This is a genomic window from Mycobacterium sp. NGS15, assembly GCF_059813245.1.
Genome location: NZ_JCALEF010000003.1, coordinates 399,870 through 457,540, shown reverse-complemented (window position 1 = coordinate 457,540; position 57,671 = coordinate 399,870). Strand labels below are relative to the sequence as shown.

Below are 57,671 nucleotides of genomic sequence, written 5' to 3'. Positions count from 1 at the left end.
TCGGTAGGAAGCTTGGCCGAATCAAGGTGTGCCACAACAACCTCGTCCTCCCAACTGGAGAAGAACACCGACGACCCCGGGTCGCCCTGGCGCCCCGCACGTCCGCGCAGCTGGTTGTCGAGCCGTTCGGTGCGGTGTCGCCCGGTGCCGACGACGTGCAGTCCACCCACCTCCACGACGGCGTCGTAATCGGTCTCATCGGAGCCACCCAGTCGGATATCGGTACCGCGGCCGGCCATCTGAGTAGACACCGTGACGGCGTTGAGCGCGCCGGCTTCGGCGATGACGCGGGCCTCTTCGGCATCGTTCTTGGCGTTCAGCACGACGGCGGGAACCCCAGAACGCACCAAACGATGGTGCAGCGCCTCAGATTCGGCGACATCGTGCGTTCCGACGAGCACCGGTTGGCCGGTGGCGTGGATCTCGGCGATATGCGCGACGATGGCGTCGTTCTTGCTCGCCTCGGTGATGTACACGCGGTCGGGCTGGTCCTCGCGGATGTTCGGGGTGTTGGGCGGGATGGGTGAAACACCCAGCTTGTAGAACTGTCGAAGCTGTTCGCCGGCTGCGAGTGCTGTACCGGTCATTCCGCATACACGGGGGTACCTGTTGATGAGGGCCTGCACGGTGATGGTGTCGAGAACCTCACCGGTGTCCGTGGTTTCAATGCCTTCCTTGGCTTCGACAGCGGCCTGTAAGCCATCGGGCCAGCGCTGCAGGGCCGCGATGCGACCCCGTGAGGAGTTGATGAGGTGCACCGCGCCATCGCGCACGATGTAGTGCACGTCGCGCTCTAAAAGCACATGTGCGTGCAGGGCGACGTTGACCTCGGTGAGGGTCGTCCCGACGTTCTGCTCGGAGTACAGATCGATGTTCCCGAGGCGCTTTTCCAGCTTCTGGGCACCGATGTCGGTGAGGAAGATGTTGCGGCGATCGTTGTCGGCCTCGTAGTCCTCTCCGGCGGTCAGCTCGCGTACCGCTTCGATGACCTCCGAGCTCGGGGCTTCCCGATGGCTGGTGCCGGCCAGGACCAGGGGCACCAGGGCCTCGTCGACCAATACCGAGTCGGCCTCGTCGACGACGGCGACATCGGGGCTCGGGGACACCAGGTCGTCGACGTCGATCGCCAACTGGTCGCGCAGCACGTCGAAGCCGATCTCATTGACCGATCCGTAGGTGACATCGCAGGCATAGGCCTTCCGACGGTCGGCGGCGGTGGATTCCTCGGTGATCCATCCGACCGTCAACCCCATCCGCTCCAGAAACGGTCCCATCCATTCGGCGTCGCGCCGGGCCAGGTAGTCGTTGACTGAGATGACATGCACGCTGCGCCCGCCCAACGCATATGCGGCGGCGGTGATCGCGCCGGTGAGGGTCTTACCCTCGCCGGTGGCCATTTCGATGACATCCCCGTCGAGCATGCGCAGCGCGCCCAGCAGCTGAACGTCGAACGGCCGCTCGTCGATGGTGCGTTCGGCAGCTTCGCGCACGATCGCGAGGAACTGGCCGATGTCCTTGGACTCGATGCCCTCGGCCAGGTCGAGCTTCTTGGCCGCCTTGGTGAGCTGCTCGTCGGTGAGGTCCTTGGCTTTCTCGTCGTACTTCTTCGAGGCGTCCACGAGGTCCAGCGACTGGCTCTGGTTCTTGTCGGTGGCGGCACCGAGGAGCTTCCAGAACTTCCCGGTGAACCGTGAGGCGGTGTTCGACTTGCGCACATGCACACGGTACGTCAGGGCGCGAGGAGTGCCGCCGGTGCCGCGAACTCGACGATCACCGAATCGGCAACCGCCCGAAATCCGAGCTTGCGGTAGATCGAGTTGGAGGTCGGGTTGGCCAGATCGGTGGTGAGGACGATCTCCCGGGCTCCCGCCTGTCGCGCCCACTCGCAGGCGGACGCCGTGACGGCACTGCCGTAGCCGTGGCCCCGGTACGCGGGTGGTGTGTACACCGGACCGATCCGCGATACCCCGCCGATCGGTGCCCGCACTCCTGCCATGGCAACGGGCGCGCCTCCCCGTTCCCACCGCAAGTAGACATCCCCCAGCTGGTAGGAGCCGGACAGCCAGCGCTGCGCGTCGCCGGCCGGTGTCGTCACGCCGAAGGTTTCCCGGTTGTACTCGATACTCCACGGCACCATGACCTCGATGGCATCTGCGGTGACGAGATGTGGTTCGCCGGGCACGCACGGCGGTTGAAAATCGGCGAGGCGGTACAGCCGCTCATCGGTGGTATCGGACACCGTGGCGCCGGTCATCGACACCCAGGCGCTGGCCACCGAGAGTGTCACCGACCGCGATCCGCGTACCGAGGGCAGCCGAATCGCCCTACCGGCGAGCAGGCTCACTGTGGCGGTGACCCCGGCCCTCGGGATGGCATTGCAGATGAGCCCCTGGCCGGTGCCCAGCGCGGCTCCCGCGAGATCCCCAAGGTCGGTAAGGGTGATCAGCGCTATCGCGGGATCGGAGGCCGTGCGAAGAAGCCGCGCCGCGACGTGGAGCTCGACCGTGTGCAGCACGGGATCGGCGGAGTACAGCGGCCCTGCCAGGGCCCAGTACTCCGCCATATCCTCGTGAAGGCGCGCCAGCATGGCCTCAGCCTGATGCGTCGGTGCCAGGGTGTCGAGCCGATTACCGGGCTAGTTGCCTGCCAGCAGCCCCTTGGCGATATGGGTGATCTGAACTTCGTTGCTGCCGGCGTAGATCATGAGCGACTTGGCATCGCGCGCCAGCTGTTCGACTCGATATTCTGTCATGTAACCATTGCCGCCGAAGAGCTGCACGGCGTCCATCGCGACGTCGGTCGCGGCCTCGGAACAGTAGAGCTTGATGGCCGAAGCCTCCGCCAGCGAGGGTGTCTTATCCTCCGACAAGCTCTCGATGGCGTGGAACAGCATGTTCCGTACGTTGAGCCGGGCCACTTCCATCTTCGCCAGTTTGAGCTGGATCAGCTGGAATTGGGCAATTTCCTTGCCCCACAGGGTGCGTGTCCTGGCGTAGTCCAGCGAAAGCCGCAGGCACTCCTCGATGACACCGAGGGCGAGTGCCGCCACGCCGATGCGTTCCATCGAAAAGTTGGCCCGGGCACTGTCCCGCCCGTCGCCCTGATCGTTGGTCTCCGATTCACCCAGGAGGCGGTCCTTGCCCAGGCGGACATTCTCGAAGAACAACTGCCCGGTGCGTGAGCTGTGAATACCCATTTTGCGGAAAGGTTTTGACTGTACGAAGCCCTCCATGCCCTTGTCGAGGACGAAGGTCAGCACCGTGCGGTCGCGCTTGTCGACCGCCGGGTCCTTTTCATCCAACTTGGCGTAGACGACGATCACATCGGCATCGGGCCCATTGGTGATGAAGGTCTTCTGCCCATTGAGGATGTAATCCTCGCCGTCGCGGGTGACATATGTCTTCATGCCGCCGAATGCATCAGAGCCCGAATCGGGTTCGGTGATGGCCCATGCGCCCACCTTCTCGTAGGTGACCAGCTCGGGCAGCCACCGCTCCATCTGTGCGGCGGTGCCGCGGGAGGCGATGGTCGGCACGGTCAGACCCATGCTCACGCCCATCCCCGTCACCAAACCCATACAGACGCGCGAAATTTCACTGGTGAGAACGAATCCCATCCCGGCCGACCCGCCGGCGAGTCCCATAACTCCCCCACTATCGGACTTCCTGGAGTCCGCCAGCGGTTCGCCGGCGACCAGTGCGGTCTCTCGGGCCTTCTTCTTCTCGATCTGCTTCTGCAGCGCCTCTTTGGCAAGAGCGTCGATGCCAAAGGTGGCGAACATCTTCCGGATGACGGGATACGGCTCCATCTCACCGGACTCCAGTGCATCGACGTGAGGTCTGACCTCCTTGTCGATGAACTGGCGAACGGCGTCACGCACCGCAAGGTCAATCGGTGACCAGTCGAGCATGTGTCCTGCTTTCTTCCGTGAAGGTGATCGACATCAAATGGGCCCGGCACATGAGCTCGATTAGCCGAGCTCCTTGGCCAGCAATTCCTTGAGTCGCGTGACGGAGTTTTCGAGCTCTTCCTGCACGGCCTTGTCGATAGCCGTGCCGATGGCGCCGGTGAGCATCTGCCCGGTGAAGGACGAGTCCACGTTCACCCTGGTGTTGTCCGCGTCGATTTCCTCCACGCTCGACTTGATGATGGCCTCGACTCCGGCCATGCCCGTGCCGCCCAGCTTGAAGGCGCCCTTCTTGGCGGACAGCACCTCCTCGGCCGGGGTGAACTCCTGCACGGTCCATTCGACCGTGTTGGCCATGCCCATCAGGGTGACGATTTCGGAGAACTTGGTGCCGACCTTGATGTCCTCGATCGCGGGGACATCGCCCTTGAATCCGGTGTGGATGGTCATCCACTCGTCGTATTTGTTGAGGTCTGGCAACACGGACCAGAGCTTGTCGATGCTGTAGGGGAGGTCGATGCTGGAGTGCAGCTCAGACATGGGCGAAAGACTCCTTTGTCAATGGTGTGGCATGGATGGATACCAACGCTTTCGAACGTAACATACATACCCTCGTGTATGTAAGCTGCAATTCCCGCAGATGTAGCGGCGGCGAGCCGACTAAATGCAGGTGTATGACGGTCAAATACCGACAGGCCTGTGGGCACCTGGCGGTGATTCGGCAGCTACCGATCGGTAGCTCGGCGCAGGTTACATACAACTGTGCTCGTATGTATTACAGTGGCGCTCATGACCACCCCCGAGGGCGCGGGCAACGATGCGGCGCCCCTCGCCGCCGGACTGCCCGAGAACGGGAGGCAACAGCCCGTCATCCCGGAATCTACCTCGGAACCATCCGCCGCCGCGGTGAATTCGCCGGCGGGCAGCGGGCCGATCGATATTGAGATCACCCGGCCACGGGTCAGACTGCATCCCCCGCCATTTCGCGTGGAGGCCCGGAGGTTTGGCGTCGTTGTCGCCCGGCTCGCCGGGTCGGGAGCGCGTCTGCTGACGACACCTCGGCGTGGAAGACCACTGGAGGTACGAGCGGCCCATGAGCTCCGCCGCACGTTCGCACTCATGGGCCCCACGTATGTGAAGCTCGGTCAGATCATCGCGTCATCCCCCGGCGTATTCCCGGAAACGCTGTCCAACGAGTTCCGCACGCTTCTCGACAGGGTTCCGCCGGCGTCTCCGGAGTTGATTCGCCAGTCGTTGCGCGATCAGTTGGGTGCCGATCCTGCAACGATATTCGCGACATTCGACGACCATCCGTTCGCCTCTGCCTCTATCGCTCAGGTCCACCACGCGACACTCAAATCGGGTGAGCGGGTGGTGGTGAAGATTCAGCGGCCGAAGATCCGCACCAGGTTGGCCGCCGACGTTCGGATCATCGGGCGCCTTGCTCGCTTGATTGTCAAAACCGATCTGGGGCGTGCGAGCAATGCACCCGAGATCGTCGAGGACTTCGAGCAGAACCTCAACGAGGAGCTTGATTTCGCGGCAGAGGGCCATGCCATGGAGCAATGGATGGCGAGTCTGGCCGACACCGAGTACGGCGATAAGGTGCGCGTTCCGAAGGTGTTTTGGGAGTACACCACCGAACGTGTGCTGACGATGGAATACGTCGAAGGTATCCGGATCGACAACGTCGGCGAGCTTGCCGCCGCCGGGTTCGACGGGGTCGGACTGGTCAAGGCCATCGTCTATTCACTGTTCGAGACCGGATTTCACAAGGGGCTCTTCCACGGAGACCTGCATGCGGGCAATCTGTTGGTGGACTCGAGCGGCCGAATTGTGTTTCTGGACTTCGGGATTGTCGGGCGTATTGATGAACGCAGCCGCAAGATCTTCACCGAGATCATGGTTGATCTGTTCGTGAAAAACGACCATGCGGCGGTGAGTCGCGGTATCTACAAGCTCGGCGCCATCGGAGACCGGGGCAAGGCCGTCGATTCCACGACAGCAGCCAAGACGATCTCCGACTTCACCAATCCCCTGCAGTCGGCCAAGCTTTCGGCGATCTCGTACGGCCAGCTCGGTAAGCAGTTGGCGGTGATGGCCAAGGAATATGACGTGCGGCTTCCGCGCGAACTGGTGCTGATCTCCAAGCAACTTCTGTACGTGGAGCGCTACATGAAGCTGCTGGCACCCGACTGGGCCCTGCTCTCGGATCCGTCGTTCATCGGGTACTTCGGGAACATGGTCATCCAAGCCGAGCAGTCACGCATGGAGGAAGCGGCTGCGCGAGAGTCGAAGTAGATCCGGCGACGGGGACATCAATCGCCGAGACTGAGTTTTCCGGTGTCCATGGTGCGCAATGCGGAGTCAAGCGGTGCACCGACCGATGGTGACTCGACGATATTCAGCAGCATGGTCTTGGCGCGTGCCCAGCGTTGATCGCGAACTTCTTGCGGTGCGGTCATGCTGTTGACCAAGATTCCGCGAACAGCATCCATCGCGGTGAGCGTGATGTTGCGAATGATGCGTAACTCCTCGGCGGTCTGACTCACCGATTGGCCCAGCGTCGAGAACTGTTGCATAACGATGAACTCGAACTGGTCCATCTGAGCGGACAATTCGGGATCGGTACGCGCGGCGATCCATAGTTCCATGGTGGCTATGAACATCGATCCTTGATGCATTCTCCAGAGTGCGTCCAGGCAGCGGCTGATGAAATCAGCGTCGCTTTCGCGGTCCAGCGCTATCAGCTCGGAGAGGATCTCTTGGCCCTGTTTGAACGCCAAATGCCGCACCGATTCTCCGAGAAGTTCGGATTTCGACTGGAAGTGGTGCACCAGTGCGCCGCGGGTGACACCGGCACGCTGTGCCACCCGCGTGGTCGTCGTACCCGCGTATCCGTACTTGACCAGACAGTCCACTGTGGCATCAAGGAGCCTGCTGCGCATGGCGGCGCTGCGTTCTTCCTGGGTCCGTCGTACGGAGCGATGACTACGTGCGGTTGACCGGGCCGGGGTGCCGGCGGTGCGTGTCATTCTCCGGATCCGTCCTTGCTGTCCTTGATCTCTTCGCGGGCCTGTTGGTACTCCGATATCAAGGTGCCGAAATAGGTGAGAATTTCCGGGTCGCCCACCGGCTGCCATTCGGGCGCAAGTAGTTTGGTGTATCGCTCGACATAGAGTAGTTGCTTGCCGACCAGGATGAATTCTTTGGGGAGGATGGCATCGTGCTCGCGCCCCAATGCGGTGAGTTGTCGGCCGATCGTGCCGTAGGAGATCTTGCCCAATGAGGTGCCCATCGGACGGGTCACCTTTCGCAGCGACTCGGCGACCTTGGCGGGGTCGGCGGAGGGGTCGATGGCTCCCAGTCTGATCAGTGTTCGTGCGGCCGCCTCATCGTCGGGTTCGATGATGAGTGCGCCGATCAACTCGCGCAATGTCTTGCGGGTCCGCTGATCGAGGCGGCCGACAATTCCGAAGTCCAGGAATACGATTCGGCCCTCTGGGTCCACCATCAGATTGCCGGCGTGCAGATCGCCATGGAAGGTGCCCGCGGCGAACGCCGAGTCGAAAAGGGTGAGCATGAGGGTCTTGACCACTTCCGGACCGTTGAATCCGGCCGCACGGATCTCATCCGCGTTGTCGATCCTGATGCCCTCGACGTACTCCATGGTGAGTACCTTGTCGGTGCATAGGTCCGAATAGAGCTGCGGGACACGCACTTTCGGGGAATATTTGGAGCCCGCGAGGCCGGAGGTCCAGTCACGCATGGCCTGCGCTTCCAGGGTAAAATCGAGCTCCTCGGCGAGGTTGGCCTCGAAATCCTGCATCACCTCGTAGATATTCGACATCCGGCCCATCTCGGTGAGTTCGAGACCGCGGGCAATTTGCTTCAGAATCTGCAGATCGGCCGCGAGCCTGGTCCGGATCGCGGGGCGTTGGATCTTGACGACGACGGCGGTGCCGTCCGTCAGTGTCGCCTTGTGTACCTGAGCGATTGACGCAGAAGCGAAAGGAACCTCATCGAATGAGGCGAATACGTCCTCGGGCTGGGCGCCGAGCTCGTCCGCCAGCATCGATCGGATGGTCCGTGGATTCGCCGGCGGCACCTGGTCGAGCAGCGACCGAAACTCCGCGGACAGGTCTTCGGGAAACATCCCCGGAGATGATGCGATGAGCTGTCCGAACTTGACATAGGCGGGGCCGAGCTCGGCAAACGACCGGCGCATTTCCTTGGCGACCACGTGGCGCAGGTCGCGCTCCGTGGGGCGCTGGCTCAGGATTCGTGACCCGGCCTTGAGGAGCTGGCCCGCCGTCGCGGCCAGCCGATCGAACTGAATCTCGGCGGAAACCGGATCGAGCTTCCGGGGCCGCCGGGGTTGATCGGATACATCGCTCACCGCGACTCCCTTCGTCGTCACCTCGTCGTCTCTGTCGGTGAGACATTACCGACAAACCGGTATGTATGTTAATCAAATGCCGGGAGTGTCGAGTGGTGACCAGCGAGGAAGGGCCTACCGGTGCAGGGCGCGTTCGACCTGGGCGATCCGATCGTCGGCGAAATCCAGGACGATCTTCGTCGGATAGAGCGCGACCTTGAGTACGCGAATGAGCGGGTTGACGACGTCGATGAGGGTCTCGAGACTCGTCATCGTGTTAGCCAGAGTCGAGGTGGTCGAGGCCAGATCATTCAGCGTGAGATTGAGCGAGTCCAGGGAGTCGTCGAGCCGCTCCAGGCTTGAGTCCAGGTGGTCGAGCATCGAACCCACTCGGTCGGTGAGGTCGTGCACCTCGACGGCCATTGACTCGATATGGCCCACGGTGCCGTCGATGTTGAGCGCGACGTTGGCCAGCTTGCGGATCTTGCGGGCCGGTGCGGGCCGATTCCCGTTGCTGGCATAGACCTCCGCCATTGGAGTCACCTTTCCGTTGCGCCCAGCCTAAGCGACTGCTTCGCGGCTGCCCACCGGCTACCCCGCCGAGTGATTATTTGATGCACTTTTGTGACCGGCCTCACATAGCACGCCGGATCCGCTCAACCGGCGGATACCCGCGCTGACGCGTGCGAACCCGCCCGTCGGCCGAAGAACGAGGCTTCGCCGAGCCTGGTTCCGCTGCTGTAGCCCTTACCGTCCTGAGCAATGTTCGACGCGCTCGCGCCCGCGGCATAGAGACCCGATATCGCTTCGCCGGCTCCGGTGAGCACGCGTCCGTCTGCGTCCGTGCGAAGTCCGCCGAGTGTGAACCCCGCATATATCGCCTTACCAAGGGTCAGATCGAAGGCGCCCCACGGGCCTGTTCCTTGTGCAGCAAGGTATTTCGGGTGCTTATGGAAGTCGGGGTCTTCTCCCCTGTCGGCATGCTGGTTGTACCGCTGCAGTGTCTTCTCCAGGTTCCCTGCCGGGATGCCTAGTGCCTCTTCCATTTCCGCGATGGTCTCCCAGCCGTCGATAAATGGCGTCAATGGCAGTGCCGGCCGGTCCATGTGCACGGAATCGACGATCAGGTATGCGGCGCTGCCGGGCTGGTCCATCACGAATCCGGAAGTCCGCGAATGGTAGGAGTCCTCGGCGACAAACCGTTCACCGTTCTTGTTGACGATGATTCCGGTGAGCAGGCCCGAGGGTGGGTAGACGGGAGCGGTCACGAAAATCTGGTTCATGTTGCGGGTATCGGCCCCCGCGGATATCCCAAGTCTGATCCCCAGCCCGTCGTCGTAGGTGCTGCCGAGTACGAACGGTTTCTCGGCGAGCTTGGGGGTGTATTCGGCCACCATGGCGGGGTTCATCACGAACCCTCCGGCCGCGATAATGACCGACTTGGCCCGTATCGCACCGGTTTCCGCGAAATGCTTCCACGTCGCGCCGACCACCGCACCTGTCTCATCGAGGATAAGTGCCGTGGCGCCGGTTTCATATCGAATGGGCACACCGAGCTCGCCGGCACGTTGGGCGAGCAGGTCCACGACCATGCCCGCACCACCGGTATCACCGGGTTTGGGGACCTTGTGCCCGCGCGGCGCGGGTACCGCTTCATCGCGGTAGGGCCACACCAGCTCGTTACCCGTGAACATCAGCCCTTCGGTGTTGGGCTGGATGACGGCCTTCTCTGGGTAGAAGCTGCGTTCAAACTGAAAACCCAGTGCCTCAAGCCAATTGAAATGCTCGACGCTGCCGTCACAGTACAGCCGGATCTTCTCCGGATCGGGATCCGGCGATACCGCCATGAGGTACTTGTACATCTCGTCGGCGCTATCAACATGCCCGGTGGCCTCCTGAACGGCCGTGCCGCCGCCGAGGTAGAAGTGCCCGCCCGCCATCGCGGTGGTTCCGCCCGCGGCGGCGGCGCGCTCGAGCGCGAGCACGTGCGCCCCGGCCTCAGCCGCCGAGACGGCAGCGCATCCACCACCCATGCCAAAGCCGATGACGAGTACATCTACCTCATCCGACCACTCCGTGATGTCCTGGACCGCTACGGTTTCCGGTATCGCTACAGTCATGCCTGCTCACTCTTGATGTAGTCGTAGAACGCCCGGATTTCGGGCGGGACGAAGGCCAGTTCCATGTATGGCAAGGCTGCCGCGGGTGCCGATAGGTAAGCGAAACGCATGCCACCGGGCATCACGCCCTCCTGGATCACCTGCATGCCGCGTGCGGTGGCTTGGTCGAGCGCCGCATCAAGATCAGGTGGCTCCATGCATACGTGGTGTAGCCCCGCGGGTTGCCGTTCGAGAAACTCGGTATAGATGCTCGTCCCACCGACCGGGAGGATCAGCTCGAGCTGCATGTCGGCCAGATAGCTCAGCGCGATGGTCGCGGTGAAGTCGGCCGGTGCGCCCCGGTAGGTGCACGTGTCCGGGCCGAAATGCACATCTGGAATACGTGTCCATTTTTTGACCCCGAATATGGTGCTGAGCATGCCTTCAGTGGCATCGAGATCATCAGTAACCCAAGCAATTTGGGTGACGCGTCCAAATCCAGATACATCCGGCGGCATTGCCGATGTGGTCATGGGCCGATAGTAGCGCTCGCTGTGATGTGGGCTACCTCAGCCCGCGGTATAGGCCTGGGTGGTGCGATCGGCCATGCCTCGCGCCTGCGCTGGGTCCATGCCGGAGGCGACCGCCGCCGTGTACCACCTCTCGCTGGATCCGGTCATGAACGCGCGCCCTTCATCGCTGGCCGCCCACGCCGCCCCCTCTTCGGGAGTTATCCGATCCTCAGGCGATGCGATGTATCCGGCCAGGCCGAGAAGTCCGGAATCCCAACCGACTCCGACGGCGCCCGGGCCGAACTGCAACCAGTGCTCATCGTCGTCGCTGGTGTCGGAGATGTGTTCCAGGGTGAAGGTGGCCCGGTCGCCGGACTCGGGCGTGATCGTCACCTCGATCCAGCTGGTGACCCCCATGGCTTCCCAGGAAGCGCTGAACGAACGAGGTGCATCGCAGCTAAGTACCTTTCCAGACGCGTTGCCCTCCAACGAGTAATGGCCTCCCAGGCGCAGATCTCCGGTGATCGGCAGGAACCACCGTGGGATGCGTTCGACGTTGGTACAGGCATCCCACAGGTCCTCGGCGTCGGTGTCGTAGGTCTGACTGACGGTCACGACGCGTGCTTTGCGAGCCTCGAATGTGGTGGTGCCGAGGGTGCGGCGGACGGCATTGAGTTGGTGCTCGACATCGATCATGGGGCGCTTTCCTTCTCCTTCTGCGTGTTGGTTGTGCGGCGTTGACGCTTGCCGCGGGCGATTTCGGTGGCCAGCGCATCCAGATGTGGAGTCCAGTTACGGCGAAAGGTGTCCAACCAGCGGTCCACCTCGCGCAGCGGTGCGGTGTCCACGCTGTAGATGCGGCGAGTTCCCTCGGTGCGAACTGTTGCAAACCCGTTGTTGCGCAGTACCTTCAGGTGTTGTGATACGGCAGGCTGGCTAATCGCGAACTCCGAGCGGATCACCTCGGTGACGGCACCGGAGGACATCTCCCCCGCGTGAATCAGCTCCAGAATGCGCCGGCGTACCGGGTCTCCGAGTATGTCGAAGGCGTGCACGCTACCGATATTAAAAGCCTCTACTTATATAAGTCAAGACTGAAATATTAACCCCAGGTCAGCGGGTCGAGCTGCAGGTAGAACTCCAATCGATCAGCGTCAGCCGGTATTCCGTAGATATTCAGGAACCGTGCGTGTGCCGTGCCCGCGCGGGTGTCTTCGGGCCAGGTCTCGCGAGAGTTGGCGAAGAGCAGTGCAAGATCCGCATGCCGGTCGGCCAGACCAAGCCTGCCGAGGTCGATGAATCCGGCCACCGAGGAATCTTCCGGGACGATGAGGATATTCGGCAGGCACAGGTCACCGTGACATACGGCCCGGTCGCCGGGTTCCTGAGCGAGGCGTTCGGGCAGGTGGGCGATGACGCGGGCCAGCAGCTCTGCCGCGGGAACCTCGCGGTCCTGATCGGGCAGGAAGTCCGGGTTGACGGCGTCGCGGGCGACCACGTCGCGCGCCAGCGCCATGGTGGTGGCGAGATCCCGCGTGAAGGGGCAGTCGGCCGTCGGTATCGCGTGCAGCCGCCGCACGGCCTCGGCGATGGCAGGCCACGCCCTGTCCAGATCGTCCGCGTTCAACCGGTCGGCGCCGATGCCCTCGACCGCCGAGGTGACCAGCACCGGACCATCGGGCCCTGTTGCCCATTCAAGAACGGCCGGGCCCGGAACTCCTTGAGCGCTAAGCCACTCGATGCGATCTCGCTCATTCTCAAGGCCGTCGCCGCCCGTTTTGGCGTAGCGCGAATGGTCGGGTGACCGGTAGACCAAGGCGCCGGACTCCCCCGCGGTGACGGGTTCCCAGGCCGAGAGGTCGATCAAACGCCCGTCCAGGCCGAATCGAGCCGGTGTGCGACGTCGATCGTGCGCGCGGCCATGGCTTTGGGGTTGTCCACCTCATTGGCGACGTATTTGGCGATGAACCGGCTGATGAGCTGGTCAACCCCCGCCAAGATGCGCAGCAGTTCCCCGCGGATGGTGGTCGAGGACACGTCGACCGTGATGTCCGAGGGCCCGGGTGGTGCGACATCGATGATCAGCTGTAGTGGTGCGGCGGCGCGGGCGGTGGCCTTGAGGTTGATATTGCCCGCGACGTTGAACCGGCTCTTGTCGAGTTTCAGGTCGATCAACAGATCGATGGCCAGTGGCACCTGGATGTCGAAGGTGATGATCTCCCCGCCGTTGCGGGTGACGATCGGTTCCAGGATCTGGACCTTCGCGGTGACCTTCGCGATCTTGCCGGGCCCTTGGGCCATGGGGCCGACCTCGAACGGTTCACCGGCGATCGACGCGACCGCAGCCCCTACCCGGGCTTCGCTGACGGCTATTTCGAAGAACGCCCTGCCGAATTCCTCATACGAGAGGTATTGGTGGCCACTCGCCTCGCTATCCATAGTGAGAGATACCGTCTCATGGACTGGGCCGGAAGTGTGAACTGTCGAGGCGTCCGTGTGTCTGAAACCCCGAACGCCCGATAACCGAAACGATCGTCGCATTAGCAGCAAACATGTGACAGATGTTACGCGGCACGTAGGTCGCCAGACGGTACAGATGCGGCTATACGCTGCTGTCGCAGATGCGGCCGACGTTTCCGGTGCTTTGTCCTACAGGATGTAGAGCATTTCCTGGTAGGTCGGCAGCGGCCACAGGTCGTCGGCCACTATCCCCTCGAGCATGTCAGCAGCGGCGCGCACCGCATCCATCGCGGGCAGCAGGCTTTGGGCGTGCTCCGCCTCCTCCAGCGCGGTGGTCGCGTAATCACTCTCGACTCCCTTTCTCAGGTCGGCCAGTGCGTTGACCAGATCGGTGATGGGAGCCGACACGTCCTCCAACAAGGTGGTGCTGGGTTCAACCCCGGCGGCCTTCAACGCGGCGATGTTCTGCGCGATCTCAGTCTGGTAGCGCACCGCCGCAGGAAGCACCACCGTCGAACCCAGCTCCAAGGACAGCTTCGCCTCGACGTGAATGGTCAGTGCGTACTGCTCAAGGCCAATCTCGTAACGGCTGTGCATCTCCCGGTCGTTGAAGACCTTGTACTTGTCGAACAGCTTGAGAGCGTCCGGCTTGATCAGCTCGGGCAGAGCGTCCAAAGTGGTCTTCAGGTTCGGCAGGCCGCGAACGGCCGCCTCGGTCTGCCACTCCTCGGAGTAGCCGTCGCCGTTGAACACCACCGCACCGTGTTCGGTGATGATGTCGGTGAGAAGCTGCTGAACGGCCTGGTCGAAGTCGGTGCCGTCGGCGACCTCCTGCTCCAGGACGGTGGCGATGTAGTCCAGCGATTCAGCCATGATCGTGTTGATCGTGACCATCGGTGCGGCAACCGTCTGCATCGAGCCGGGTGCGCGGAATTCGAAACGGTTACCGGTGAAGGCAAATGGGCTGGTGCGGTTCCGATCGCCCGGATCGGTAGGCAGGACCGGCAGCGTGTCGACGCCGATGATCATGCTGCCCTTGCCCTTTGACGATGTCGCCGCACCCTTGGCGATCTGCTCGAACACATCGGCCAGCTGATCGCCGAGGAAGATCGAGATGATGGCCGGCGGGGCCTCATTCGCGCCGAGACGGTGGTCGTTGGTCGCTGATGCCACTGAAACCCGAAGCAGCCCACCGAATTTGTGTACGGCGCGGATCACCGCGGCACAGAAGACCAGGAACTGTGCGTTCTCGTGTGGCGTATCGCCCGGCACCAACAGGCTGCCGAACTGCGAGTTCCCCAGCGAGAAGTTGACGTGCTTGCCTGAACCGTTGACTCCGGCGAAGGGCTTCTCGTGGAACAGGCACTCCATGCCGTGCTTCTTGGCGATCGTCTTGAACGTCGTCATGAGCAGCTGCTGGTGGTCCGAGGCGATGTTGGCGCGCTCGAACATCGGGGCGATCTCGAACTGGCCCGGCGCGACCTCGTTGTGCCGGGTCTTGGCCGGGATGCCGAGCTTGAACAGTTCACGCTCGGTGTCCATCATGAAACCGAGAACACGCTCGGGCACCGCACCGAAGTAGTGGTCGTCGAACTCCTGGCCCTTTGGCGGCTTGGCGCCGAACAGTGTGCGACCGGCATTGATCAGGTCGGGGCGGGCCAGGAAGAAGTGACGGTCCACGAGGAAGTACTCCTGCTCCGGACCGCAGAACGACACGATGTGATCAAAGTTGCTGTGACCGAACAGCTTCAGGATGCGCTCGGCGTGCTCACCCATGGCCTGTTGGCTGCGCAGCAGCGGGGTCTTGTGGTCCAGAGCCTCACCGGTCATCGACACGAACACAGTCGGGATGCACAGCGTGTTGCCATTGGGGTTTTCGAGGATGTAGGCAGGGCTGGTGACGTCCCAGCCGGTGTACCCCCGGGCCTCGAAGGTGTTGCGCAAGCCGCCGCTGGGGAAGCTGGAGGCGTCCGGCTCGCCCTGGATCAGCGTCTTGCCTGCGAATTCGGCCAGGGTCGCGCCGTCGCCGACCGGTTCGAGGAAGCTGTCGTGTTTCTCGGCGGTCAGGCCGGTCAACGGGTAGAAGACGTGCGCGTAGTGCGTGGCGCCCTTCTCAAGCGCCCAGTCCTTCATTGCCGAGGCGACCGCATCGGCAACGGCCGGGTCCAGCTTGGCGCCCTTCTCGATCGTGGCAGTCACCGACTTGTAGACCGACTTGGGAAGCCGCTGTTGCATGACGGCCTTGCTGAAGACGTTCGCGCCGAACACCTCACCGGGCTCTTCGCCGACCACGAAGCTGATCGCCGGCGGCACATAGGCCTCGACGTTATTGATCGCCTGCAGCCGGACAGCATTTCCGCTCAATTGACTTCCTATCGCTGTGACGTGCCCGCAGCTGATTCGCGGGCGACCAACGTGGCTACGCTAGGGACAACCGATAACCAGCATGTTTCCCGTACATCAACAGCAGAATGCCGGGCGTGGCAATCCCCCGGCACTCACGAGGGGACGTCACCGGATGCGAGGGGGATGTGGATCATGGGACAACGACTGAACGGGGCCAGGGCTGATCAGGCCCGTGAGGTGATCGAGGCGCTGGCCGGGCCCGGTGCGATCCTGCGCGACGATCAAGAGACCGCCGTGGCCGCGCTACTGGAGCCCGCGGCTCGGGTGCTGGTGGTCCAGGCCACGGGATGGGGTAAATCCGCGGTGTATTGGGTCGCGACGGCGATTCGACGCTCCGAGGGCGCCGGTCCGGCACTCATCGTTTCGCCGCTGCTGTCCCTGATGCGCGACCAAGTCGCGGCTGCCGCTCGGGCAGGGCTGCGAGCCGCGACTCTCAACTCGTCGAACTTCGACGACTGGAATGCGATCGAGGCGCGGCTCGTGGCCGGCGATATCGACGTGCTTCTGGTGTCACCCGAGCGGCTGGCTAACCCGTCGTTCGGCCGCAGAGTGCTTTCGGCACTCGAAGGCTCTATGGGGCTGCTGGTCATCGACGAGGCGCATGCGGTGTCGGACTGGGGGCACGATTTTCGTCCCGACTACCGCCGGGTGTCCGACGTGCTCACCCGGTTGAACCCGCAGACGCCGGTATTGGCCACCACTGCCACCGCGAACGAGCGAGTCACCGAGGACGTGGCCGCCCAACTGGGAGACGCCACCCTTGTTCTCCGGGGACCGTTGGCCCGTCGCTCCTTGCAGCTCAACGTGTTGCCGCCGATGTCGCCGCTGGCACGCTATGCCTGGGTCGCTCAGCATGTGGATGAGTTGCCAGGGTCGGGCATCGTCTACGTACTCACTGTCGCCGATGCGCAGCGGCTCGTGAACGCCATCCATGCAGTACACCCGCAGGCGAAAGTCGCTGCATATACCGGTCAACTCGATGCGGATGCGCGGGCCCGGCTCGAGGATGCGCTACGTGAGAACCGGATCAAGGCGCTGATCGCCACCTCTGCCCTGGGGATGGGCTTCGACAAGCCCGACCTCGGGTTCGTGGTCCACATCGGCTCCCCGCCGTCACCGGTCGGCTACTACCAGCAGGTGGGGCGCGCCGGGCGCGCTATCGAGCACGCGGCAGTCGTACTGCTTCCCTCGGAATCCGACGCCGGCATATGGGATTACTTCACCACCGCCTCGATTCCAGACCCCAAGCAGATGGACACGGTGCTTACCGCTCTTGCCAGCGAGACGGGCGACGGTGCGGAGTCGGTATCGGTAAACGCACTCGAGGCCAAGACGGGTATCCGGCGCACACGAATCGAGCTCATGGTCAAACAGCTCGCCGTCGACGGCGCCGTGGAGCGGGTCGACGGCGGCTGGCGATCCACTGGTAGCCCTTGGCGTTTCGACGCGGAGCACTACGAGGGCATCATCGCCACCCGCCGCCGCGAGGCTGACATCATGAAGGCCTACACGCGAGGAGAACGCTGCCTCATGCAGCTGCTCACCGAGTCGCTCGACGATCCTCAGGCCGCCTCCTGTGGGCGCTGCTCGGTCTGCCTCGGGCAGACTCCCGATGGGCTTGGCCTGCCCGCGGCCGCCGACCTGATGCGGACGGTCGCCGCCACCCTGCGCGCCGATTCCACGGTGCTTGAACCCCGAAAGATGTGGCCGGGTGGAGAGTTTGGCACCCGAGGCAAGATTCCCATGGACCTGCTCGCCGAGCCGGGCCGCGTGCTGGTCCATGCCGACGCTCCCGAATGGAGCGGGACAATCACCGCCGCGGCAGCGGGCGATCCCGAGGCAATCGAGGCCCTGGCCCAGGCGGCCGTCTCCACCCTCGCTCGATGGCGCGACGAATGGGTCGCCCGCCCCGAGATCGCGGTGTCGCTGCCGCTGACCGGTACGCCCAATCCGGTGCGGCCGGTGACCGACCGAATTGCCACGGTTGGCCGTCTGCAACACGCAGTGATGCCAGTGGCTGCGGGCAAGGCTCCTGGCCGTGATTCATCCGGCGGCGAAGAGGCCGCCTACTGGCGTGAGGCGATCAGCACAGACGACACGCTCCGGGACGCGATCAACGGCCGGTGTGTGCTGCTGGTGGCGGACTCGACGTCTACCCGGTGGCCCGTCACCGTTGCCGCCGCTCATCTGCGAAAGGCCGGAGCGCGAGCGGTACTGCCACTGCTCATCCACCACCCGGCCTGACCCCGCCCGCAAATCTGAACCACTTGACCCCCAATACCGGTGGGCAGCACGTAATTCCAGCGCGCGGCGGCTCGCGCGCACGGAGACAGACGGGATCGAGTTCCCGGTGGTGCGATACTCGTACGGCGGAGGTGCCTGTCAGTGTCCGATACCCGATTGGCCGCGCTCACGGCGCGTGTCGAGTACACCGATCCGACGATGCGTGCCCGCTCGGCGATCGTCGGCGGTCTCATCTTGCTTGGGCCGACCCTGCTGGTTGTTCTCAAGCTGCTCGACGCCGCACCGACAACGATCATCGCTGCCAGTGGTGCCGTGCTCACGCTGGCGTTCGTGCTGCGGTTCTTCGGGCCGGCCGCCGGCCACCGGGCGTCGGTCCGGCTGGGCATCATCGATGACCATGTGGTGATCGGTGACGAGGCCGTCGGTCACCAGGATCTCGTGCGCCCGCTGGCGGAGGTCGTCTCCGTCGAGATCAGTGACACGGTGGCCGGCCGCACCTTGGTACATCCCGGTGCCGGGGTGTACCGGGTGGCAGGCTCGGAGTACCTCACCATCGGGTTTCGGCCCCCCGACGCGGGCCCATCGGTTCCCGTGCAGACCGTCGAAGTAGCGGCAAACGCGTCCGACCCGGTGACCGAGATCATCATCCGGGCACTGCATGACGTCGCCCCCGCCGATGTGAAGCCACCTACCGAGCCGCCGCCATCCCCTACCGCAGCCTCACCGGCGGCCGACGAGCGGTTGTGGGGTGTTGCCCGCCAGATCCACGATTCGGTGCTCGCCGCGTACGGTTGCTACGAACTGGACCCGTCGCTGTTCCTGCGCTACCCGGGTGTCACCGACGTGACCCGCGAACCGGTGATGGACTTCCAGATCGCACTGGCCGAGGCGCAGGCGCTGCGCACCGACGCCTATCCCGGCGACCCAGCATTGGCCGGCCGTTACCGTGCTGCGGTCGATACCCTGCGCCGGACGTGGGCGCGCTGTGAAGCCGACGGTAAATCCGCCGCGCTCGACGATTTGCCAGCGTCGGCCCGCGACGATCTAGCCACCGCAGGCAAACTGCTGGCTCATGCCGAGAGCGCCTCGTACGGTGCCGAGAAGGCTGCTTACCTGCGACGTGTTCAGGAAATCGTCGCCCGGCTGTCGGAGCGCGGTGTCGTACACCCGCCGCGGCAGGTCACCGTGGCGATCGAGGCCGCCGCCCGTCGGGCGCTGGAGGCCTGACCGTCAGCTCTCCGCGCCGAGGTATTGACCCGTGCGCAATTCGTAGAGGAGGCTGGCGTCGGAGTCGGCGTGCGCGTACGCCACCCGCGCCACCGGCCACGACGGATTCGGGCGCGACCGCGGAAAGATCGTCACCGACAGCTCCCGCCGGTCGACGTCATCGACACCCGACCGACGGGCGGCGTCGTCGAGTATGGCGCGTAGCCGCGTCGGGTCGACGTCGTCGAGGACGAATGGGGTGGGCGTGGAATCGGCAGCGCCGACGGTGCGTTCGACGGGAAACTTGCCTGCGGACACTTCGATCTTGCGTTTTTGATCGCCGATGTTCGCCTCGACGCCGAAACTCCCGTACTGAGTCGAGGAGGCGTAGAACCGGAAGCTGCTGAGCATCGCTTCTGCACCCGGAGGCCACTGTGCAGCAAGCACTTCCGGCACCCTTCGCATCGTTTCAGCGACGTCGGTGACATCCCACCACGGCGCGACGGTGCCGTCGGGAAGCACCTCGACGACGACACCGCTCGCCATGGTCAGCCGCAGGCGCAGCTCACGTCCCGCGTCGGCATCGAGCCGCCGCAGCACGATTGATCGCACCGCACCGGTGCCGGTCGGAAACATCGCCGAGGCCCGCGTTACGGCGTCGCGAATATCGAGAGCGGCGAAATCCTGGTCGGTGAATATGTTTCTGCTGCGCGCGTCGTTGCGGGTGTCGACCTCCGGATCGCTCATACCGAACGTCTTCGTGTAGCGGTGATGGATGTAGCGGTCACCCCCGCGGTGCGCGTCGACGGTCCAGCCTCCGATGTCGGATGACACGAGCAGTAGCGTCGACAACGCCTCGGGGTCGACGCTGCGGACGTGAGCGAGCGCGGCTTCCCACAGGTCGACGGCCGTGGAATCGTCTTTACGCTCACCGACCGACGGCACCGCAGTGGCGACCGACCGGGGCAGCGACAACGCGAACATGCGTGACGGGACAGCGGTCAACACGGCGAGTGCAACAGCCAGGGCGACAGCTCCCGAGAGCGCTGCCCGTGCCGGAGGCCGACCGGAAAAACTAGGTGTGACCGTGTGTCCGGGCGCGGGCACGTCGCGGGCAGCAAGACTGACCTCTTCACCCGACGCGATGCGACGCACCTGCTCGTCCGACATCGGCAGGCGCAGGGTCACCTCCCGCGCCACGTCCCCCCTCGGTGCGACGGTCCCGATGAGCACCGATTCGTCGTCACCACCGAGCGGACCGGCGCTCCGATCGATCGCCGTTGCCCGGAACGGGACGTCGGCGAGACCCAGGCCCAACCCCCGTTCCGGCGGGCGGATCACGATGGCGATACCGGCCACGACCAGGGGAATGGCGATTAGCAGCCAGGCCAGGGTGCTAAAAGCCGCGATCCCGATACCCGATCCGAGCAGCACTCCGGCGAGGCCACCGCGAAGAAACGGACGACAGGACACCCATCCGAGACTATCGGCACCGCAAATCCCGGTGCACTACCGACATCGCTAGCCGGACAGCCCGATCGTCGGTCAAGCTCGGTCAAACGGAAGACATCGAGGGAGTTTGTCCCCAACTGAAGTCAGTTGGGGCATGGAAACTACCTCGTACCTGGTCGGGCTGACAGGATTTGAACCTGCGACCACTTGACCCCCAGTCAAGTGCGCTACCAAGCTGCGCCACAGCCCGCCGCCGCTATGAGCAGCAGACGGAAGCCTACCGCAGGTCTGGCCAGATCCTGAACTCGGTTCCTCGCCGCAGCTGCGGGATTCCTGAAATCACTTGTGTCACAACAAAACCATCCGCAACATTTGACGGCATCTTGTCGGAGTGGCGCCCTATGATTCGAACATGAGTTCGATAGTCGGTGCCAACGCAGGTCAGGTCCTTGCCGGGCTCGCTCATGCCGTCGACGCGCTGGCGGAACTCAATGCCCAGAACCTCACGCAGGGCGAGCGCCTTGCCGTTCTGCGCGATGTCGAGGCGCTCGTGCGCCGAATGGCCGCCGCGGTCCATCCGCTTGTCAACGGGCTTGTGGCGGAGCATGTTCCGGGGCAGTTCGGTGGGGTCAATCTGGCAGACATCCTTGCTGACGCGCTGCGGATTACTCGTTCGGATGCGCGCCGGCGCATCCGGGACGCCGCGGAGCTGGCCCCAACCGCTTCGCTGAGTGGTGAACCGATCGAGCCGGTACTCGCGGCGACTGCCGCGGCGCAGCAAGCCGGTGTCGCCGGGCATGACCACATTGCGGTCATCCGGCAGTTCTGGGACCGACTCCCCCGTGCCGTTGATGCGGCAACCCGAACAGCCGCTGAGAGGCAGCTCGCCGGGCTTGCGGGAACACTCCGGCCGGACGAGCTCCGCAAGGCTGCGGACAGGCTCCTGGCCTATCTGGATCCCGACGGCAACCTCACCGAGGATGCCGACCGTGCCCGACGCCGCGGTTTCCGGATGGGGCGTCAAGGCGCGGATCTCATGACGCCCGGGACATTCGATCTGGACCCCGAACTGCGCTCCTACCTCGACGCGATCTTCGCGAAGTACGCGGCATCGGGTGTGTGTAACCCCGAAGGCGAAACACCTTGCGTGGATGGCGATCCCGATGCTGAAGCACGGCGACGCGACACTCGATCGCTCGTCCAGCGGCAACATGACGCGCTCAAGGCGGTGTGCCGATCTGTGTTGTCCTCGGGTGAGCTGGGCCGCCACCGCGGGCTGCCGGTGACAACGGTCGTCACGGCAACGTTGCGGGAACTCGAAGCAGGATTGGGTAACGCGGTGACCGGCGGAGGCTCGCTTCTACCTATCGCAGATCTCGTCCGGATGTCCAGTCACGCCCATCACTACCTGGCCATTTTCGACGACGGCGGTCGCGCGCTGCATCTGGGTCGGGCGAAACGGATCGCCACCGAGGACCAGCGAATCGTGTTGACCGCCAAGGAGCGTGGCTGCACCTACCCGGGATGCGACCGGCCGGCGTATCACTGTCAGGTGCACCACATGGACGAGTGGGCCCACGGCGGCAAGACCGACATGGACGCGCTCACCCTCGGCTGCGAGGGGCATCACAAGCTCCTAGGATCCCAGGACCATCACTGGCGGGCTGTACGCGGTCCGGACGGCCGTACGTGGTGGATTCCGCCCGCACACCTCGATCCAGCGCGCGTCCCGCGCATCAATTGGTTCCACCACCCGGACGGCTACCTACGGGAGTAGGACGACATCGGCCCCGCCGGGGGTTAACCCGACGGGGCCGATGGGGCCAAGAGGCTTACATCAAGCTGGCTACTTAAGCCGGCGTGATTACTCCGGGATGGTCAGAACCTGACCCGGCTGAATCAGGTCGGGGTTGGCGACCCCGCTCGCGTCGGCAATCTTCTGGTACTGGTTGCCGTCACCGTAGAAGCGCTCCGCGATGGCCCACAGCGTGTCACCCGAGACGACGGTGTACGTGCGGGGCTCCGGAGCGGCCGGTGCCTCGGGCTCTGCTGCGGCAGGAGCAGTCGCGGCAGGCTCTTCGGCTGGGGCTTCCTCGGCGGGAGCGGCCGGCGGAACCGGCGGGGTGTCGCTCGTGGTGGCGGTGGCCCAGGCGGGAGTATCGCCCGAGTACAGCACCAGGTTGCGGTCATCCTGCAGCACCAGCCGAACATTTTCCTTGCCCTTGGTGTCGCTGTGCCAGACCGGCTTTCCGTCTGCGTACAGAACGAAGTTGCCGTCGCTCTGCACCTCGGCACGCTCCGGGCTGGTGCCATTGGTTCCGGTGGCCCACACGACGGTGTCGTACTCGGAGAGCACCAGGTTGCCGTCTTGCTGAAGCGTCAGGGAGTACGCGCCGTTGTTCGACGTGATGCTCTGACCGGCTTCCAGCTTCTGGCCTTCGGTAAGTGTGTCCGCCACTGTGTTGCGCCTTTCGGTTAGGTGGTTTTAGTACCGCCGCAGGATGGTAGACGGTGAAGACAGCCTAGGTCGGCAAACCGAAAAAGTGGGCGATTCGGATCGGGTAGATCTCAACATGAGCGCGAATATTCGGTGAACGGAGCCTGAGAGGGCAATGTGCGTGGGGTCTTTTAACTTGTGCCCGTTGCTATCTCGTCCGCAGTTAGCGTTTGGGTCCGCGCTTTTCGCGCATCCGGACATTCACCCTGATGGGAGTTCCTTCGAAACCAAAAGTTTCGCGCAATCTGCGCTCGAGGAATCGACGGTACCCCGCCTCAAGGAAACCGGTGGTAAATAGCACGAAGGTGGGCGGCCGTGACGTGGCCTGGGTGATGAACAACACGCGTGGCTGCTTCCCGCCGCGCACCGGAGGTGGCGTCGCGGCAACCACCTCCTTGACCCAGGTATTGAGCTGACCGGTGGAAATTCGTGAGTCCCAGGAACGCAGCGCAGACTCGATCGCGGGCACAAGCTTCTGCAGGGCCCGGCCACTCTTGGCCGAAATATTCACCCGTTGTGCCCAACTGAGCTGCGAAAGCTGAAGGTCTACTTCACGTTCAAGGAGGTCATGGCGATCCTCGTCCACCAGATCCCACTTATTGAACGCAAGTACCAAGGCGCGACCGGATTCGACCACCATCGACAGCACTCGCTGATCCTGTTCGGTGATGGGCTGGGATGCGTCGAGTAGCACGATCGCGACCTCGGCGGCCTCGATGGCGCCATGGGTACGCAGTGAGGCGTAGTACTCATGGCCGGAGGCCTGTCCAACCTTGCGGCGCAAACCGGCCGTATCGACGAAACGCCAAGTCTTGCCGTCGAGTTCGATCAGGGTATCCACCGGGTCAACCGTCGTCCCGGCGGTGTCGTGGACCACTGATCGCTGGTCCCCCGACAGCTTGTTGAGCAGAGAGCTCTTGCCCACATTGGGTTTTCCGACGAGGGCCACGCGTCGCGGGCCGCCCTCTCCCGATCCGCGTGCGGACACCTGGGGCAGGTCGGCGACCACGCGATCGAGCAGATCCGCGACCCCACGCCCGTGCATGGCGCTGATGGGAAAGGGCTCGCCCAGCCCCAGCGACCACAGTGCTGCAGCATCGGCCTCGGCCCGGTCGCTATCAACCTTGTTGGCAGCCAGGAAGACTGGCTTGCCCGAGCGGCGCAGTAGCTTCGCCGCGTCTTCGTCTGTTGAGGTCGCGCCGACCGTGGCGTCGACGACCAGGATGATCAGATCGGCGGTCGCCATCGCGTGCCGCGCCTGCTCGGCGACAAGCTGTTGCAGGCCGGACGCATCGGCCTCCCACCCGCCGGTGTCTTGGACGGTGAATCGGCGATCCATCCATTCGGCGGGATACGAGACGCGGTCCCTGGTCACCCCGGGAATGTCCTGAACGACCGCTTCGCGACGCCCGATGATCCGGTTCACCAACGTCGACTTGCCGACGTTCGGACGACCGACCACCGCCACCACGGCAGGCGGGGCACTCGATTCCTCGGCCCCCTCGTCCTCTTCGTATTCGTCGACTTCCCAATCGCTTTCATCGACCCATGTGCCGTCGGTCATCGAGATGCCCCTGCCTTTGTTCGCACCAGGTCCAGCAGGTGGGCCACGACCTGGTCCTGTGTCATATCGCTGGTGTCGACCTGCACCGCGTCCTCGGCCGGCCGCAATGGCGACACCGCTCGTGTGGAGTCCAAATGATCGCGGCGCTGCACGTCGGCGAGCACGCGCTCGTATTCGTCGGCTCCGCCGCCGGAAACGTTCTGTGTATTGCGGCGCTGCGCCCGGGCCTGCGCCGATGCGGTGAGATAGATCTTCACGTCGGCGTCCGGGAGTACGACGGTACCGATATCGCGGCCCTCTACCACCACGGCGCCGCCGCTGCCCGCGGCCAGCTCGCGCTGCTGTCGCACTAATCGCTCGCGCACGGCCTGCACCGCAGATACCGCAGAGACAGCGCCGGTCACCTCGGTTCCCCGGATGGGAGTTGAAACGTCTTCTCCGGCAAGCAGTGCCGTCTGTGTGTCGGGATCGGACCCCACCGACATGGGAACGCATTCGGTGGCAGCGGAGATGGCTGCGGGATCGGCGAGGTCGATGCCGGCGCGTAGCACCCAGAGCGTTACGATCCGGTACATTGCCCCGGTGTCCAGATAGGCGGCGCCGAGCTGCCGAGCCAATTCCTTGGCCACCGAGGATTTTCCGGTGCCGGATGGTCCGTCGATGGCCACCACGACGCGCGTCACAAGCCCACCGCCTTGTACAGCGAGCCGACCTCGTCGCGGCCCAGAGCACGCAGGCTCCCCGGACGTTGATTGCCCAGCGTCACCTCGCCGATCTTGGTGCGCACCAACTCCAACACCGGGTGACCCGCGGCATCGAGCATCCGGCGCACAATGCGATTGCGTCCCTCATGCAGGGTCAGCTGGATCATGGTCTGGCCGTCCACAGTGCCGAGGAACTTGAAATCGTCGATCTTCGCCGGTCCGTCGGCGAGCTCGACGCCATCGCGCAACTGTCTGCCGAGGCCGCGCGGCACCGTGCCTGCCACCGTGGCGATATAGGTCTTGGGCACCTCGTAGGACGGGTGCATGAGCCGGTGCGTCAGCTCCCCGTCGTTGGTGAGCAGGATCAGCCCGACGGTTTCGGCGTCGAGGCGCCCTACATTGCGCACGCCCTGATTGCTCCGTACCCGCTCCTCGATCAGCTTCCCGATGCAGGGGCGGCCACGGTCGTCCGACATGGTCGACAGCATGCCGTAGGGCTTGTTGAGCGCCAGATACACCAGCTCGGAATTCATGATCACGCGGGCGCCGTCGACGCGAACCACGTTGACCGTGGGATCGATTCGTCTGCCTTGTTCGGTGACGATCTGACCGTCCACCTCGACGCGACCCTCGTAGATCATCCGTTCGGCTACCCGGCGTGACGCAATTCCCGCTTGCGACAGCACCTTCTGGAGTCGAATTCCTTCTTCGGTCATCGTTCAGTCCTGATCAACAGTAAAGGCGGGGGCGGATCCGGCACCGTCGGCGGGTGTCCGGTTGAGCCGCGCGAACCGCGGCTCGTCGCCGAGATTTTCGGATAGGTCATCGATCACATCGATATCGGGAAGCAGCGGTGCGATATCGGGAAGGTCTGACAACGACGTCAGGCCGAGCCGCTCCAGGAACAGCTCGGTGGTGCGGAACATCACAGCACCGGATTCGTCATCGGTGCCGGCTTCGGCAATCAGGCCACGCATCAGCAGTGTTCGCATGACGGCATCGACGTTCACACCGCGGACGGCACTGACACGCGATCTCGTCACCGGCTGTCGGTAGGCCACCACAGCGAGGGTCTCCAGAGCGGCACGAGTCAGCTTGGAGCGTGCACCGTCAAGCAGCAGTTTCTCGACGTATGGGGCGTACTGGGCGCGCGTGTACATGCGCCAGCCGTCGACAGTCTCACGGAGGTCGATTCCGCTGGCGCGCTCGGTCAAGATCTCGGAAATCCGTTGCAGCGCTTCGGCTACGCGGTCCAGCGGCTGGGCGACGACGGAGGCCACCGCCGAGGCGCTGATGGGCGTGTCCACCACCAGCAAGAGGGCTTCGAGCGTGCTGATGAGTTCCTCATCGGCCATCGGGACGAACTCATCGTCACCCGATTCGGCGTCACCGGATCCTTCTGGGCCGGGTTCTTCCAGGGCGCCGACCTCGGTGCCGACGGGGGCGTCGAGATCGGTGGACTCCTCCGACCCCTCGGCAGGGGTCGTCTGCTCACTCATGTGTAGTCCACTGCCTTTTCTAGATCATCCTGCGCCGGGCGCTCACCGGTCCATGAAACTTGGAGCGGTCCAAGCGGTTCGGATTGCTCGAATAGTACCGCCTTGGAGCGGTAGAGCTCGAGGACGCCCAGGAAGCGGGCCACGATCTCGATGGGTACCGAGCATTCGGCGACCAACTCGGTGAACGTCATCCACTGTCCCGCGCCACGCTCGGACAGCAGTTCGACCATCCGTTTGGCGTGTTCAGGCACCGAAACACGGGGAATGTGTAGATGGCTCAGCCCCACTGTCGGCACCGGCCGCGGAGTGAACGCACCGGCGGCCAGCTGGGCGAATTGGTCCCCATCGAGCCCCAGGTGGACCGGTGGCAGCAGCGCGCTGAACCGGTCCTCCAACGCCACCGCGCGCGGGTACGAGCGCAGGGCGGCGGCCTCCAGTTCGGCGAACATCTCCGCCACATGCTTGAAGGCCCGGTACTGCAGCAGCCGTGCGAACAGCAGATCGCGGATCTCCAGGAGGGCCAAATCGTCGGAGTCGTCAACCTGGCCCGAGGGCAGCAGCCGTGCCGCCTTGAGGTCCAGCAGGGTGGCCGCCACGACCAAGAAGGCGGTGACCTCGTCCAGGCTGTACGTGTCCCCCAACGTCTTCGTGTAGGCGATGAACTCGTCGGTCACCTGATGTAGAGCGACCTCGGTGACATCGAGCCGATGCTGCGAGATCAGTTGCAGCAGTAGGTCGAATGGACCCTCGAAGTTTGTGAGATGAATCCGGAAGCCGTGTGTATCGGCGGCCTTTTGTTCCGGCGCCGGCGAGCCGGGCCCTGCAGGCTCCGCAGAGGTCTCAACGGGATCAGACACAGGCCGCGCTTCCGGTGCCTCAACCGTCACGATTCGAACCGGTCGACTACCTCGCGAGCCAACGAGATATACGCCTGAGCACCGGAGGATTTGGGTGCCCACGTCGTGATGGGCTCCCCCGCCACGCTGGTTTCCGGGAAGCGGACCGTGCGGGTGATGACGGTATGGAAGACCTGGTCGCCGAACACCTCGATGACCCGGGCCATCACCTCACGCGCGTGCAGGGTGCGCGCGTCGAACATGGTGATGACGATTCCGGACACCGACAGTTTCGGGTTCAGTCGATCGCGCACCTTGGCCACCGTGTCGGTGAGCAAGGCCAGCCCACGCAGCGAGAAGAAGGCGCATTCCATCGGGATGACCACGCCCTCGGAGCAGGCCAGCGCGTTCACGGTCAGCAGGCCCAGCGACGGCTGGCAGTCGATGAGTACGTAGTCATAGCGGTCGAGCACCGGGTGCAGCGCGCGGGCCAGCGAGTGTTCCCGGCCCACCTCGTTGACCAGCTGAATCTCGGCGGCGGACAGGTCGATATTGCTCGGGATCAGGTCCAGTCCCTCGATGCGGGTGCGCATGAGGACCTCATCCACCGACACCCTGGGCTCCACCAGCAGGTTGTGCACCGTGGTGTCCAGCTCGTGGTGCGCGATGCCCAAACCAGCCGACAAGGCGCCCTGCGGGTCAAGGTCGACAAGCAACACCCGCCGGCCGTACCCAGCCAACGCGGCACCCAGATTGATGGTCGACGTGGTCTTACCCACCCCGCCCTTCTGGTTGCACATCGCGATGACCTTGGCCGGGCCGTGGCTGGTCAGCGGCTTTGGTTCGGGGATGTCTTGGTGAGGACGACCGGTCAGATCAAGGTCGCCGTCCTCGGCGGGGAAGTCGGTGTCGACGTTCGGGCCCGTCACGTCACCTCCCGGTCCACTGGCATTCGGGCAAGTCTAGTGGGGTTGCGGCTTCCGGTAGCGGCAACCCGCGCATGGAGTCGGCACTATCGGGCGCGGGGATGCGCACCTGCCCACACTTCGCGCAGGGAGCTGACGGTGACCAGCGTGTAAATCTGCGTCGTCGTCACCGAGGCGTGGCCGAGTAATTCCTGCACGACGCGAACATCGGCACCACCTTCCAAGAGGTGCGTTGCAAACGAGTGCCGCAGCGTGTGCGGCGATACCGCCGCGCTGATCTTGGCGCGTTCGGCGGCATCGGCGAGCACCTGCCAGGCGCTTTGGCGTGACAACCGCCCACCCCTCGAGTTCAGGAACAGCGCAGGCACGCCACCGCGGCCTCGTCGCGCCAGATCCGGACGGCCGCGCACGAGATAGGCCTGAAGCGCTTCGACCGCGGGGCGCCCCACGGGCACCAGCCGCTGCTTGCCGCCCTTGCCCCAGAGCAAGGCCGAGCGGGCCTGGACATCGACATCGTCGACGTCGAGTCCCACGGCCTCGGAAATGCGCGCCCCGGTCGAATACAACAGTTCCAGGAGCGCGCGGTTGCGAAGATCGAGCGGGCCGTCGGTGGCAGCTCCGCCCGCGGCGGCCAACAGGGCCTCTACTTGGTCGATCGTCAGGCTCTTGGGCAGCCGCCGGTTGGGGGTCGGCGGTTTGACGGCACGAGCAACATCAGCCGGGGCCAGCCCTTCGATGGCTGCGAACCGGTGCAGGCCGCGCACGGCGATCAGCGCGCGGGCGGCCGAGGATGCGGACAGCTCGGGCACGCCATTTTCGGGGTCACCCCGGCGCAGCGTGACCACGAAATCGCTGACATCGGGTTCGGACACGTCGGCGAGGCGGCCGATCTTGCGGTCGGCGAGATGCTGTTGATAGCGGCGCAGATCGCGACGGTACGAGCTCAGTGTGTTGGCGGCAACGCCCCGTTCCACGTCGAGGTGATCCAGATAGGACTGGATCTCACCGTCTAGGAGTCCAGCGATGAGCCCCTTGGGCGAAGAGCCGGCGGCAAGCGCGCGGTTCAACTACATTCCTTGCGTTTCGCAAAGGCTGTGGGCCTGTCCGGCCAGGGGGCATCCGCATCGCGGGTGTGGTGACCCGCAAGGGCCACATGCGCGGCCAGAATGCCTGCTGCGGCAATGGCATTCACGATCTCGCCGGCGAGCACCATCGACACCGCCTCGGGCAGCGGCAACCAATGCACCGTCATATCGGCCTCTTCGTCATGGCTTTCGCCCCGGCCCGGATGCGAGAGCCCGGTGGCTAGAAACACCCTGACCACTTCGTCGGTGAACCCCGGTGAGGCGGCGGCATCCACGAGTACCCGCCAGGTGGTTGCCTCGACGCCGGCCTCCTCCCGCAGCTCGCGTGCGGCGGCCAGCTGGGTGTCCTCCCCCGGGATGTCCAACAGTCCGGCGGGCAGTTCCCAGAGCCGGTGTCCGAGCGGATGCCGGTACTGATGCACCAGTGCGACCTGCCCGACCTCGTCCACCGCGGCGATCGCCACCGCCCCGTAATGCTCGACTACCTCGCGGATCGCACTGCTACCGCCCGGCATCCCGACACGATCACGGCGCAGCGCCAGAATGCCGCCCATGTAGACGGGCTCGGACTCCAGGGTGAGGAACTCATGGCGCTCTCCCTCCCCGGAGGCCCCACTACTCACTGTCAGGGTCCAGTGGAAGACGCTCGGCCGCTTTGTATTCCATTGCGGCACGAATGAAGGCGACGAACAGCGGGTGCGGACGGGTGGGGCGGCTCTTCAGCTCCGGGTGCGCCTGGGTGGCCACTGCGAAGGGGTGCACATCCCGTGGATACTCGACGAACTCCACCAGGTGCCCGTCGGGGGATGTCCCGGAGAACCGCAGGCCGCTCTCGGCGATCTTGTCGCGGTAGGGGTTATTCACCTCGTAGCGATGCCGGTGCCGTTCGGACACGTCGGTCGTTCCGTACGCCTCGGCAACGATGGAATCGGCATCCAGAACCGCAGGATAGGCCCCGAGGCGCATCGTTCCGCCCAGGTCGGCCTCACCGGCGACCGCCCGTACCTGGTCGGCCATGGTGGCGATCACCGGGCTCGGGGTGTCAGGGTCGAACTCGGCAGAGTTAGCATCGGCAAGCCCAGCCGAGCGTGCCGCCTCGATCACCATGCACTGCAACCCCAGACACAGGCCCAGTAGCGGGATGCGCCGCTTGCGTGCGTAGCCGATGGCGCCAAGCTTGCCTTCGATGCCGCGGATGCCGAAGCCTCCAGGGATCAGCACCCCGTCGACGTCACCGAGTGCGGACTGCGCACCGGCCTCGGTCTCGCAGTCGTCCGACGGCACCCACTTGATGTCGACCTTCGTGCGGTGCCGGAACCCTCCGGCACGTAGGGCCTCGGTGACCGATAGATAGGCATCGGGCAGGTCGATGTACTTGCCCACCAAGGCGATTCGCACCGACTCGCTAGGCTCGTGCACGCGCTGCAGCAGATCGCCCCACTCTGTCCAATCGACATCGCGGAAGGGCAGATTGAGCCGGCGCACCACATACGCGTCGAGTTCCTCGCGATGGAGGACCTTGGGGATGTCATAGATGGACGGGGCGTCTGGTGTGGAGATGACACCGTCGACGTCGACGTCACACATGAGCGCGATCTTGTTCTTGAGCGGCTCGGGCACCTCCCGATCGCAGCGCAGGATCAGCGCATCGGGGGTGATGCCGATGCTGCGCAGCGCGGCCACCGAGTGTTGCGTCGGCTTGGTCTTGAGCTCACCGGACGGCTTCAGGTACGGCACCAGGGAGACGTGCAGGAAGAAGACGTTGTCACGGCCGACGTCATGCCGGATCTGGCGCGCAGCCTCCAGGAACGGCTGCGATTCAATATCGCCGACGGTGCCGCCGATCTCGGTGATAACCACGTCGGGCCGCTTGCCATTGGCGTCGGGCTCGGCCATCGCCAGGATGCGGCTCTTGATTTCGTCGGTGATGTGCGGGATTACCTGCACGGTGTCACCGAGGTACTCACCGCGTCGCTCTTTGGCGATGACAGACGAATAGACCTGTCCCGTAGTGACATTCGCCGATCCCGACAGGTTGCGGTCGAGGAAGCGCTCGTAATGTCCGACGTCGAGATCGGTCTCGGCCCCGTCCTCGGTTACGAAGACCTCGCCATGCTGGAACGGGTTCATGGTGCCCGGGTCCACGTTGAGGTAAGGGTCGAGCTTCTGCATGGTCACGTGCAAACCGCGTGACGTGAGAAGTTGCCCGAGACTCGAGGCGGTCAGTCCCTTGCCCAGCGAGGAGGCGACTCCGCCGCTGACGAAGAGGTGCCTGGTGGCGGATTGAGGATGCTTGCGTAGACCTGGCAAGAAGGCTCCCGTGACGACTGCGCAGGGCAATTCTGACTGGCTCGGGGCCCTGCTGACCCACGGAACCTCACCCTAACAAACACGCCGACAACCGGCGCCGAACACGCCGCGCGGTGTGGGCTAGATCCCCTTTTTTGCTGCCGGCTAGGGCACTGTGGTGGAGGTAGCTCCGGGACCAAGGCCATACCGGCCGGAGTGACCGTCGGACTGTTCACGCAGCGCCAGGATGGTGGTGATGCGGCCGGAGGCCATCTCGATATCGTCGACGGTGCTCGCCGCCGAGGCCATCGAACCGTCGGCGCGGGTCACCGCGATCGACGCGATGCCATTGGCCGACCCGCTGCGTCCGACGAGTACGGTGCCGGAACCACGCCGGTCCAATGCGGCGGCGAATCGCGCAACGGTGGACCCCTTGTTGCCGGCATCGTCGGGTAGTGCTCCCCCGGTCACGATGACCGCGAGATTCCCCGCCGACACCTGTCCGTCGGTGTAGGTGATGAATCCGCTCTGACGCAGCGCCGACAGCGCGATGTTGCGCTGCTCGTCGGTCACCGGCGGCGCCGGCTCTTCCGGTTTCTGCGGAGGAGTCTGGAGCACGATGCCCACCAGGTCACCTGCCTGCGATCCCTGGTCGACGATATCGGTGCGTAACTGCGTTCCGGCGGGCAGGATCGATGAGTTCACGATGGTGCGCAGCCGCTCCCCCTGATTGGCGTCGGTGAACTGGTCGGTCAGGCCGACCCGTCCTGATACCGAGCCGCCGGCGGTGGAGATCAGCTGGGTGATGCCGTCGACATCGGAGCGGTCTGCCTCCGGAGTGGTGAACAGCACGACCTTTCGGTCGTTCAGCGAGTCCTTGACCATGCGAGGCGCCATGGTGGCATCAAAGTTGCTTGCCGCGTTGAGCTTCTCGTTGAGGGCGTTCTTGTCCTGATTGAGGTCTTCGATCTGCCGCTGCTGGGTGCGCTTATCATCGCGCAGACCCGACAGGAGCGTGTCGTTGAGCAGGCCGGAACCGAGTACGACACCCACCGCCAAGGCCAGGAAAACCGCAGCGAGAGATATTGCGTGCTGACGCAGAGTAATCATGGATAGCTCAGCTGACCAGGTTCTGCACCCAGACCGTCAACCGGTTCCAATAGGCGAGCAGCCATTCGGCCGCACTGTCGCCCGCGCTGGTGACCCACAGCATGGTGATCACCGCCACCAATACCGCCAGGATCAACAACGCGATCGCGCCACCGGAGAACCGGTTGCGGTACAGCGTGGCAACGGCTTTGGAGTCGACGAGCTTGGCGCCGACCTTGAGTCGGGTCAGGAAGGTCGACGGATTGGACTGCTGGCGCTCGCGATCGAAGAACTCCTCGATAGACGCGGAGTGGCCCACCGTGACGATCAGCGAAGCGCCGTGGTGATCGGCGAGCAACAGCGCCAGGTCGGCGGCCGAACCCGCCGCGGGGAAGGTCACGGCCCCGACGCCTAGGTCCTGGATGCGTTCGAGTCCGGCGGCGTGCCCGTCGGCGTCGGCGGGAAGGACAACCTGCGCACCGGATTTGAGGACGTCGTTACTCATCAGCAGCGGGTCGCCCACCACGATGAGCGGTCGGTACCCGGCCTTGCGCAGGATGTCTGCGCCGGACCCGACTCCGATGAGAACCGGTTGATACTCCTTGATGAACGGCTTGAGGTTCTTCAGGTCGTGGGCGGCGCCCACGCCGTCCGACACGACGATGACATGTCGGTTGCGCAGGTCGATGTCGACGTCCGGGATACCGATGCCGTCGATCAGCAACGGACTCTCGCTGCGGATGAACTCGATGGTGTTGCCCGAGAAGGCCTCCAGATGAGCGACCAAGCCGGTCTTGGCCTCGGTCATCAGGTCGTGCACGTCCGCATCGGTGCGCGGTGTCCCGGCGATGAGGCGCCGGTCACCGTTATAGATGCCGCCGTTGTGCACGCGAACCGTGGAGCCATCCTTGACCTTTTTGAAGACCTCGGGCCCGATGCTGTCGATCAGGATGATGCCGTTGGCGACGAGCACCTCGGGCCCCAGATTCGGGTAGCGACCGGAGATCGACGGTGAGACGTTCACCACAGCGCTGACGCGCGCGTCCACCAGAGCGTCAGCCGTGATGCGATCCAGATCGAGGATGTCGATGACGGCGATATCGCCTGGATTCAGGCGTTGCAGCAGCCGGTTGATGTCCCTGTCGGTCCGTACTGTTCCGACGATGCCTGGCCGGGAGCTGCTGCTTCGAGTGAGCATCGTGGTCAAGTTCATACAGCTGATGATCGCTCGCGGGGCTGCTCGGGCCGTGGAGGCGCGCCGTAACACCTGTCACATTAGTCACTCCAGCCCCCCTGGTTTCGGAACTCAGCCTCGCTCTGAGCGGGCGGCGTCGAGTAGCTCGCGGGCGTGCGCCCGGCCGGTGTCGGAGTCGCCGAGACCGGCCAGCATCCGGGCCAGCTCGGCGACCCGGTCTTCGTCATCCAGACGGCGGACACCGCTGCCCTTGTTGCTCACCCGGTCGACCGTGAGGTGGATATCGGCGAACGCCGCAACCTGCGGTAGATGTGTCACCACGATCACCTGGTGGGTGCGAGCCAGCTTGGCCAACCGCCGGCCGATCTGTACGGCCGCACGGCCGCCCACACCCGCGTCGACTTCGTCGAAGACCATGGTGGTCCCGGCCGTCGAGGCGGCAAGCACCACCTCTAGGGCCAGCATCACGCGCGACAGCTCACCGCCGGACGCGCTCTTGGCCAGCGGCAGCATCGGGTTATCACTATGCGCCGCGAATCCGAATTCGACGGCGTCGGCGCCCGCCGATCCCGCGTGCACGGTCTGCCCGGACGGCAGCGTCAATGGCGCCACGTCGTCGGCCCGGGCCGGAATGGGCTCCAAGGCAATGGTGAATGCGGCCCGGTCCATCGCCAGGCCGGCCAGCTCGGCGGTGACGGCCTTACCCAGTGCCTTGGCAGCCTTGGTACGCGCCTTGGTCAGAGCTGCTGCGGCGGTTGCCAGTTCGCCGGCGAGTCGATCCACGCGCTGCGACAGGGCGGTAATGGCATCCTCCGAGGTATCGACCTCGGCCAGCCTGCCGCGCGCCTCGTGCGCCCACGCGATCACCCCGTTGAGGTTGGCGGCGTACTTGCGGGTCAGCGTGCGCAGCTGTCCCTGGCGTGCCAGCTTCTCCTCGAGGGCGCTTGCATCGCTCGGTAATTCGTCGGTAAACGCGGTCAATTCACGCGATACGTCACTGACCACCACGAGCGCTTCGGCCAACTGGGGTGCCAGGGCCCGCAGCGCGGCATCGTCGGTGGCTTCCAACAGGACCTTGGCCTTCGCGATGCGATCGATCGCCGAATGGGAATCGTTGGCCTCGCCGTCCGGATCCGAACCTGCCAGCGCGGCACGTGCGGAGGCCGCAGCGTCGCGCAGTGCATCGAGTTCGGACAGCCGGTGGATGTCGGCGGTGAGCTGGTCGTCCTCCCCCGGTTTGGGATCGACGGCATCGATCTCGTTGAGCGCGAACCCGAGTCGATCAGCCTCCTGCGCGAGCTCACGCGCTCGATTGGTGCGGTCGATAAGGTCTCGCCGCGCCGTCAGCCATTCCTCACGCAGCTTGCGATACGTGGTGAGCAGCGCCTCGATACTGGCCGGACCTTCCGCGGCGAACCTGTCCAACGCCGCAAGCTGCTGCTCGGGACGCATCAGGCGCAGCTGGTCGTTCTGGCCGTGCACCGTGAGTAGACCCGCGGTGAAGCTGGCCAGCGACTTGGCGGGCACACTGCGACCACCCAGATACGCGCGCGAGCGGCCATCGGAGGTGACAGAGCGCGCGGCGATCACGCTGCCGTCGTCATCCCGTTGCGCCCCTGAGGAATCCAGCACCTCGGTGACATCGGCGGGCTCGGCACCCAGCGGGTCGACGGTAAGGAATCGGCCCTCGACCACGGCGCGGTCGGCACCTGCCCGTACCCGGTTGGCGTCGGCGCGGGCCCCGCCGAGCAGATGAAGACTGGTGACCACCATGGTCTTGCCCGCTCCGGTTTCGCCGGTCAGCACGGTGAGCCCGCTGTCGAACTCCGCAGTGGCGGCGGGAATGGCGCCAAGGGACTCGATGCGAATCTCGGTGAGCACGATTACCTTCCCCGCCAGCCCTTGACGGGCAAGTGGAACTTACGCACGATCCGATCCGTGAACGGCTTGCTGTCCAAGCGTGCCCACAGCACCGGCTGATGACCGCGCACGACCTCGACCCGTCCGCCCGGTGGCACCCGAATCTCGCGACGGCCGTCACAGAAGAGCAACGCGTCGTGCCCGTCGGCCTCGATCTCGACGGCGACGGTGGCGGCGGGGCTGATCACCATCGGCCTAGCGAACAACGCATGAGCGTTGTTGGGCACCACGAGAATCGCGTCCAGATCGGGCCAGACAACCGGTCCGCCGGCCGAGAATGCATAGGCGGTCGATCCTGTTGGGGTGGAGACCAGAACTCCGTCGCACCCGAATTCCGACACCGGTCGAGCATCCACCTCCAGCACTACGCCGAGCACGCCGAGTCGGGGCCCCTTCTCGATGCTCACCTCGTTCAGTGCCCAGCCGCGTTCGACCACCTCGCCGCCGATTCGGACCAGAACGTCCAGTGTCATCCGGGTTTCGACGCGGTAGGTGCCCTCCACGACGTGAGTCAGGACGGCATCGATCGCCTCGGCCTCCACCTCGGCGAGAAAACCGATGCGGCCCAGGTTGACTCCGAGTACGGGTGCGCTTGCGCTCCGTGCGAGATCGGCCGCCCGGAGGAAGGTACCGTCTCCGCCCAGTACCAGCACCAACTCGCATCCGGTGGCGGCGTCCTGATCGGCGTCGACAACCTCGACGCCCACGCCGAGTGAGCGGAACTCGGTCGGGTCCAAGTGCACGGGACCGCGATCGATAGCCTCCGCGGACAGCACCCGGAGCTCGATGCCGTTTTCCCCGAGCGTTTTTGCGACACGGCGGGCAGTTTCGGTCACCTCCTTGCGGCCCGTGTGCGCGACAAGCAGGATCTTGCGTTCGGTCACCTGTGTCTGAAGTTCTCCGCTCAAGCTGGGGGTACCTCCCACGTGTGGGGGACTCATCACTGCGGCCCCTTCGTAATAGCGTCGGCAACGGCCGCCTCAATATCCAGGCCGGAATCTGTGTTCCGCAGCCACAGGAAGTACTCGACGTTTCCAGACGGTCCGGGCAGCGGGCTGGCCGTCACTCCCGCGGTATACCAACCGTGCGCCTGCGCGCGGCGGGCGACGGACACCACGGCATCGGCGCGCAGCTGCGGGTCACGCACCACCCCACCCGTGCCGACAAGTTCCTTGCCCACCTCGAACTGGGGTTTAACCATCGGCAGGATATCGGCATCGGTTGTGGCACAAGCGATCAGCGCGTCGAGTACCAATGCGAGCGATATGAATGACAGGTCGGCCACGATCAGTTGCGCTGGTCCGCCGATCAGTTCGGCTGTCAGGGTGCGCACATTCGTGCGATCGAGAACGGCGACCCGGTCGTCGGACTGCAGAGACCAGGCTAGTTGTCCGTACCCGACATCGGCGGCCACCACCTCGCGAGCGCCCGAGCGCAGCAGCACCTCGGTGAAGCCACCGGTCGATGCGCCGGCATCCAGGCAACGCTTGTCCTTGGGAGAAAGCCCCTGTGGGCCGAAGACATCAAGTGCCCCGAGGAGTTTATGGGCGCCGCGCGAGACCCACTTGTCCCCGGGTTCCCCCTGCACCACAAGGGATGCCGTCGCCGGCACGGCTGTTGCGGCTTTCGCGGCCGGTATGCCGTCGATACGCACCCGGCCCGCGTCGATCAGCTCAGCTGCCTGCTGACGCGAACGCGCGAGCCCTCGGCGCACCAACTCGGCGTCGACCCTGGCGTGCCGGGCCATGGCTATCCCTGCTCCGCGGATTCCAGTGCTCGGACCAACACATCGTGTGCTTGCTCCAGGACCTGAGCTTGGGTCTCGAGATCCAGTTCGGCCTCGGATCCCGCTGGGCCGGCTGGCGGGTCGAGCTGGCCCAGGAGCGCCTGCACCTGGGACCTGACCTCGGCGGGGTCGGGTCCACCAGCGTGGCGGGCAACATCGTTCGGGGTGGTCATCGCGCTCAAGGCTAGTGGATCTCCCCGGAGTGGCAGGGGCGACGACACACTATCGGGCAGAAAGCTGCCGCAGGGCCCGTTCTGCCAGGTCATCGGCGGGCACGATGGGCCTGATCGCCGGGGCGGATCCCGTCGCCCACACCGCGGCCGCCAGAGCCTGGGCCAGCGACAGCGGCGGCCCCGCGTCGTCGACGGCGCCGATCGACACCCGGTCGGCATCCACGGTTACCTGCCAGCACGGCTTTGGTTCGATGCGCACCTCGGACTGCGGTAGGTGCAGTGCGCCCAGATCGGCCCCCAAGAACGTGGGTCGATGCACGGTGTCCGCCCAGATAGCGTCGATAGCGTTGTTCACGCCGGTGAGCACCATGAGACTGGGCAGGCCCGCGGCGTTGGCCCCGGAGATATCGGTATCGAGGCGGTCCCCGACAACGAGAGGCCGAGTGAAGTGGCCGCGCGCCAGCGCGTCCTCGATGAGTGCGCGTCCGGGCTTGCCGGCGACGACCGGATCGGCGTCGGTGGCGGTGCGCAGTGCGGCGACCATGGACCCGTTGCCCGGTAGCAGGCCGCGCTCGGTAGGCAGCGTTGCGTCGACATTGGCCGCCACCCAATAGGCGCCCGCTCGGATCGCGAGTGCGGCCTCGGCGAGGGTGGTCCAGCAGGTGTCCGGTGAATGCCCCTGCACCACTGCGCGCGGGGCCTTGTCGAAGCTGCGCACCGGGGTGAGGCCGACAGCGACCACCTCGGCGGCCAGTGCCTCGGTACCCACTACGAGTACCGCGTCATCGCGCTCGAGCGCCTCGGCGAGCAGTCTTGCCGCACTCTGGGCGCTGGTGACAACGTCACCGGCGGTCGCCGTGAACCCCAGTGAGGTGAGGTGTTCTGCCACCTCGGACGCGGACCGGCTGGCGTTGTTGGTGACGTACAGCTGACGTGCCTCGCCGGCAGCCGACAACGCCGCGATGGCGTTGGGGGTGGCTTCGGCCCCACGGAAGACGGTGCCGTCGAGGTCCAGGAGCAGGCAGTCATGGACGCCGGCGAGTGTGTCAGGCAAGTTCGGCAGCCCGATCCTCGGCGTCCGTGTGGCCCTCGACGTCGGCGTCGGCAGCGTGCAGGAACCATTGCACTGCTTCGGGTTTGCGATCCAGCGCGAGGAGGATGTCGGCGTAGGCGTAGAACAGCCGTGCCGCGACGACACCGGCACGCTTCGGATCGGGGGCCGGCGTGGAAAGCACCGCCAACGCCTGATCGAGCTGTCCCATATCGGCGCGTGCGCCGGCGATGACGATGCGCAGTTCGTCGGCGGCATCGCCGGTGAGGGCCTTGGCCTCATCGCCGCGGGCGAGCTCGATCGCGCGTTCGGGCCGGCCAACTCCCCGTTCACAATCGGCGATGAGTGCCAGCAGCGGCGAACGGGTGCCCATGCGCTTGGCCGCACGCAGCTCCGACAACGCCAGCGCCCAGTCTCCGCAGTGGTAGGCGGCGATGCCGAGCGCTTCGCGGACGCCGGCGATGCGGGCCGCGCGGCTCTTGGCGGCCTTGGCGTGCTCCAGCGCGGCCTGCGGGTCCTCGTCGAGCAGATTGCCCGCGACGACCAGATGCCGTGCCACCGTGTCGGCGGTGTTCTTGTCGAGGCTGAGTAGCTCGGCGCGAACATCCCGGGCGAGCTGCTTGGCCTCGACCTCGTCGGGAATGTTCGGACCGAAGTTTCGTGGGGCCTGACGGTCGTCGGTGCGCCGGGGCCCCGGCGCTTGATTCCGCTGAGGTCGATCGCCGCCGCGCTCGTCCGACCGGCGCGGACGCGCTGCGCCACCACCACGGTCGTCGCGCCGCGCACCCGAATCCTGTGCGGGGCGACTCGGGCCGTGCTTTCTGGGCCCCTGCTGCCTGGGTCCTCGCTGGTCCACGGGCACCTCCTTTACAGCGCGAGTATGCCGGTAACAGGGCCTTCGCCGGAAATTCGGTGGCGATCGACGTGATCGGTTACGCAGACTGGACGCTATGAGCCATGTGCAGCTCGACGCCATCGGCTACCACCTCCCGGACGGCCGGGCGCTTCTTCACGACGTCGGCCTCCGCGTCGGCGAAGGCAGTAAAACCGCGCTGATCGGCCCCAACGGGACCGGCAAGACGACGTTATTGCGCATCATCGCCGGCGACACAGATCCGCATGACGGGTCCGTCACGCGGGGCGGGCAGCTCGGGGTGATGCGGCAGTTCATCGGTTCCGTTCGTGGCCGGAATTCGACGGATTCGACGGTGCGCGATCTGCTGCTGTCGGTGGCGCCGGATCGCATCAAAGGGGCCGCCGAGCGTCTGGACCGCGCCGAGCTGGCGCTCATGGAGCACGACAGCGAACGCGATCAGCTCACTTACGCCCAGGCGCTCGCCGACTGGGCCGATGTGGGCGGATACGAGTTCGAGACCGAATGTGACGTGCACACCACGGCAGCGCTGGGAATTCCGTTCGAACTAGCCAGATTCCGCGGCGTCAACACACTTTCGGGAGGTCAGCAGAAGCGTCTGGTTCTCGAGTCGCTGCTGCGTGGTCCCCACGAGGTGCTGCTGCTTGACGAGCCCGACAACTATCTGGATGTCCCGGCTAAGCGCTGGCTCGAGGAGAGACTCGTGGAGTCGGCCAAGACCGTCCTGTTCGTGAGCCACGATCGCGAGTTGATCAATTGCGTTGCCGGCCAGGTCGCCACGTTGGAGCCCACCCGGTCCGGGTCCACGCTGTGGGTGCATCCGGGATCGTTCGCGACGTATCACCAGGCGCGGGCTGACCGGAATGCCAAACTCGCCGAGTTACGCCGCCGCTGGGACGAACAGCGGGCAGCGCTGCGCGAGCTGGTGTTGATGTACCGACAGAAGGCGGCGTACAACTCCGATATGGCCAGCCGTCTACAGGCGGCCGAGACCCGGTTGTGTCGCTTCGACGAGGCGGGGCCACCCGAAGCCGTCCCGCTGCGGCAGAACGTTCGTATGCGTCTTGCCGGCGGCCGCACCGCCAAACGGGCCGTGATTGCGGAGAGTCTTGAGTTGACCGGTCTCACAAAGCCATTCGATACCGAGTTGTGGTACGGGGATCGGGTCGCGGTGCTCGGCGGTAATGGCTCCGGCAAGTCACATTTCCTGCGGCTGCTGGCGTGCGGGGGCAGCGACCCGGAACCGGATCAGCTGCCGGTGGGCGACATGATCCCGGAGGCGGTGCGCCACGACGGGCGATTGCGGCTGGGCGCGAGGGTCCGCCCGGGCTGGTTCGCGCAGACACACCATCATGAGGGACTGATGGATCGAACGCTGCTGGACATCCTGCATCGCGGGGATGAACGGCGCGCCGGGCACGGACGTGAACAGGCCTCACGGATCCTGGACCGCTATGGGCTGGCGCCGTCGGCCGAGCAGACCTTCGGTTCGCTATCCGGTGGGCAACAGGGCCGGTTTCAGATCCTGCTACTGGAGTTGATGGGGTCGACATTGCTGCTGCTCGACGAGCCGACCGACAACCTGGACCTGCATTCGGCGGAGGCGTTGGAAGATGCGTTGGCTGCCTTCGACGGTACGGTCATCGCGGTCACCCACGATCGATGGTTCGCCCGGAGCTTCACGCGCTTCCTCATCTTCGGCGAGGACGGCAAGGTGAAGGAATCCGTTGAACCCCAATGGGCTTAGTGGGCGCTACGGCTAGCGGACGCGCTGCACTCCGGCGATATTGCGCTTTCCGCGACGGAGTACGAGCCACCCGCCGGTGAGATAGTCGCCGTCGCCCGGAGTCCACTCCTCGGCGTCCACCCTGGTGTTGTTGACGTACACGCCGCCCTCCTTGATGGTTCGGCGTGCGGCGCCCTTGCTCTCCGAAAGTCCGCTGCTGACGAGGAGATCGACGATGGTGTCGGGTTCCCCGTCCGCAAGTCTCGCGGGCTCGCCGTTGCCGGCTTCGGTGAGCGCTGCGGTCAGTGTGCCCTCGTCGAGCCGGTCCAACTCGCCGCGGCCGAACAGCGCGCCGCTGGCGAGTTCGACTGCTTGGGTAGCGCTTTCGCCATGCACGAGGGTGGTGACCTCCGCGGCAAGGCGACGCTGCGCGGCACGCTCATGCGCCCGCTCGGCCGTCGCGGTCTCGAGCTCACCGATCTCATCTGCGGACAGGAAGGTGAACCACCGCAGGTATCGCACCACGTCGGCGTCGGCGGTGTTGATGAAATACTGGTACCAGGCGTAGGGACTCGTCATGTCGGGATCAAGCCAGAGGTTTCCGCCCCCGGTGGATTTGCCGAATTTGGTGCCGTCGGCCGCAGTCACCAACGGAACGGTCAAGGCATGCACGGAGGCGCCATCGAGTTGGCGAGCCAGCCGGACGCCGGCCACGATGTTGCCCCACTGGTCCGAGCCGCCTATCTGTAACGAGCAGCCGTACTTTCGATGCAGCTGCACGTAGTCGTTCGCCTGCAGCAGCATGTACGAAAACTCGGTGTAGGAGATGCCATCGCCTTCCAGGCGGCGGCGGATGGTGTCGCGGTCGAGCATGACGTTGACCGAGAAGTGCTTACCCAGATCACGCAGGAACTCCAGGGCCGACAGTTGGCCGGTCCAGTCGAGGTTGTTCGCGACGATGGCTCCGGTTGGGGTGTCACCGAATTCGACGAATCGCTCCAGCTGCCCACGAATTCGATCAGCCCACTCGGCTACGGTGTCGGCGCCGTGCAGGCTGCGTTCGGAGGTGTCGCGCGGGTCGCCGATGAGGCCCGTCGCTCCCCCGGCCAGCACGATCGGCCGATGCCCTGCCCGCTGGAATCGGCTCAGCGTGAGCAGCGGCACCAGATGCCCGGCGTGCAGACTTGCGGCGGTGGGGTCAAATCCCCCGTACACGCTGATGGGCCCCTTCGCGATATCGGCCGCGAGTGTGTCGCGGTCGGTCGTCTGCGCGATGAGGCCGCGCCAGGTGAGCTCATCAAGGATGTCGGATGAGCCGCATGCGCGAGGACCGTCAGTTGTTGAAACCACGGGAACGATCATCCCCTATCGGGTTCAGCGCGCGGGATACCGCTCATCCCATCGCGGCCCCGAAGGCCCGAGGATATCGTCGGCGATGGTGGCGATGACCTCGCGCAGTTCGAGGCGGTCCAGCCAATCCGGGGGTAGCGCCCGCATGCCCCACATCGCGCCGAGGATGTTTCCGGTGATGGATCCGGTGGAGTCGGAATCTCCGGAATGGTTTACCGATAACCGGATTCCGTCCTTGAAGTCGCGCGCGCGAGCGGCCGCGAAGACTCCGATGGCAAGTGCTTCTTCCCCGACCCAGCCACCGCCGAGCTGGGATGAGATCCGTTCCGGAGTGGGGCTTTCGTGGGCAGCGAGCTCGACACTTCGGCTCAGGGCGCCGTATGTCTCCTCGTATCCGGGATGCGCGGTGAGTAGATCCAATGCCCTCTGCACGGCCTCCGCCAGAGATGTTCCAGCCGCCAATCGGTTGATGATCACCGCGAGTGCCCCGGCGCTGAGGTAACCGCTGGGATGCGAGTGAGTGAGCGCACCCATATCCGCGGCCAGCTCGAAGGCGCTGGCCGCATTCTGCTCGGCCAGACCCACCGGTGCGGTGCGCATCACGGCCCCGCACCCCTTGGAATTGTTCAACGGGTGTGTGCGCGAACCGCGCTGGCGGGCAGCTGAGCTGGTGGACTCGAGTGCCGACAGACAGGTGTTTCCGGGTGCACGCAGAGAATGCAGCTCGGGGACGGTAATCAGCCATCCGTCGAGGACATCTTCAGGTACTTGGCCGCCCTGGGTGTGGAGCCAACGCAGGTAGGCGCGATGTGCGATGTCAGCCGGGTCGTTCGCGGGGGCGCTGCGGGCGCGGATGAGCGCCTCGGCGGTGAACAGCGTCATTTGGGTGTCGTCGGTGATGAGCATCGGCTGCCCCGGTTCGGGTTCAGTAATGCCGTCGTGCCCGAACTGCAGCCGGATTTGCTCCATGCTGTCGAACTCGACGAACCCGCCGAGCGCGTCACCGAGTGCACCACCGAGCAGCGATGCGCGTATTCGTCCGTCAGGCATACATCTCAGTATCGGGTTGCGGCGCACGGGGACTACGCCGGTAGGCGGATACCTCCGGATATCCGGGCAGCCAGAACCGCCACGGGCGATCCGCGGCCACGCTGACACCTACACGCGGGCCGCACTGCGCATCCTGCCTGTGGCTCAACACCACACGCACCGGACTGGAAGCTGAGAAGACATCGACACCGTTGTCCTCGGGGGCGATCCCAAGAGCAGCGCCCAGGTTCCCGGGGCCGCGGGCCAAACCCGCGTCATCACGGGCGGTGGGACGCCGCTGCCGGCACGCGGGTGCCCCGTCCACGATCGCCCCCGCCCGCATCAGTACTCCGCCGGCGGTGCCGTCGGGGCCGCAGACCACGTTGGCGCACAGGTGAATTCCATGGCTGCGATACACGTACAGGTGGCCCGCGGGCCCGAACATGACCCGATTGCGATTCGTGGGCCCACGGAACGAGTGGGAGGCGGGATCGGGCCACGGACCGTCGGGTACGCCGCCGTATGCCTCGACTTCGACAATCACGGCGGAGACCCCGCGCGACGTGATGGTGGCGCCGAGGAGGCGCCGTGCGGCTTTGACCGGGTGGGTCGTCAGGATCTCGGCACTCACCCCACGATTGTCCTTGACACCAGGGTGGAACGGGGTCCATATTCATCTCATGATGAGTTCATCAAGCGGTGAATTAGCCCTCGGTCGACACCGGACCGTCGTCGAGGTGGAGCGTCTGCGGGTCGCCCGCGGCGGTTTCACGGCCTTGGACAATGTGTCACTACGGATCGGCCGGGGCACCATCACCGGGCTGTTAGGGCCATCCGGATGTGGCAAGACAACCCTGATGCGCTGCATCGTCGGCACCCAGATCATCGAATCCGGGACGGTCCGGGTGCTCGGCATGGACGCCGGCGCGCCCGCCCTGCGCCGCAGTATCGGCTACGTCACCCAGAATCCGACGATCTACAACGATCTGCGGTCCATCGACAACGTGAGGTACTTTGCTGCGCTCTACGGCCGATCGAAAGCCGACGCCGAGGGCGCGCTCGATGCTGTCGGCATGCGATCGCATCGTCTGGCCTCCTGCGGTGCGCTGTCGGGCGGGCAACGTGGACGCGTCTCGCTCGCTTGTGCACTGGTCACCCGGCCCGAACTGCTCGTGCTCGACGAGCCGACGGTGGGCTTGGATCCGGTGATGCGCGCTGAGCTGTGGGAGCAGTTCGAGCGCCTCGCGGCCGATGGCACCACCCTGATTGTCTCCAGTCACGTGATGGACGAGGCCGACCATTGCGGCGAACTGGTGCTCATCCGCGAGGGCCGCATACTCGCGCACACCACACCGCGACAGCTGCGCCACGACACCGAATGCGATGGTTTGGAAGAGGCGTTCCTATCGGTGATCCGGAACAGCGAGACAGCGGCCGCATAACACGAAGAGATTGGAATCCCATGTACGCCAATGCTTATGTGGCCACCACGGGTCGAGTACTGCGTCAGCTGCGCGCCGACCATCGCAGTATGGCGATGATCCTGCTCATCCCCAGCCTGCTCATCACTCTGCTGTATTTCCTCTACCAGGACCTACCGGTCGCGCCGAATCGGCCATCCCCCTTCAACGCCGCGTGTCTGTTCGTCCTCGGGCTTGTTCCGTTTGTGGTGATGTTTCTCATCACGTCGATATCGATGCAGCGCGAAAGGGTTTCGGGAACGCTGGAGCGCATCCTCACCACTCCCCTGCGTCGTTTTGATCTGTTGGCCAGCTACGGATCCGCCTTCTCACTTGCGGCCGCCGCTCAGGCCACTATCGCCTGCCTGGTGTCTTACGGGCTGCTGGGACTCAACACAGCGGCGGGTGCACAATGGGTCTTTCTCATCGCCATCGGCAACGCCATTCTCGGTGTTGGGCTCGGCCTGCTGTGTAGCGCATTCGCGCGCACGGAATTTCAGGCGGTGCAGTTCATGCCGGTAGTGGTGATCCCTCAGCTGCTGCTCTGTGGCATTCTCGTTCCGCGCGCGGCAATGCCCGAATGGTTGCAATGGTTCAGTAACGTGATGCCGGTGAGTTACGCAGTGGAGGCGTTGCAGCAGCTCGGTAGTCACCCGGGGCTGACAGCGGTTGCCGTACGGGATATCGCGGTGGTTTTCGGATGCGCCGCAGTAGCGCTGTGTTTGGCCGCCGCCACCCTGCGTCGTCGGACACCATGACGCCAAAGCGGCCGGGCCGTCGTCCGGGTGCCAGCAATACTCGCGACGATATTCTCGCGAGTGCCCGAAAGCTGTTCTCGGTCAACGGAATCGACAAGACATCGATGCGGTCCATTGCCGCCGCTGCGGGTGTAGACCCCGCGCTCATTCATCATTACTTCGGGACGAAGCTGGATCTGTTCCGCGAGGTGGTGCAGCTGCCAGTAGATCCGCAGGTGGTTTTGGAGCCGCTGCGGGACATTCCCGTCGAGGAACTCGGGATTGCGATTCCAAGGCTGATCATCCCGTTCTGGGATTCGGAGTTCGGTGCAAATGTATTGGCGCTGTTTCGGTCGGCGCTCAGCGGCGACGACGACGGGTTGGTGCGAGTCTTCTTCCGCGAGGTCCTGGTCAACATCATCGCCGAACGCGTGGACAACCCCGTGGGGAGTGGCGTACTGCGGGCCGAGTTCGCCATCACGCAGATGGCCGGGATCTTGGTGGGCCGGTACATCATGGGCGTCGAGCCGTTGGCCTCACTGACGGCAGAGGAGATCGCCCTCACCGTAGGGCCCAACATTCAGCGGTATCTGACGGGCGAGTTGCCGAGCCTTACCCGGTGAAGCGCTGGTGCTCCTCGTCGGTCACGTCGCGGGCCTCGTCGGGCAAGAGCACCGGGATGGAATTCTCGATCCGGTAGGCCTTACGTAGGCGAGGGTTATAGAGAATGCCGTCGGTCTCGCCACCGACGAGCAGGAGAGTTCCGCGGTCGATCGGGCAGACCAGGATGTCGAGGAGTGCGGCGTCAAGAGGCATGTCGGTGATATCAGCCCAGCGGGATGTTCTCGTTGAAGATCTGCTGGCCCCCGCCTCCGCTGACGCCGATACCGGGTCCTGGACTGACGTTGGGCGGTCCACCGTTCGGATTATTGGTTCCGTTGGTGCCGGTGATCCCGATATGCACTGGCTGCTGAGGCTTCTGGGCAGCCTTGAGGAACTGGGACTGCGTGGCGATGACCGACTTCAGCGAGTTGATCAACGGCATCTGGCTGGGCCGCTTCTCGAGCGCGGCCTTAAGCGCGTCATTCTGCGCCGAGCTGACCTGAGCGCCCCTGGCCCGTAGCTGAAGCGCCTGGCGAACCAAGTTGGAGACCTGGCCGCCACTGGTTCCGGTGGAGTACTCGTGCGCGATGTCGTCAAGCACATCCGCGCTGGCAGTGCCGACACCGGGTCCGAACACCAGGGCGGCGGAGAGACCGGCGGCGGCCAGCGCGGTGCCAGTGAGGGCACGTAGGCGTGTCGGCATGACGGGTTCCTTCCTGGTGTCGCGGAGGTCAGCCTAACAACAACCCGCCACATCAGCAGCGGAAGGCAAAGCGAACCGCGCCGGCGCGGCCCGATGTCGGTTACTGCGTGGTCGCCTGCAGCGCGTCGTATGTCGCGGCGGTCAACCGGTGGTAGGCGCCTGATTCGGGATCGAGATACCAGGTTTGTCGGCCCGGTTTGGGGAACCCAGATGCGCGAAGGTGTGTTGTGGACGGGCGATACGTGGCGCTGAGCGGCAGGTTGGGTACTACTTTGACGATATCGGGACGCTCCGCGACCGGCACGGAGGCAAACGCCTCCGCCAGATCGGCCGGGGATATCGCTTCGCCGGGGCGCAGAACCACGGCGGTCACCGCGATGTTGGTCTCACCGGACTCCACGGGATACGTCGCGACCAGGTCGATGGCGCTCACCGCACCCAGTGCGTGACTGGTGGCTTCGGCGTACACAACGCCGTGTGCGGTGCGGACCGCGGTATTTCGGCCATCGAGCATCCAGAAGTCGCCGTCCTCGTCGCGGCGGAAAAGGGACTCCGAGGACACCCAGGTATCGCCGGGGGCGAACACGCCGCGCCGGACGGCGGCGGCGGGATCCACATCGCCAGGCGGCTTCGCCAACAGCAGACCGACTTCGCCGGGCCTGGCGATCTGGACGAATCCGTCTTCGCCCTCGATGATCACGTCGTCGACAGGGTCGTAGGCGGCGAGCCGGACCTTGCCCCCGCCGGGCAGTGGTCGGCCCTTGCTGCCAATTTTGGTGCCGGACACATTCGCCAACACCGCTTCTCCGTCGGTCGTCGCAAAGAATTCGACGACGTGGGCGGGTGCGAATCTCTCGGTGACGCGCCGCCATAGACCGGAGGGCATACCCGAACCGATGAACAGCCGCACGGGGTGATGTGCGCCCAAAGCCAGGGAGGGGTCGTCGATGACCTCGTGCATCATCGCCCAGGTGTAGGAGACGACGGTCACTCCGTACTGGTGGACCTCTTGCACGAATCGATCGGGATTGAGCCCGCGCGACAGGGCAATTCGCGCACCGCCGGCCACCGCCCCACCCAGGCTCACCAACAGCCCGGACTGATGGTGCAGGGGGGTGAGGCAGTACACGGTGTCGTTGGCGGTGAGCGCGGCCGCCGACGCGGTACCGAACGCCGACAATGCCCACCGATGGTTGGTGATCTGCTTGGGCACCAGCCGGGATCCGTATCCGCTGAACATCACGAAGGCCAGATCGCGGGCCTGCCCTGGATCGGGCCGGTACCAGCCGGGCAGCTCGACGGCGTCGGGGTCGATCTTCTCCATGTCGATGATCGAGCCGTCGTCAGGAATGGACAGGTCGCGTGACTCGCCGCCGCCGAGCACCAGGATGTGCACGGGAAGGTCTTGTGCAGCAGGGAGGTTCGGTGGGTCGGTGAGCAGCTCGGAAATCTCCCCTAGCTTCACCGCGATCTCAAGGTCGGCATCGGGCGGTAGCAGCACCGCGACGGCTCCCAGCCGGGACAGCGCGGCGATCGCCACCAGGGCGCTGGGCCGGGTCTCCATCAGAACGCCCACCCGGACGCCCTGACGCACCCCCACCTCGATGAGGCCCCTGACCACGTTGTTGATGCGGCGATCCACCGCCTCGTAGGTGTGCACCCGGCCGTCGAACAGGAAGCTCTCGCCATGGGGGGTGCGGCGGGCCTGTTCGGTCATCAACCGGCCCAGAGAGATTCGGGTGTGATCGTGGATCTGTCCGAGGCGAGTCAACCGTGGCAGTGTGCGAACCGCTTCGACGGCAATGGATTTCACTGATTTGTTGGCGGCTGCCGCGGCCGCTCCCGCAGTTCGGGCGGCGGCGATAGCGACCTCGGTGGTGGTGCTCAAACCATGTGCTACCCGGGAGGTGAGCGGGACGCCGCCGCCGTCGAGCTGGCCGCTTTCGTGCTCGTACATGAGGTCGACCGACGGGGGTTTCGCCGCCTCGCCCTCACGCCATTGCACCCACTGGCTGACCGTCGGCCAGGTCTGGGCCACCGCGGTCGAGCCGACGACGAGACCGAAGTGACCGGCGCGGATGAGGTACTCGTACACATCGGCCTTCGGCGCGGCGCGCAGGATGCCGCGCACGGACGCCGGCTGCCCGATGTCGTCGACCTCGCCCACCACCGCCAGAACCGGGCACGTGATATCGCTGAGGGTGACCACACGGTCGTTGACAGTGAAGCCGCCGGTGGTCATCCGGTTGTGCACCACGAACTGACGCAGCAGCTCGGCGATCGCAGGACCGGACCAGGCGATCCACCCCTCATTGGCGAGGAACTTACGCTGCTGCTCGCGCGGCAGCAGGGCATCGCGGTCGTGCAGCTGCCGCAAGAAGTCGAGGCGGCCCTTGACGGTCTTGACCGGGTCCAGCATCTGGAAGCCGATTCGCGCCGACCACGCCGGAATGGAGAATCGGCTGAATATGTGGTCGGCCATGAACTCGGCGATATCGGCCGACAGGCCGGCGGGCATACCCATGGGCATGGCGGCGTTGGCATCGACCGGTGAACCGAAGGTGATGATGCTCGCGATGGTGCGCGACTTGCGCAGTGCCGCAGTCTGATAGCAGAACATGCCGCCCTGTGAGTATCCGGCCAGGTGCACCTGACGCCCGGTGATTCGATGCACGGTCTCGATGGCGTCGCTGACGGCCACCACATGGTCGGACAGGGTGCGTTCCATGCCGCCGGCAATCCGGTCGGGGCTGCCGAAGTCGATGACCCATGGATCGATACCGGCGCGGTGCAGGATGCCGACGGCGCCGCCATCCTGAGTGACGTCCCACATGTCGGCGGCCATCATCATCGGGTGCACCATCAGGACCACGGGTCCGGCATCCGCTGTCTCCGAAGATCCGGGGGCGAAGTAGCGGCGCAGCCGGTACATGGGCACGCTCTCGACGATCTGGTGCGAGGAGGCGGTGCTACCGGTTTCGAGGCCGCCGAGGCGCAAAACCTCGAGCCCGTTCTGTGCAGTGGCCGCCAGGCGCGCGACGGGTTTGGTCAAGGAGGAGAGATTGAAGGACACAGCTACTCCTTTAGACCGATCATCCGCGATATTGCCCAGGTGAGGGCCTGCATATCCTGTCACAACAGGCGTATCGGGCTGACCGAATCCCCGTCACCGGATCGGAAGCGACGTTGCGATGCGAGCCTCTACGATGACGCGGTGGGGAATCTGTTGCTACGGCCGCTACGCCTCTGGGTGATGTATCTGCCTCAACTGGCCGCGTGCTATCTGCTGGGTCTGCTGGGGCGCAACATCGCGATCGAACTCGCGGCGAAGTTCGGGTGGAACAACTATCTGATCGTCGACCTCATCATGCCCTTCGCGGGTCTTGCCCGCCTCGGTTCGATCATCGCGATGTTCCTGGTGCTGCGATCGGCCATTCCGTCGCTCGCAGTCCTGCCCAAGGCATCGTTGCGGCAGGTCGACCTCTTCTCGAGTGTCGTGCTGCCGTTCTTTGCCATCTACCTCGCGTGGCAGATGTTCGCCGATGACTGGATCGCCTACGAACAGAAGGCGATGTACCTGCGTGTCGGTGCCGCCATGACACATTCGGAACCGGTACTGAATCTGTCAAATGTGCCGGTCAGCAACTTGGTCTGGTACCTCATCGTGGGTGCGTTCGTTCTTCGGTACGCCCTCAAACTGAAGTGGGTCGAAAATCGAACGCCGACGTGGTTCATCTTCGTCAAGGTGTATCTGGACGCGCTCTGGGTGTTCTTGATCCTGTCGTTCGCGGCCAGTAAGGGCGTCACCTTCTTCCTCAAGCCGACTGCTTGGTTCAAAGAACGTCGCGTCATAGTCTGGGCCGATACCACCCGCGCCGAACTGTTCTCGCATTTTCGGCCGCTGGAAGTCATCTGGAACGTGTTGACCAGTGCCCTGCACATTGCCTTCAGCGGCGCCGCCGTGCCCCTCGTCTGGCTCGCGATCGCGGGAATCGTCTACGGCACCTCAAACCGGGCGAGTTGGCGAGGTGTGCTGCGGCAGGTGGCAGGTAGTCAGGGTGACGTGGTCGCGGATCGCCTCGCGCCCCGGCTGCGGGTTGATCATCGGCTGTCCGCACTCCCGGAGCACACGCGGAAGAAGACGGTCGAGCTGGCGCTGTCGCAATTCGGTAAGTTTCGCCCCATCGCGGACTCCGCACGACTGGTCCTGCACGGCGGTTTCGTCGTGCTAGCCGGCTATGTGCTGCTGTATCTGTGTCTCGCGTGGCTGGATATGTCGGATAGTTTCTACCGCCCGCAAATGCAGGTCGGTGGATATCTTGTGCGGGGTTTTGCGTGGATATTAGGTGCGCATTCCGAGGAGTACTGGAACGCGGCCGGGCCTGTCCTCGCGGCGCTCTCCGGCATCCTCGTTGCGTCGCTGCGACTGAGTCTCATCGCCTCGGTTTTCGCGCACTGTGTGGAACGTGCCGAGAGTGGCCATCAGTCTGCGGTCTCCGACGGCAGCCAAAGCCAGGGTGAGGTCGTGGACTACCCGGATACGGTGGATACGGATCCACGTATCGATCTGGCCGGGCCACGCATCTGACTAGGGAAGATCAAGCCGAACAAGGATCTTGTCGCCGATATTCTCGATGATCTCCACGGCGTGAGGTTCGATGTCATCCGGCATGAGAAAGACGAACAACAGGTCACCCGGCCTGCCGCATGATTGCGTGGATCCATCCGGTATCCGCACCCCGCCGTTCTCGAATTCGGCCTTCCACATGTGCGTTCCATCGGTTATCCGCGCCGCACAGTACATATCGGCGGGCGGTGGCCCCGAGCGCTTGATCGTCACCACGACGAGTTGAGTGCCTTTGGGCAAAACCGTGTTCAGCGGCCCCTGCCGCTTACCGAGACGCCGAATCTCGCCGAGCTCCCATGTCTGACCGTTCACGGCTGCAGATTGGCCGGCTGGGACCAGGTACTCGGGACGGATGCTTGCCTGGTACTCGCGCCAAGGACCCCAGAAAGAGATGAAGGCGATGATCACGAGCAAAACCGCAACTGCCACGGTCGCGATGACGTTGCGGAACCAAAGCTTATCTCTCAGGACGCCGCGCTGATCGCGGCGGTGTTTCGCGGAGTCGATCACCGTCATGGGGCGCCAACCTTGGTCTTGGCCAACGCGAGTACCGCGGAGCGGGGCGCATGGCTCGGGTCCAGCGGCACATCGATGATTAGCCCGGTGTCCCACTTATTGGTGCCGGCCGACACATACAACCGTCCGACGCTGACCCGGTTGACAAGTTCTGTGGGCGCTTCGAATACATAAACACCGGTCTGAGGAATCAGCGGGTTCAGGATCGCTCCGCCCAGCGTTGAGAGACCCAACCGATCATCAGGGATGTAGGCGTCTCCGTCGAGTTCCAGTGCGACGCGGGCCGTGGGCGCATCGAGTAATGAGGTGATCGTCGCCGTCACAACCACCCATTGCCCCGACGATGTGAGGTTGCGGTTCTTGGGCAGGACCCCCGTGTGTTTGACGACGGGCGCCACCGCGGCCTTGATCACCGTGACCGAGAAAAGCCTGCCGCTCACCGGACTGCCCGCACTGCCGTGCACATCGAACGGTGCCTGCACATCCGTGGCGTACGGCAACCGGCGCCACACGAATACCGAGGCCGCCAAGATGGCGATGACAACGCCCAGGGTCCCCACGATTCTGACAAGAGGCGGCAGGTTCTGGAGTGCTCGGATACTCATTTCGGGCTCCCCACTGGCACAACTGTCCTCGCGCTGCCCCCGATGCTCTGCCACCCTGCGCCGTAGATGACGTAGCCCTGGCCGTACTTGCGATATGGAACTTCCACCGTCACAGTCGATCCCACTGCAACAGCATTATCCGGGACACTCCAGATCAGAGCCACCTTTTCCGTCAATCCAGGTTGCAGCACGGTCAACATGGTTCCGTCCGACATTCGCAGGGCCGTCGGATCGTGCGATGACGCAAGATAAGTGTTCTGCGCATCGGCGACTTCGGGCAGTGCAAACATGGACGAGACTCCGTCCGGCCCTTCTCCATGATTGGTGACATCGACCAGCACACCAAGGTACGAGCGGCCCGGCCTCTCCTTGAGCGTGAATCCGTTGCCGGCCAGCTTCTTGACCAAAGAGGCCCGCTGCACGGTGATCGAGAATTCGTGGTTGTCGAAGGCCTGGCCTACGTTGAAGGTCTCGGGCGCCTTTTCCACCGCGTCGAGCCCGCCGAACCCCGCGGTGGCGAGCACCGCGACGATCGCGACGACGTGCCACATCTGGATGAATTCGAGATCATTCCACCAACTGCGGACGGTCACCTTCAGCCTTCCGAAGGTTCCCTGCGGTGGCGGTGCCTCGGAGCTTTGTGCGCCTGGGGCCGCGACCGGCGGTGATTGATCGCGTACCGGGGTGTTCCCCGGGCGACGCCACGCCGCGTTCGGGTCGTCCGGTGTGTTTCCCCCCGGACCGGGGCCCGACGATGTCGGGTCCGGCTCGCCGTCCATGGCTGGATATTAGCCTGGTCGATTGTCGCCCGGACCGCGCAGCACATTCAGACGGGCCAACACCAGCTCCCGCTGCTCGGCAACGCGTTCCGGCGCGGTGCCGCCGCGCGCACTGCGGGAGGCCACGGATCCGGACGTGGTGAGCACGGAGCGCACCTCCCCCGTCAGGTCCGGATGAATGGCACCGAACTCAGCGTCGGTCAGGTCCTCCAGACCGACACCGCGCGCCTCCGCCGCGCGAACCGCCTCCCCCGCCGCCTCATGCGCGATCCGGAACGGCACACCTTGGCGCACCATCCATTCCGCGAGATCGGTGGCGAGGGTGAATCCCGCCGGGGCCAGGGCCGCCATGCGGTCTGTCCGGAACCGCAGCGTCGCGACCAGGCCGGCCATCGCGGGCAGCAGCAATCCCAGCTGTGCCACCGAGTCGAAGAGCGGTTCCTTGTCTTCCTGCAGGTCCCGGTTGTAGGCCAGCGGCTGCGCCTTGAGCGTGGCGAGCAGGCCAGTGAGGTTTCCGATCAACCGCCCCGACTTCCCCCGGGCCAGCTCGGCAATGTCGGGGTTCTTCTTCTGGGGCATGATCGAGCTACCGGTAGACCAGGAGTCGTCAAGCTCTGCATAGCCGAATTCCGTTGTGCTCCAGAGAATAATGTCTTCAGAGAGGCGCGACAGGTCGACCGCGATCATCGCGAACACGAAGGCGGCCTCGGCCGCGAAGTCGCGGGCTGATGTCGCATCAATCGAGTTCTCGGCGGCCGCAATGAATCCCAGATCCAATGCGATGGAATCGGGATCCAGGCCGAGTGAGGAGCCCGCCAGCGCACCGGCTCCGTACGGTGAGATCGCGGTGCGCCGGTCCCAGTCGACGAGCCGGTCCGCATCGCGTAGCAATGGCTGCGCGTGCGCGAGTAGATGGTGTGCGAGCAGTACCGGTTGTGCGGCCTGAAGATGAGTCTTGCCCGGCATGATCGCCTCGGGGTGTGCACCGGCCTGATCGGCCAGTGCCTGCACCACGTCGAGCACGCCGTCGGATACTCGTCCGGCCGCATCGCGCAGCCACATCCGGAACAGTGTGGCCACCTGGTCATTTCGAGACCGGCCGGCGCGCAGACGACCGCCGACATCTGCTCCGACCCGCTCGATCAGCCCGCGCTCCAGAGCGCCGTGCACATCCTCGTCGGTATCGGCGGGGGCGAACTGTCCCGACGTCACATCGCGATCCAGCTGCTGCAGCCCGTCCACAAGCACGGAGAGCTGTTCATCGGTCAGCAGTTCCGCCTTACGGAGGACCCGCGCATGCGCGATCGACGCCCGAATGTCGTACGGCGCCAGTACCCAATCGAAATGGGTGGACTTACTCAGCGCGGCCAGCGCGGGTGCAGGCCCACCGGCGAACCGGCCGCCCCACAGTGATCCCTCGTTGGTGCTCACTTCCCCGACAGGTCCCGTTGCGCGGAGATCTTCGACGACAGTCCGTGGATGTGCACGAAGCCCTTGGCGCTCGACTGATCGAAGCTGTCGCCCTCGTCGTAAGTGGCCAGGTTGAAGTCGTACAGAGACTCGGCGCTGCGACGGCCATTCACCGCGATGTTTCCGCCGTGCAGCACCAGCCGGATATCACCGGAGACATGCTGCTGGGTGTCCGCGACGAACGCCTCCAGCGAGCGCTTCAGCGGCGAATACCACAGGCCGTCGTATACCAGCTCGGCCCATTTTTGGTCGGTGTGCCGTTTGTAGCGGCCGAGCTCACGCTCCAGGGTGACGTGCTCCAGCTCCTCATGCGCGGCGATGAGGACCATTGCGCCTGGGGCCTCGTAGATTTCACGGCTCTTGATGCCGACTAGACGATCCTCGACGACGTCGAGACGGCCCACTCCCTGGGCTCCCGCGCGCCGGTTGAGCTCGACGATGGCCTCCAACACGGTGACCTGGTTGCCATCGATCGCGGTGGGCACACCCTTGTCAAAGGTGACGATCAGCTCGTCGGGCGCCCCCCAGTTCAGGGTCGGATCTTCGGTGTAGTCGTATACGTCCTTGGTGGGCGCGTTCCAAAGGTCCTCCAGGAAACCGGTTTCCACGGCGCGACCCCAGACGTTCTGGTCGATGGAGAACGGAGATTTCTTGGTTACATTGATCGGGATCTCGTTCTCGGCGGCGAACGCGATGGCCTTTTCGCGGGTCCAGGCGTAATCGCGGACAGGTGCCAGCACCTCCAGATCCGGCGCCAGCGAGGCAAACCCGACCTCGAATCGGACCTGATCGTTACCCTTGCCGGTGCAGCCATGAGCGACGATTCCGCCGCCGTGCTCGCGGGCCGCGGCAACCAGGTGCTTGACGATCAGTGGCCGGCTGATCGCCGATACCAGTGGGTAACGATCCATGTACAGCGCGTTGGACTGCACTGTCGGCAAGCAATACTCGTTGGCGAATTCGTCGCGGGCGTCGATGACAACCGCTTCGACGGCGCCGCAGTCGATGGCACGCTGGCGCACCACCTCCATGTCCTCGCCACCCTGGCCGAGGTCGATCGCGACGGCAACCACCTCGCGGCCGGTCTCCTTGCCGATCCAGCTGATCGCCACCGACGTATCGAGCCCACCCGAGTAGGCCAGGATTACGCGGTCAGAGGTTGTCGATTGGGTGGTCATGTCATCTCTCTCTTAAGCAAGCTGTTCGAACTGTGCGGCGAGCTGAGCTCCGGTCAAGGGTTCGCGGGCGATCACCGCAATGGTGTCATCCCCCGCAATGGTCCCGACAACGTCGGGTAACGCGGCGCGATCAATCGCGCTGGCGAGATAGTGCGCGGCACCGGGCGGTGTACGCAGCACCGCGAGATTACCGCTGGAGTCGGTCGATACCAGCAGCTCCCCCAGCAACCGCGAGAGCCGGTCGGTGCCGCCGGATACCCCACGAACGGGGCTGCCGTCCTCGGGTACCACGTACACCCCCACCCCGCCGTCGGCGGCGCGGAGTTTGACAGCACCGAGCTCGTCGAGATCTCGGGACAAGGTGGCTTGCGTGGTTTCGATGCCCTCGGCAGCCAGCAGTGCCGCCAGCTCACCCTGGCTGCGCACCGACCGGGTGGACAGCAGTGCGACGATGCGGGCTTGCCGCCCCGCCCGGGTGTCGGCGGCATGGGAAGCTGTCATCGCTTTTTCCACTCTTGGCGCGATCTATGGGTACGTCCCCGCACGCGGGAGGTGCCCCCACCCACGTGTGGAGGCCTCATCGTCGTTGCTCCAGCAGCCACACCAGCAGCGCCTTCTGGGCGTGCAGACGGTTCTCGGCCTCATCCCACACGGCGCTGCGCGGGCCATCGATCACCTCGTCGGTGATCTCTTCACCACGGTGAGCCGGAAGGCAGTGCAGGACAATGGCTTCTGA

55 protein-coding genes and 1 tRNA gene (2 of these 56 cut by a window edge) are annotated in these 57,671 nt (G+C 64.8%); 9 read left to right on the top strand and 47 right to left on the bottom strand.

Going from position 1 to position 57,671, the window contains the following annotated elements:
- The 4 genes in view from secA2 to AC5Y5C_RS09850 are tightly spaced (at most 60 nt apart) and all read right to left on the bottom strand, a layout consistent with a single transcriptional unit that may run on beyond the window.
- Window positions 1-1,721 carry the 5' portion of an accessory Sec system translocase SecA2 gene (gene secA2 / locus AC5Y5C_RS09865; protein WP_499971346.1) on the bottom strand. The gene continues 604 nt to the left of window position 1, outside the view, so the window shows 1,721 of its 2,325 coding nt (coding positions 1-1,721); its start codon is at window positions 1,719-1,721; the stop codon falls past the left edge of the window.
- Window positions 1,722-1,729: 8 nt separating this feature from the next.
- Window positions 1,730-2,587 (bottom strand): GNAT family N-acetyltransferase, encoded by an 858-nt coding sequence (locus AC5Y5C_RS09860; protein ID WP_499971344.1) that lies wholly within the window; start codon window positions 2,585-2,587, stop codon window positions 1,730-1,732.
- 48 nt (window positions 2,588-2,635) lie between these two features.
- Window positions 2,636-3,910, bottom strand: coding sequence for an acyl-CoA dehydrogenase family protein (locus tag AC5Y5C_RS09855; protein WP_499971342.1), 1,275 nt, complete (start codon window positions 3,908-3,910; stop codon window positions 2,636-2,638).
- Window positions 3,911-3,970: 60 nt separating this feature from the next.
- Window positions 3,971-4,447, bottom strand: a complete 477-nt coding sequence (locus AC5Y5C_RS09850; protein ID WP_499971341.1) for a type II toxin-antitoxin system Rv0910 family toxin — start codon at window positions 4,445-4,447, stop codon at window positions 3,971-3,973.
- Window positions 4,448-4,696: 249 nt separating this feature from the next.
- Here AC5Y5C_RS09850 and AC5Y5C_RS09845 point away from each other — a divergent pair, with 249 nt between their 5' ends.
- Window positions 4,697-6,208, top strand: a complete 1,512-nt coding sequence (locus tag AC5Y5C_RS09845; RefSeq protein ID WP_499971340.1) for an ABC1 kinase family protein — start codon at window positions 4,697-4,699, stop codon at window positions 6,206-6,208.
- Window positions 6,209-6,225: 17 nt separating this feature from the next.
- Here AC5Y5C_RS09845 and AC5Y5C_RS09840 read toward each other — a convergent pair whose 3' ends face one another.
- The 10 genes from AC5Y5C_RS09840 to AC5Y5C_RS09795 all read right to left on the bottom strand — a co-directional run bounded on the left by AC5Y5C_RS09840 (window position 6,226) and on the right by AC5Y5C_RS09795 (window position 15,720).
- Window positions 6,226-6,855, bottom strand: coding sequence for a TetR/AcrR family transcriptional regulator (locus AC5Y5C_RS09840; RefSeq protein ID WP_499971858.1), 630 nt, complete (start codon window positions 6,853-6,855; stop codon window positions 6,226-6,228).
- A gap of 83 nt (window positions 6,856-6,938) precedes the next feature.
- A complete protein-coding gene (locus tag AC5Y5C_RS09835; RefSeq protein ID WP_499971338.1) occupies window positions 6,939-8,306 on the bottom strand; it encodes an ABC1 kinase family protein in 1,368 nt (455 codons plus the stop codon).
- A 114-nt stretch (window positions 8,307-8,420) separates the two neighbouring features.
- The gene (locus tag AC5Y5C_RS09830; protein ID WP_499971336.1) at window positions 8,421-8,819 is read right to left on the bottom strand and encodes a hypothetical protein; all 399 of its coding nucleotides are present in this window, start codon (window positions 8,817-8,819) and stop codon (window positions 8,421-8,423) included.
- Window positions 8,820-8,941: 122 nt separating this feature from the next.
- On the bottom strand, window positions 8,942-10,405 hold the full coding sequence (locus AC5Y5C_RS09825) for an FAD-binding protein (protein WP_499971334.1): 1,464 nt from the start codon (window positions 10,403-10,405) through the stop codon (window positions 8,942-8,944).
- Window positions 10,402-10,917: a VOC family protein gene (locus AC5Y5C_RS09820; protein WP_499971333.1), complete on the bottom strand. Its 516-nt coding sequence runs from the start codon at window positions 10,915-10,917 to the stop codon at window positions 10,402-10,404. The genes AC5Y5C_RS09825 and AC5Y5C_RS09820 overlap by 4 nt, the downstream gene beginning before the upstream one ends.
- Before the next feature lie 36 nt (window positions 10,918-10,953).
- Window positions 10,954-11,592 carry an SRPBCC family protein gene (locus AC5Y5C_RS09815; RefSeq protein ID WP_499971331.1) on the bottom strand — a complete coding sequence of 213 codons (639 nt, stop codon included), beginning with the start codon at window positions 11,590-11,592 and terminating at the stop codon, window positions 10,954-10,956.
- On the bottom strand, window positions 11,589-11,951 hold the full coding sequence (locus tag AC5Y5C_RS09810; RefSeq protein ID WP_499971329.1) for an ArsR/SmtB family transcription factor: 363 nt from the start codon (window positions 11,949-11,951) through the stop codon (window positions 11,589-11,591). The genes AC5Y5C_RS09815 and AC5Y5C_RS09810 overlap by 4 nt, the downstream gene beginning before the upstream one ends.
- A gap of 47 nt (window positions 11,952-11,998) precedes the next feature.
- A complete protein-coding gene (locus AC5Y5C_RS09805) occupies window positions 11,999-12,775 on the bottom strand; it encodes an APH(3'') family aminoglycoside O-phosphotransferase (RefSeq protein WP_499971856.1) in 777 nt (258 codons plus the stop codon).
- The gene (locus AC5Y5C_RS09800; protein ID WP_499971327.1) at window positions 12,760-13,335 is read right to left on the bottom strand and encodes a hypothetical protein; all 576 of its coding nucleotides are present in this window, start codon (window positions 13,333-13,335) and stop codon (window positions 12,760-12,762) included. The genes AC5Y5C_RS09805 and AC5Y5C_RS09800 overlap by 16 nt, the downstream gene beginning before the upstream one ends.
- A gap of 210 nt (window positions 13,336-13,545) precedes the next feature.
- Window positions 13,546-15,720, bottom strand: coding sequence for a glutamine synthetase III family protein (locus tag AC5Y5C_RS09795; protein WP_499971325.1), 2,175 nt, complete (start codon window positions 15,718-15,720; stop codon window positions 13,546-13,548).
- A 165-nt stretch (window positions 15,721-15,885) separates the two neighbouring features.
- Here AC5Y5C_RS09795 and AC5Y5C_RS09790 point away from each other — a divergent pair, with 165 nt between their 5' ends.
- Both AC5Y5C_RS09790 and AC5Y5C_RS09785 read left to right on the top strand, forming a co-directional pair.
- Window positions 15,886-18,006: a RecQ family ATP-dependent DNA helicase gene (locus tag AC5Y5C_RS09790; protein ID WP_499971323.1), complete on the top strand. Its 2,121-nt coding sequence runs from the start codon at window positions 15,886-15,888 to the stop codon at window positions 18,004-18,006.
- A gap of 141 nt (window positions 18,007-18,147) precedes the next feature.
- The gene (locus AC5Y5C_RS09785) at window positions 18,148-19,233 is read left to right on the top strand and encodes a hypothetical protein (RefSeq protein WP_499971321.1); all 1,086 of its coding nucleotides are present in this window, start codon (window positions 18,148-18,150) and stop codon (window positions 19,231-19,233) included.
- Window positions 19,234-19,236: 3 nt separating this feature from the next.
- On the opposite strand, the gene AC5Y5C_RS09780 is transcribed toward AC5Y5C_RS09785, so the two are convergent.
- Complete coding sequence (locus AC5Y5C_RS09780; RefSeq protein WP_499971319.1) at window positions 19,237-20,685, bottom strand: hypothetical protein; 1,449 nt, start codon at window positions 20,683-20,685, stop codon at window positions 19,237-19,239.
- Window positions 20,686-20,837: 152 nt separating this feature from the next.
- Window positions 20,838-20,914 (bottom strand) — tRNA-Pro (locus tag AC5Y5C_RS09775).
- Between the two features lie 162 nt (window positions 20,915-21,076).
- On the opposite strand from AC5Y5C_RS09775, the gene AC5Y5C_RS09770 reads away from it, so the two are divergent.
- Window positions 21,077-22,441, top strand: coding sequence for an HNH endonuclease signature motif containing protein (locus tag AC5Y5C_RS09770; RefSeq protein ID WP_499971317.1), 1,365 nt, complete (start codon window positions 21,077-21,079; stop codon window positions 22,439-22,441).
- An 87-nt stretch (window positions 22,442-22,528) separates the two neighbouring features.
- Here AC5Y5C_RS09770 and AC5Y5C_RS09765 read toward each other — a convergent pair whose 3' ends face one another.
- The 18 genes from AC5Y5C_RS09765 to AC5Y5C_RS09680 form a co-directional block, all read right to left on the bottom strand.
- Window positions 22,529-23,122, bottom strand: a complete 594-nt coding sequence (locus AC5Y5C_RS09765; RefSeq protein ID WP_499971315.1) for a LysM peptidoglycan-binding domain-containing protein — start codon at window positions 23,120-23,122, stop codon at window positions 22,529-22,531.
- 202 nt (window positions 23,123-23,324) lie between these two features.
- Window positions 23,325-24,725, bottom strand: coding sequence for a ribosome biogenesis GTPase Der (gene der, locus AC5Y5C_RS09760; protein ID WP_499971313.1), 1,401 nt, complete (start codon window positions 24,723-24,725; stop codon window positions 23,325-23,327).
- Window positions 24,722-25,396, bottom strand: coding sequence for a (d)CMP kinase (gene cmk / locus AC5Y5C_RS09755; protein ID WP_499971853.1), 675 nt, complete (start codon window positions 25,394-25,396; stop codon window positions 24,722-24,724). The genes der and cmk overlap by 4 nt, the downstream gene beginning before the upstream one ends.
- Before the next feature lie 8 nt (window positions 25,397-25,404).
- Window positions 25,405-26,145 carry a pseudouridine synthase gene (locus tag AC5Y5C_RS09750; RefSeq protein WP_499971311.1) on the bottom strand — a complete coding sequence of 247 codons (741 nt, stop codon included), beginning with the start codon at window positions 26,143-26,145 and terminating at the stop codon, window positions 25,405-25,407.
- Between the two features lie 3 nt (window positions 26,146-26,148).
- Window positions 26,149-26,928, bottom strand: a complete 780-nt coding sequence (scpB, locus tag AC5Y5C_RS09745; RefSeq protein WP_499971309.1) for an SMC-Scp complex subunit ScpB — start codon at window positions 26,926-26,928, stop codon at window positions 26,149-26,151.
- Entirely contained in the window at window positions 26,925-27,785 is an 861-nt protein-coding gene (locus AC5Y5C_RS09740; protein ID WP_499971307.1) for a segregation and condensation protein A, read from the bottom strand. Before AC5Y5C_RS09740 ends, scpB begins: the two co-directional genes overlap by 4 nt.
- A 26-nt stretch (window positions 27,786-27,811) precedes the next feature.
- The gene (locus AC5Y5C_RS09735) at window positions 27,812-28,693 is read right to left on the bottom strand and encodes a ParA family protein (protein WP_499971305.1); all 882 of its coding nucleotides are present in this window, start codon (window positions 28,691-28,693) and stop codon (window positions 27,812-27,814) included.
- An 83-nt stretch (window positions 28,694-28,776) separates the two neighbouring features.
- Window positions 28,777-29,715: a site-specific tyrosine recombinase XerD gene (xerD, locus tag AC5Y5C_RS09730; RefSeq protein ID WP_499971849.1), complete on the bottom strand. Its 939-nt coding sequence runs from the start codon at window positions 29,713-29,715 to the stop codon at window positions 28,777-28,779.
- Window positions 29,716-29,753: 38 nt separating this feature from the next.
- Entirely contained in the window at window positions 29,754-30,398 is a 645-nt protein-coding gene (locus tag AC5Y5C_RS09725; protein ID WP_499971303.1) for an NUDIX domain-containing protein, read from the bottom strand.
- A complete protein-coding gene (pyrG, locus tag AC5Y5C_RS09720; protein WP_499971301.1) occupies window positions 30,391-32,085 on the bottom strand; it encodes a CTP synthase in 1,695 nt (564 codons plus the stop codon). Before pyrG ends, AC5Y5C_RS09725 begins: the two co-directional genes overlap by 8 nt.
- 144 nt (window positions 32,086-32,229) lie before the next feature.
- The gene (locus AC5Y5C_RS09715; protein WP_499971300.1) at window positions 32,230-33,174 is read right to left on the bottom strand and encodes a copper transporter; all 945 of its coding nucleotides are present in this window, start codon (window positions 33,172-33,174) and stop codon (window positions 32,230-32,232) included.
- Between the two features lie 7 nt (window positions 33,175-33,181).
- A complete protein-coding gene (steA, locus tag AC5Y5C_RS09710) occupies window positions 33,182-34,366 on the bottom strand; it encodes a putative cytokinetic ring protein SteA (RefSeq protein ID WP_499971299.1) in 1,185 nt (394 codons plus the stop codon).
- Between the two features lie 93 nt (window positions 34,367-34,459).
- On the bottom strand, window positions 34,460-36,229 hold the full coding sequence (gene recN, locus AC5Y5C_RS09705) for a DNA repair protein RecN (RefSeq protein ID WP_499971297.1): 1,770 nt from the start codon (window positions 36,227-36,229) through the stop codon (window positions 34,460-34,462).
- A gap of 2 nt (window positions 36,230-36,231) precedes the next feature.
- A complete protein-coding gene (locus AC5Y5C_RS09700) occupies window positions 36,232-37,152 on the bottom strand; it encodes an NAD kinase (protein ID WP_499971847.1) in 921 nt (306 codons plus the stop codon).
- Between the two features lie 56 nt (window positions 37,153-37,208).
- A complete protein-coding gene (locus AC5Y5C_RS09695; RefSeq protein ID WP_499971295.1) occupies window positions 37,209-38,015 on the bottom strand; it encodes a TlyA family RNA methyltransferase in 807 nt (268 codons plus the stop codon).
- 2 nt (window positions 38,016-38,017) lie between these two features.
- The gene (locus AC5Y5C_RS09690; RefSeq protein ID WP_499971294.1) at window positions 38,018-38,227 is read right to left on the bottom strand and encodes a hypothetical protein; all 210 of its coding nucleotides are present in this window, start codon (window positions 38,225-38,227) and stop codon (window positions 38,018-38,020) included.
- A gap of 49 nt (window positions 38,228-38,276) precedes the next feature.
- Window positions 38,277-39,281, bottom strand: coding sequence for an HAD-IIA family hydrolase (locus tag AC5Y5C_RS09685; protein ID WP_499971292.1), 1,005 nt, complete (start codon window positions 39,279-39,281; stop codon window positions 38,277-38,279).
- The gene (locus AC5Y5C_RS09680) at window positions 39,274-39,921 is read right to left on the bottom strand and encodes a hypothetical protein (RefSeq protein ID WP_499971845.1); all 648 of its coding nucleotides are present in this window, start codon (window positions 39,919-39,921) and stop codon (window positions 39,274-39,276) included. Before AC5Y5C_RS09680 ends, AC5Y5C_RS09685 begins: the two co-directional genes overlap by 8 nt.
- Before the next feature lie 307 nt (window positions 39,922-40,228).
- Here AC5Y5C_RS09680 and AC5Y5C_RS09675 point away from each other — a divergent pair, with 307 nt between their 5' ends.
- Window positions 40,229-41,899, top strand: a complete 1,671-nt coding sequence (locus AC5Y5C_RS09675; RefSeq protein WP_499971290.1) for an ABC-F family ATP-binding cassette domain-containing protein — start codon at window positions 40,229-40,231, stop codon at window positions 41,897-41,899.
- A 12-nt stretch (window positions 41,900-41,911) separates the two neighbouring features.
- Here AC5Y5C_RS09675 and tyrS read toward each other — a convergent pair whose 3' ends face one another.
- The 3 genes from tyrS to AC5Y5C_RS09660 are packed head-to-tail and all read right to left on the bottom strand — an operon-like array spanning window position 41,912 to window position 44,888.
- Entirely contained in the window at window positions 41,912-43,240 is a 1,329-nt protein-coding gene (gene tyrS / locus AC5Y5C_RS09670; protein WP_499971288.1) for a tyrosine--tRNA ligase, read from the bottom strand.
- Between the two features lie 12 nt (window positions 43,241-43,252).
- Window positions 43,253-44,305, bottom strand: coding sequence for an ADP-ribosylglycohydrolase family protein (locus AC5Y5C_RS09665; RefSeq protein WP_499971287.1), 1,053 nt, complete (start codon window positions 44,303-44,305; stop codon window positions 43,253-43,255).
- Window positions 44,271-44,888, bottom strand: coding sequence for a DNA-3-methyladenine glycosylase (locus AC5Y5C_RS09660; RefSeq protein WP_499971285.1), 618 nt, complete (start codon window positions 44,886-44,888; stop codon window positions 44,271-44,273). Before AC5Y5C_RS09660 ends, AC5Y5C_RS09665 begins: the two co-directional genes overlap by 35 nt.
- A gap of 49 nt (window positions 44,889-44,937) precedes the next feature.
- Between AC5Y5C_RS09660 and AC5Y5C_RS09655 the strand changes: the two genes are divergently transcribed.
- From AC5Y5C_RS09655 to AC5Y5C_RS09645, 3 genes are read left to right on the top strand one after another with little or no spacing between them, the layout of a single operon-like run.
- The gene (locus tag AC5Y5C_RS09655; RefSeq protein WP_499971283.1) at window positions 44,938-45,699 is read left to right on the top strand and encodes an ABC transporter ATP-binding protein; all 762 of its coding nucleotides are present in this window, start codon (window positions 44,938-44,940) and stop codon (window positions 45,697-45,699) included.
- Window positions 45,700-45,719: 20 nt separating this feature from the next.
- Window positions 45,720-46,475, top strand: coding sequence for an ABC transporter permease (locus AC5Y5C_RS09650; RefSeq protein WP_499971281.1), 756 nt, complete (start codon window positions 45,720-45,722; stop codon window positions 46,473-46,475).
- A complete protein-coding gene (locus AC5Y5C_RS09645; protein WP_499971279.1) occupies window positions 46,472-47,077 on the top strand; it encodes a TetR/AcrR family transcriptional regulator in 606 nt (201 codons plus the stop codon). Before AC5Y5C_RS09650 ends, AC5Y5C_RS09645 begins: the two co-directional genes overlap by 4 nt.
- Here AC5Y5C_RS09645 and AC5Y5C_RS09640 read toward each other — a convergent pair.
- The 3 genes from AC5Y5C_RS09640 to AC5Y5C_RS09630 all read right to left on the bottom strand — a co-directional run bounded on the left by AC5Y5C_RS09640 (window position 47,067) and on the right by AC5Y5C_RS09630 (window position 50,833).
- Window positions 47,067-47,270: a Trm112 family protein gene (locus tag AC5Y5C_RS09640; protein ID WP_499971277.1), complete on the bottom strand. Its 204-nt coding sequence runs from the start codon at window positions 47,268-47,270 to the stop codon at window positions 47,067-47,069. The two genes, AC5Y5C_RS09645 and AC5Y5C_RS09640, sit on opposite strands and share 11 nt — an antisense overlap.
- A gap of 10 nt (window positions 47,271-47,280) precedes the next feature.
- Window positions 47,281-47,760: a hypothetical protein gene (locus AC5Y5C_RS09635; protein WP_499971275.1), complete on the bottom strand. Its 480-nt coding sequence runs from the start codon at window positions 47,758-47,760 to the stop codon at window positions 47,281-47,283.
- A 100-nt stretch (window positions 47,761-47,860) separates the two neighbouring features.
- Window positions 47,861-50,833, bottom strand: a complete 2,973-nt coding sequence (locus AC5Y5C_RS09630) for an acyl-CoA synthetase (RefSeq protein ID WP_499971274.1) — start codon at window positions 50,831-50,833, stop codon at window positions 47,861-47,863.
- Window positions 50,834-50,974: 141 nt separating this feature from the next.
- Here AC5Y5C_RS09630 and AC5Y5C_RS09625 point away from each other — a divergent pair, with 141 nt between their 5' ends.
- Window positions 50,975-52,348 carry a hypothetical protein gene (locus AC5Y5C_RS09625; protein ID WP_499971272.1) on the top strand — a complete coding sequence of 458 codons (1,374 nt, stop codon included), beginning with the start codon at window positions 50,975-50,977 and terminating at the stop codon, window positions 52,346-52,348.
- On the opposite strand, the gene AC5Y5C_RS09620 is transcribed toward AC5Y5C_RS09625, so the two are convergent.
- The 7 genes from AC5Y5C_RS09620 to argF all read right to left on the bottom strand — a co-directional run.
- The gene (locus AC5Y5C_RS09620) at window positions 52,349-52,903 is read right to left on the bottom strand and encodes a hypothetical protein (protein ID WP_499971270.1); all 555 of its coding nucleotides are present in this window, start codon (window positions 52,901-52,903) and stop codon (window positions 52,349-52,351) included. It lies immediately after the preceding gene.
- Window positions 52,900-53,508, bottom strand: a complete 609-nt coding sequence (locus AC5Y5C_RS09615) for a hypothetical protein (protein ID WP_499971269.1) — start codon at window positions 53,506-53,508, stop codon at window positions 52,900-52,902. The genes AC5Y5C_RS09620 and AC5Y5C_RS09615 overlap by 4 nt, the downstream gene beginning before the upstream one ends.
- Window positions 53,505-54,287: a DUF4352 domain-containing protein gene (locus AC5Y5C_RS09610; RefSeq protein ID WP_499971267.1), complete on the bottom strand. Its 783-nt coding sequence runs from the start codon at window positions 54,285-54,287 to the stop codon at window positions 53,505-53,507. The genes AC5Y5C_RS09615 and AC5Y5C_RS09610 overlap by 4 nt, the downstream gene beginning before the upstream one ends.
- 9 nt (window positions 54,288-54,296) lie before the next feature.
- Window positions 54,297-55,718, bottom strand: a complete 1,422-nt coding sequence (gene argH / locus AC5Y5C_RS09605) for an argininosuccinate lyase (protein ID WP_499971265.1) — start codon at window positions 55,716-55,718, stop codon at window positions 54,297-54,299.
- Window positions 55,715-56,935, bottom strand: coding sequence for an argininosuccinate synthase (locus AC5Y5C_RS09600; protein ID WP_499971263.1), 1,221 nt, complete (start codon window positions 56,933-56,935; stop codon window positions 55,715-55,717). Before AC5Y5C_RS09600 ends, argH begins: the two co-directional genes overlap by 4 nt.
- 12 nt (window positions 56,936-56,947) lie before the next feature.
- A complete protein-coding gene (locus tag AC5Y5C_RS09595) occupies window positions 56,948-57,436 on the bottom strand; it encodes an arginine repressor (protein ID WP_499971261.1) in 489 nt (162 codons plus the stop codon).
- 76 nt (window positions 57,437-57,512) lie between these two features.
- A protein-coding gene (gene argF / locus AC5Y5C_RS09590) for an ornithine carbamoyltransferase (RefSeq protein ID WP_499971259.1) crosses the window boundary here: on the bottom strand, window positions 57,513-57,671 show its 3' portion. Its footprint extends 783 nt past the window's final position; the window shows 159 of its 942 coding nt (coding positions 784-942); the start codon falls outside the window, past its right edge; it ends in the stop codon at window positions 57,513-57,515.

Coding starts and splice junctions, on each gene's coding strand:
- AC5Y5C_RS09615 (WP_499971269.1), bottom strand. CDS start 53,508: ATGAGTATCCGAGCACTCCAGAACCTGCCGCCTCTTGTCAGAATCGTG.
- scpB (WP_499971309.1), bottom strand. CDS start 26,928: ATGAGTGAGCAGACGACCCCTGCCGAGGGGTCGGAGGAGTCCACCGAT.
- AC5Y5C_RS09830 (WP_499971336.1), bottom strand. CDS start 8,819: ATGGCGGAGGTCTATGCCAGCAACGGGAATCGGCCCGCACCGGCCCGC.
- AC5Y5C_RS09645 (WP_499971279.1), top strand. CDS start 46,472: ATGACGCCAAAGCGGCCGGGCCGTCGTCCGGGTGCCAGCAATACTCGC.
- tyrS (WP_499971288.1), bottom strand. CDS start 43,240: ATGATCGTTCCCGTGGTTTCAACAACTGACGGTCCTCGCGCATGCGGC.
- AC5Y5C_RS09800 (WP_499971327.1), bottom strand. CDS start 13,335: ATGGATAGCGAGGCGAGTGGCCACCAATACCTCTCGTATGAGGAATTC.
- AC5Y5C_RS09845 (WP_499971340.1), top strand. CDS start 4,697: ATGACCACCCCCGAGGGCGCGGGCAACGATGCGGCGCCCCTCGCCGCC.
- AC5Y5C_RS09650 (WP_499971281.1), top strand. CDS start 45,720: ATGTACGCCAATGCTTATGTGGCCACCACGGGTCGAGTACTGCGTCAG.
- AC5Y5C_RS09815 (WP_499971331.1), bottom strand. CDS start 11,592: ATGATCGATGTCGAGCACCAACTCAATGCCGTCCGCCGCACCCTCGGC.
- AC5Y5C_RS09600 (WP_499971263.1), bottom strand. CDS start 56,935: ATGACCACCCAATCGACAACCTCTGACCGCGTAATCCTGGCCTACTCG.
- AC5Y5C_RS09675 (WP_499971290.1), top strand. CDS start 40,229: ATGAGCCATGTGCAGCTCGACGCCATCGGCTACCACCTCCCGGACGGC.
- AC5Y5C_RS09620 (WP_499971270.1), bottom strand. CDS start 52,903: ATGACGGTGATCGACTCCGCGAAACACCGCCGCGATCAGCGCGGCGTC.
- AC5Y5C_RS09610 (WP_499971267.1), bottom strand. CDS start 54,287: ATGGACGGCGAGCCGGACCCGACATCGTCGGGCCCCGGTCCGGGGGGA.
- AC5Y5C_RS09770 (WP_499971317.1), top strand. CDS start 21,077: ATGAGTTCGATAGTCGGTGCCAACGCAGGTCAGGTCCTTGCCGGGCTC.
- AC5Y5C_RS09750 (WP_499971311.1), bottom strand. CDS start 26,145: ATGACCGAAGAAGGAATTCGACTCCAGAAGGTGCTGTCGCAAGCGGGA.
- AC5Y5C_RS09690 (WP_499971294.1), bottom strand. CDS start 38,227: ATGACCACCCCGAACGATGTTGCCCGCCACGCTGGTGGACCCGACCCC.
- AC5Y5C_RS09825 (WP_499971334.1), bottom strand. CDS start 10,405: ATGACTGTAGCGATACCGGAAACCGTAGCGGTCCAGGACATCACGGAG.
- AC5Y5C_RS09640 (WP_499971277.1), bottom strand. CDS start 47,270: ATGCCTCTTGACGCCGCACTCCTCGACATCCTGGTCTGCCCGATCGAC.
- AC5Y5C_RS09860 (WP_499971344.1), bottom strand. CDS start 2,587: ATGCTGGCGCGCCTTCACGAGGATATGGCGGAGTACTGGGCCCTGGCA.
- steA (WP_499971299.1), bottom strand. CDS start 34,366: ATGAACTTGACCACGATGCTCACTCGAAGCAGCAGCTCCCGGCCAGGC.
- AC5Y5C_RS09655 (WP_499971283.1), top strand. CDS start 44,938: ATGATGAGTTCATCAAGCGGTGAATTAGCCCTCGGTCGACACCGGACC.
- AC5Y5C_RS09850 (WP_499971341.1), bottom strand. CDS start 4,447: ATGTCTGAGCTGCACTCCAGCATCGACCTCCCCTACAGCATCGACAAG.
- AC5Y5C_RS09790 (WP_499971323.1), top strand. CDS start 15,886: ATGTGGATCATGGGACAACGACTGAACGGGGCCAGGGCTGATCAGGCC.
- der (WP_499971313.1), bottom strand. CDS start 24,725: ATGACCGACGGCACATGGGTCGATGAAAGCGATTGGGAAGTCGACGAA.
- AC5Y5C_RS09635 (WP_499971275.1), bottom strand. CDS start 47,760: ATGCCGACACGCCTACGTGCCCTCACTGGCACCGCGCTGGCCGCCGCC.
- AC5Y5C_RS09595 (WP_499971261.1), bottom strand. CDS start 57,436: ATGACAGCTTCCCATGCCGCCGACACCCGGGCGGGGCGGCAAGCCCGC.
- AC5Y5C_RS09840 (WP_499971858.1), bottom strand. CDS start 6,855: ATGCGCAGCAGGCTCCTTGATGCCACAGTGGACTGTCTGGTCAAGTAC.
- AC5Y5C_RS09695 (WP_499971295.1), bottom strand. CDS start 38,015: ATGGCCCGGCACGCCAGGGTCGACGCCGAGTTGGTGCGCCGAGGGCTC.
- AC5Y5C_RS09855 (WP_499971342.1), bottom strand. CDS start 3,910: ATGCTCGACTGGTCACCGATTGACCTTGCGGTGCGTGACGCCGTTCGC.
- AC5Y5C_RS09715 (WP_499971300.1), bottom strand. CDS start 33,174: ATGATTACTCTGCGTCAGCACGCAATATCTCTCGCTGCGGTTTTCCTG.
- AC5Y5C_RS09820 (WP_499971333.1), bottom strand. CDS start 10,917: ATGACCACATCGGCAATGCCGCCGGATGTATCTGGATTTGGACGCGTC.